Raw genomic sequence first — 56,665 nt, 5'->3', positions numbered from 1 at the left:
CGCGCTGGCGCTGCCGGGCTGGGCAGCGGAACTGGCGCACTACGAGAGCACGCAGCAGTCGCTGCACATTGAAGCGCGTGACGGCGGGCGGCCGCTGCAGCGCGCTCCCGTAGGCAATGATGTGCTGGCGGTTTCGCCGTTGGTGCGGGTGCTTGGCTACCAGTGGCCAGTACATGAGGACCGGGCGCTGGAGCCGGTGTTGAGCACGGCTCCCACGCTGCTGGTGATCCAGCGCCTCGCCGATTTCAGCCTGCAGACCGAGGAACTGTCACCGCTGGCCTACGCGCTGCTGTCGGTGTTCGGTGACGACAGCGCGTCGGTGGATGAAGCACTGCAGCTGCTGTCCGAAACACATGGCGTGGCAGCGGACGCATTGCGCATGGCCTGCGTGCCTGTTCTGGGCGAGCTGTGCGCGGCGGGCGTGCTGGTTGCATTGCCCGCTTTCTGAGGTTGCCGGCCAGCGGCCGGCACTACCGTCCCCCTACTTCGAGGTCTCATCATGGCTCCTTCCAACACGTCCTTCCTGCATGGCTGGCGCCTGTTCGTGGCCGTAGCGGTGGTCCTGATCGCCTTCGCGCTGGCGGCCTTCGCCCCGTATCCCGATGCAGCCGAAGGCAGCCGAGCCGCGATCCGGGTCACTGCCCGCACATCGTTCCTGCTGTTCCTGGCAGCGTTCACGGCATCGTCGTTCGCCAGCCTTCTGCCCGGCCCGTTCACCCGCTTCCTGCTGCGCGAACGGCGCATCATCGGCCTGTCCTTCGCGTTCTCGCACCTGTTGCATGCAGTCGCGATCACCAGTTTCGGCGTCCTCAACCCGGCGTTCTGGCCAGCACGATCCGCGCTGGCCAACCTCCCGGGCACGGTGGGCTACATTGCCATCCTGGCGCTGGCCATCACCTCGCACCGGGGGCTCGCCCGGCGCATGGGACCCACCGCCTGGCGTCGCCTGCACGTCACCGGCATGTGGATCATTGCGGCGGTGTTTACCTACTCGTACTTCAAGCGCGTTCCGGGCAACTTCTGGTATGCGGTGCCGTCGGCGCTGCTGTTCACCGCCTTCGTGGTGCGCTGGATTGCCAAGCGGGCGCAGGCGCTGCGCCGAAGTGCGCATGTGCGGCCGCCGCTGCGGGCGGCCTGACGGGCCGGGGTCAGATCCCTTTGCCGCAGGGAAAGGGATCTGACCCCCTAAGGTCAAGGCGCGCGGCGCAGCGTGATCAGGGTGATCTCCGAGGGCACGCCGATGCGCGCCGGGAAACCGGCCCAGAGGCCCGCACCGTTGCCCACGTAAAGCGTCATCCCGTCCACGTCGTAGCGGCCGGAGACATATCCACCGTTGGCTCGTTTCACCAGCTGGTCCATACCAAAGATCTGCCCGCCGTGGGTATGCCCGGACAATTGCAGCTTCACGCCGCGCGCGGCCGCCTCGCGCGCATTGCGCGGGCGGTGATCGAGCAGGATCACCGGTGCAGAGGGATCGGCACCGGCCAGCGCGGTCTCCAGATCCGGCAGCGGCAGGCCATAGCGTGCCGCCACCGGATCGGTGACGCCGGCGATGGTCAGCGCAGCATCGCCGCGCCGCACCTGCAGGTGGCTGTTCTCCAGCACCTGCATGTGCAGCGCGCGGAACGCCTGCATCCACGCCTGGTACTGCGCGTAGTACTCGTGGTTGCCGGTGATGGCGACGACGCCGTCCGGCGCCCGCAGGTCCGCGAGCGGGCGCGCGTCGTCACGGCGGGCCTCGACACTGCCGTCGATCAGATCGCCAGTGATCACGATCAGGTCCGGTGTCAGTGCGTTGCTCTCGTCCACAACCCTGCGCACCCAGTCGCCGGTCAGCAGGCGGCTGGCATGGATGTCGGTCAGCTGCAGCACGCGATAGCCGTCGAACGCAGCGGGCAGATCCTTGATCGCCACCTCGATCTGCCGAGGCTGGGGCACGGCCATGCCCTGGCTGATGCCATAGCCACTCACAAGCAGCGCCAGCAGGCCGGCCAACGGCCGCAGCTTCGAGGCGCGCAGGACCGATACGATGCGCGGCCAACGCAGCAGGCGCGAAAGCAGCAGGCCGGCATCCAGTACCAGCATCATCAAGGCCAGCAGCAGTACCGCCGTGGAGCCGGTGGCCAGAACGGCGATGGCCAGCTTCGGGATCTCCGGCGAGGCCATCGTGCCCCAGAACATGGCGACGATGCGCAGCTGCACGGCCACGCCCACCAGCAGCAGCGACAGCACGACCTTCATCCAGATGGGCATGCGTAGTGGCCAGAACAGGCGCCAGGCCACATACAGGCCCATCAACAAACCGATCGTACTCAGCACTGCAACCATCCAGGAAAGAAAGCGGGCCCACCATGGTGACGGCTGCCGGCCGTGTTGTGTAGCGCCGAGCCCATGCTCGGCTGCTCAGGAAGCCGTCGAGCATGGCTCGACCCTACAGAACCCCGATCGCGCATCGCTCGACGCTACGGATGCCCCAGGCGCTCCACCCGCAGGCGGGCGATGCGACGCTTCTCCATCGCCAGTACGGTGATGCGAACATCCGCAATCTCCACCGCGTCACCGATGTCCGGCAGGCGCCCCAGACGCTCCAGCACCAGGCCGGAGATGGTCATGTAGTCGGCACTGCGCGGCAGCGATACGCCGGCCAGCCGCTGCAGGTCGTCCAGGGTGAGGGCACCGTCGGCCTCCCATTGGTCCTCGCCCTGCGCGACCACGCCATAGCGCTCGTCCTGGGTATCGACCAGGTCACCGGCAATGGCCGCCAGCAGGTCGTTGGCGGTCACCAGGCCTTCCACGCTGCCGTACTCGTCCACCGCCACCGCCAACGGCACCGGGTGCTGGCGGATCAGTTCCAGCGCCTGCAGCGCGCTGGCACTGGACAGCACGTACTGCGGCTCGCGCAGGTTGCCTTCCAGCTGCAGCGGCCTGCCCTGCAGCAGGTCGGCCAGCAGGTCGCGGCTCTGCACCACGCCACGCAGGCTGTCCAGGTCGCCATCACCCACCAGCAGGCGGGTGTGCGGCGACGCCACCAGGCGTGCCACCACATCCTCCTGCCCACGGGCCAGGTCGATCCACTGCACGTCGGCACGCACCGTCATCACGCTCGACACCGGGCGATCGGCCAGCCCCAGCACGCTGCGGATCATCTCGTGCTCCGCCGGCTGCAGGCGCTCTTCGGCATCGTCGTGTTCGTCCGCGTTTTCGTCGTCGTGGCCATTGGCCGGGCGCGCGCCCAGCATGCGCAGCACGGCGTCGGCGGTGCGCTGGCGGAACGGCTGGCGGCGCTCGTTGCGCTCACGGTTGAAACGCACCCACTGGTTGAACGCCTCGACCAGGATCGAGAAGGCAATCGCCGCGTACAGGTAACCCTTCGGAATCTTGTAGCCCAGGCCCTCGGCCACCAGGCTGAAACCGATCATCAGCAGGAAGCCCAGGCACAGCACCACCACCGTGGGATGCTTGTTGACAAAGCGCGTCAGCGGCCTGCTGGCCAACAGCATCAGCGCCATCGCGATGGTCACGGCGGCATACATCACGCCCAGGTTGTCGACCATGCCCACCGCGGTGATCACCGAGTCCAGCGAGAACACCGCGTCGAGCACCACGATCTGTGCCACCACCATTGCGAAGCTGGCGTAGACCTTCTTGCCATCCTCGTGGTGTTCGCGGCCTTCCAGCCGTTCGTGCAGCTCCATGGTGCCCTTGAACAGCAGGAACAGGCCACCGCCCAACAGGATCAGGTCACGCCCGGAGAAGCTGTGGTCGAACAGCGTCAGCAGCGGCTCGGTCAGTTTCATGATCCACGCCAACGCCGCCAGCAGCACCAGCCGCATCAGCAAGGCCAGCGCCAGGCCGATTACCCGCGCGCGGTCACGCTGGTGCGGCGGTAGCTTGTCGGCAAGGATCGCGATGAACACCAGGTTGTCGATGCCGAGAACGATCTCCAGCACGACCAGGGTTGCAAGGCCCATCCAGATCGAGGGGTCAGCCAACCATTCCATTTCAGGTCCGTTTCGTCAGTAGGTAAGGGAAAAGAGCGACCGCTCAGTCAGCGTCCTGTGCCTGCGCCGGGTCGTGCCCGAGCAGGTCGCCGGGCGTGCACTGCAGCTCGCGGCAGATCGCATCAAGGGTGGAAAAGCGGATGGCGCGCGCCTTGCCGGTCTTCAGGATCGACAGATTGGCCAGGGTGATGTCGATGCGCCCGGCCAGCTCGGACAGGGTCATGCCGCGTTCCTGCAGCATGCGGTCCAGGGTGATGACGATCGCCATCAGATGACACCGTCGAGGTCGTCGCGCATCGCTGCGCCCACGGCGAAGACGCGCGCCAGCACGAACAGCATCAGCACGGCCACCAGGCCAGTGATCGACATGCCACCGCCGACCTCCATCCAGGTGAAATCCGGGCCCATCCAGGCCGAATAGGCACCGATCAGGATCGACAGCAGTTCCATTGCCAGCATCAGCCAGGCCATGCGCTGCAGGCGCCGTGCATTGGCGTGGGTGAACGGCCGCTCGCGCGCCGCCGACTTCAGCAGCCTCAGCAGATGGCGCAGGAACAGCAGGCACAGCACCAGCAGCGCGATGATCGCGCCCAGGCCCAGGCAGAAGTGCAGGAACAGATCATTGCCGTGCGCGGCAGCGGCCTCGGCGTCATGCACGCTGTCGAGCAGCCAGCGGCGGTCGTGGGCGACCAGCGGCACCGCCAGCAGTGCGGCCAGGATGCCCAGCCAGCACATCGCCCGGACGGCCTGTACGGCGGCCTGGGCCAGGGCAAACAGGCCTCGCGCGGGTCTGGCGCGGGCGGGACGAGCGGTCAAGCGGCCTCCGGTGTTGGGGTGGACGCGCCGCCCCCGGGATGGATTTATCGATAAACGATATATCACACGCTGCGTGAAAGGCTGAACCGCAGGCGTGGCTCCTGTCAGGGCCCGGGCGCGCCCCGCTCCAGCATTGCCTCACCCGGCGTCGCAGAGGCCATCGCCTGCACGCCGGCATCGGCGGCCTGCCGCGTGACCAGGCGGAAGCGCACCTGCAGCTTGCCCTGCCCCGGGGTGGCCCAGCCGTACTGGATGGCCACCTGATCGGCCGACAGCGGCCCACGTCCCGGCAGCGAGCGCACCTGCAACGGCATCGGCGCGGCCTGCACCAACCGGGCGAATCCCTTCTGCACGACCGCCGCGTCGGCCTTCTCGGCGTAGACCGTGCACGTGCCATCGTCAGCCCAGCTCACCGCATAACGGCCACTGGCCAGGGGCACCATCCAGGCCACGCCCGATTGCCCCTGCAACAGCGCGGCGGCTTCGGCGGGCTGCAGCGGCGACAGCCCATTGGATTCCATCAGCGACTGCAACCGCGCCGGGGCCCCGATGTGCTGCATGCAGGCGGTATCGAACAGCTCGCTGAAGGGATCCTGCGCCGGACCCTTGGCCTTGGGCGTGCGCGCGGGTTGCGCCGCCGCCAGGGTGGGCAGCAGGGCCAAAGCCAGCCAGAACGCAGGACGCATCGGGATTCCACGCTACGGAAAACAGCAGGGAGGATGGCAAAGCCCGGGCGTGCCGCGCAATGGGTCATGGCTTGACAGCCGCCACCGGCGGGAGGAGTATCAGTTAACGAATTAGTTAATTAGCTCGCCATGGACCGCATCTTCGAAGCCCTTGCCTCCACCGCCCGCCGGCAGATCCTGGCTTATCTCAGTGCCGGCGAACTCAGCGCGGGCGAGCTGGCCGAGCGCTTCGACTTCAGCAAGCCGGCGTTGTCCAGCCACCTGCGCATCCTCGAGGAAGCCGGACTGATCGAACGCGAGAAACGCGGCCAGTTCGTGTACTTCAGGCAGGTACCCGACCGTTTGGCCAACACGTTGTTCTCGTGGGCGGCCGAAGTCTGCCCTGTCGGCGGCCCGCTCAAGCGTGAAGCCCGCGCCCGCCGCAAGTCCCCCGCCCGCTGATCCGCCCCGCCAAGGAGCATGACGATGCCTGGTTCGACCCGCGATCGCCGTTCGTTTCCAGCAGTGCAGCTTCCGGCACAGGACGGCGGCAGTCCGACCGAAGTCACCCTGATCGCGCAGCTCGGCATCGGTGCCGGTGACGCGCTGGTGAGTGACGCCAGCCAGCGTCAGCGCCACCACCCGGCGTTCATCGATGCGTTGGATGAACCTTCGGCGCGACTGGGTGGCATGCACCTGCAGCACGGGGATGCCTCCTCGCTGTACAGCTTCACCGTCGGTGCCGGTGGCCATCCGTTTCATCGCCATGCAGGCCCGCGCATGTTCACCGCCATCGCCGGCAGCGCGGGAGCCGAGCTGCGTTTCGCCACCGCCTCCGACACGCAGCTGGCGGCAGATCCCGGTGCCTTCGCGCACACGCTTCGGCGCATCCGCATCCCACCGGACTGCCTGTTTACCGTGCGCTTCGGCGGCGGCACCTGGCACCAGTTCGCGTCGAACCATCCTGCACATCCAGCGCTGTTCGCGTTGTCCTGCCACAGCAATGAACTGGCCGGCGCGATGAGCGAGCAGGCGCGTGCACAGGTGCAACGCAATGCCGCCGATATCCCCAGCCTGACCGAGGTGCTTCCGGAATCGCACTGGCCTTCGGGCACCTCGCTTGCGGCGGCACCGCTGTTGCAACTGTCGCTGCAGGCGGCGCCTCCCAGCCTGTGCGCACACCTCTGCGCGCGTACCCGTGCGCTGCTCGGCCCGCTGCGCCGCATCCCCATGCGGCCGCTGCGCGGGTTCGTCGAACGTGCCACACCGGCCTATCCCATCCGTTCGCGGCCCGCCGCCACCGATGGCCTGCTGCCCACAGCGCTGCCGCACAGCCACTACCAGGACCTGACCACCCTGTGCCTGGAACCCTCGCAGGTGGTCCACCGTTCCGCATCGGCACTGCTGGCCGATGTACTGGACGGCTTCCTGCGCAATCCGCCCAGCGGCGTAGGCCATCTGATGGCGCTGCGAAACCGACTGGTGGCGCCGTTGCGGTTGCGCACGTCGCCGCTGGGATGCCCGGTGTCGTCACTGCTGTCGACCGATCGCAGCCGGTTTTTCGCTGGTCGATTTCCGGTGCTGGATTCGCACATCGATGCGCAGGACAACGACGCCGAAGTCCTGCTCGGCGCCGACGATCGGCACCTGCGTTTCCGTAGCAGCGTGCGCGTGCAGCGGCGTAGCGATGGACATGTCGAGATCAGCCTGGGCTCTCGCGTGCAGACCCTCAATGCGTTCGGCGGCATGTACATGGCACTGATCGACGCCGGGCACCGGCACTATGTCGCGCCGGCACTGCTGCGGCGTGCGGTGGAACACGCCTTGGCACCGGAGCTGGCCAATCTTGGGGATCCGGCAGCACACCCTGCGCACTGCTGACCCTGGAACACGATGCGCCGGGCGCTGCACGGTTCCGCTCAGATCACGATTTCGCCCTCGTCCTCGCCATCCCAGTAGTGGATGCGGCTGGCGCGCACGTGAATCAGCACCAGTCCCGGTGTATCCACGCCCTGTTCGAACCATCGCTCCAGGTCCTTCACCCAGTGCTGGCTCATCGTGGCCCGGTCGCGCACCAGCGCTGCCCTGCCCTGCACGTGCACGAACAACGGTGGCTTGCCCAGCAGCGACTTGCTGCCGGAAAAACCCAACGCGACGGCGGGGTCAGCTTCAATCTCGCGCACCATGTCGGTGTCTTCGGTGGTGAAGAACCAGCTGTCACCGTCATAGTCCACGTCGCCGTTGTTGCTCATCGGACGACCGGCAATCTCTCCGCCGGCGTGGGTCTGCACCATCGTGAAATCGATGCCGGCCATTTTCCTGGACAGTTCAGGCAGGGTGAGCTGGGTCATGTCGTCGTCCCTCGTCGGATGGAGTCCCAGCGTCTGCGCAGGGCGGTGACCGAAGCGTGGATGGGCAGTTGCGACCTCTTCACAGAAAACGCGATAGGGCGCATGGCACGTGTGTGACGCATTCCTCACCACCACACCCGCGTTAACAGCGGATGGAGGAACGGTCCTCCACGCCGCGACACGCCTCTAACAGGGCATTGCCGGAGAATCGCGCAACCTCGCGATGCATCCGGCATGGCCGCCGGCATCACCGGGGCTCCCCTCCGCAACCACATGGCCCCCACATGGACCTGTTCGCCTGGCTCGCGTTCGGCTGCTACCTGTTGGCGTTCTTCATTGTCTCGCTGTTTGCTGCGGCGTACCTGAAACGCTCGGACTTCATGCCCTACCACGGCCAGGCCGTGGGCCTGCCATGGAAGGAGGTCGAACCGCGCATGCAGTTGCTGCTGATGGCACTCATCCGCGTGGTCGGCGCCGGTTGGATCGCACTGGCCGGCGCCGGCGTGATGCTGGCCTGGCTGATCTTCTTCGGCGGACACTTCGCGCTGCCGCAACTGCTGGCCTTCCAGTTGTTCTGCCTGGTCGCCACCGTGCCGCCGGTACTGGTCGCTTCCGGCGTGCGGCGACGCACCGGTGCGCGTACACCGGTGCCCGCCGGCGCCGCGGTGGTGCTGCTGTCGGTCATCGGATTCGTGCTGGCCCTGTTGGCACTGTCCTGATGCGTGCTCCCTCCTATCCCTCCATCGAGGCTCCCATGAATCCCGAATCGATCTTCTACAGCGTGGTCAACGGTGATCTGCCGCCCTCCCAGGCGGGCACCCTGCTCGGCTGGCGATTCGTCGACTACGACGACGCACTGCGCCGCATCCATGTCGAGTTCGACGCCGGGCCGATGCTGACCAACCCGATGGGCAACGTGCAGGGAGGCTTCCTGTCGGCGATGCTGGATGACTGCATGGGGCCGGCGATCTACGCCACACTGCCCGCCAACCGTATCGCGGTCACGGTGGAATCCAAGACCAGTTTCGTCAGTCCGGGACGACCCGGGCGCATCATCGGTTGGGGCGAAGTCGAGCACAGCAAGGGGAGCATCGCCTTCACGCGTGGCTGGCTGACTGACCCGGCAGGCAACGTACTGGCCACCGCCACCGCCACCTTCCGGGTGGGTGCGCTGCGCTGGCGTGGATTATCGGTACCACGTCCGATCGCGCGCCGGATGATCGCGCGGACGCTGCGGCGGGTGCATGCACGCATCGGCTGACGCATGCCCTCAACGCGTGATGCGACCGCCACCCGCCACCCGTACCCGATCACGCCCCTGCGCCTTGGCCCGGTACATGGCCGCATCGGCGGCTCGTAGCAGGGTGCGCCAGCCCAGCGCGTCGGTGCCGCCCTCGGCCACGCCGAAACTGGCGGTCACCCGCAGCACGGTGCCGCCGGCCAGCGCGATGTCCATCTGCTGCAGGGCCAATCGCAATGACTCGGCCAGCTGGCGGCCACCGGCCAGATCACCGTCGGCCAGCAGCACCAGGAATTCCTCGCCGCCATAACGGGCGATGCTGTCGCTGCGGCGCAGCTGATGCCGCAACAACTGCGCCACCCGCACCAGCACTTCGTCGCCGGCATCATGGCCATGGCCATCGTTGATCGCCTTGAAGCGATCCACGTCCAGCAGGATCACCACGGCGCTTGCATCGCCCCCGGCGTGTCTCTGCTGCACCACCTCATCCAGCGCGCGCCGGTTCAACAATCCGGTCAGCTCGTCGGTGCCAGCGAGCTGGCGCAGCTCGCTGGTCAGTGCCGAGCGCTCGCGCGATTTCTCACGCAGTACTTCGATGGCGTCGAACAAGCGCTGCATCTCGGCCAGCGGGTGGGTGACATGCTGCTCCGGACCGGGTGCATCCGACGCAAGCTGGATCACCTGCGTCTGCGCCTGCAGTAACGGCTGCAGGATCTGCCGGTGGGCAATGCGCAATGCCACGCCCAGCACCACCAGTGTGCCCAGCGCGGTCGCCACCAGCACGGCCAGGCGCATGGCCTCGCGATTGCGGGTGCGTTCAAAGCGGGCGATGGACACGCTCAGGTAGCCATCACGCAGCGCCTCAAGCGACTGCAGGGTCGGCACGTAGCGCGTGGTGAATTCGGCGGCGGTCCATGGCGGCGGCAGGCCTCGGCGGCCATCTTCGATCAACTGCTCGATCATCGGCAGCGATTCGCCGAAGAACTGCCGACGCGCCATGTCCCAGTGCCATGACAATTCCGGGTCACTGCGGAACACCGACTCGTGGCTGCCCGCCAACCGCCACAGCTCCAACAGGCGACCCTCGGTCTGCAGTGCAGCGCGTACCTGTTCCTCCCGCCATGCCCCTGGCACCGCCACCGGCGCCATCACATTCGAGGCCAGGCGGCCACCATGCTCGCGAAGATCGATCAGCACCTGGCCCTGCATCGCCGGAATCGCTGCTTCACGGTCGGCGCTGACCAGCACGTTGATCTGTGCCGAGGTCAGCAGGTGCAGGCGATCGACCACGGCGAACATGCCACTGATCGCACGCTCCACCTCCTCCACGCGGCGTGCGTCATGGGGTTGCGCCACGACCCGGTCGACCGCAGCCCGCGCCGATTGCAGGCGACGTTGCGCGTCGGCCAGCAGCCCATGCTCGTCGACCACTCCCGGACCAGCCTTGAACACGGTGTCCAGCTGCAGCAGGGCAGCGTCGACCCGCTTGCGCGCGGCCGCCAGCTGCGCGGCCAGCGGTGCCTGCTCGGCCGCATCGGCCGGGTCAGCCCCCAGCAGGCTGTTGGCGGGGCCGCGTTCGGCCGACACCAGGTTGGCCAGGTCGAAGGTCTGCCGCAGCTGGCGCAGGCTGGCCAGGTTGTCCTCGGCGGCCGTGAAGCGCAGCGTGCCCTGCACCAGTGCGATGGCCATCAGCGGCAGCGTACAGACTACGAACAGCCCAGCCAGGATCCAGACCCAGGTCCGCAATCCGATGGGCGACGCCTTGCGGGCCATGCACATTTCCCCTGTAGTGCCGAACACTGTAACGGCCGGCTACACAGGCGCCAAGCCACTCGCGGGCCAACCGTGGCGGTGGGTATACCCTGCCGACCGCGAACGCACCGACAAGGCCGCGCGAACATTCGAACCGGGACAAATACGTCATGCCCAGCCGCGTCAGATCCAGCGCTGGTCGACCAGTTCGCGCTTCACGTAGGCATAGAACACCGGCGCGGCGACCAGGCCCGGCAGGCCGAAGGCCGCCTCCATCACCAGCATGGCCAGCAGCAGCTCCCAGGCACGCGCCTGGATCTCGCCACCGACGATGCGCGCATTGAGGAAGTACTCCAGCTTGTGGATCACGATCAGGTACAACAGCGCGGCCACGGCCACATAGAACGAGACCGACAACGCGACGATGCTGATGATCGTGTTGGAGATGATGTTGCCCACCACCGGCAGCAGGCCGGCGATGAAGGTGATCAGCACCAGCGTCTTGGAAAGGGGTAGGTGCACGCCGAACAACGGCAGCACGCCCAGCAGGAAGATGGCGGTGAAAAGGGTGTTGAGCAGGGAGATCTTCACCTGCGCGAACACCACCTGGCGGAACGCGGTGGCCAGGCGGCTGGTGCGCCCGATCAGCTCCTGCGCCAGCGGCCCCATCGTCGGCAGCGGCAGTTCGTCGTACAGCGCGATCATCGCGCCCAGCACCATGCCGATCAGTACGCGTACACCCACCTGCACCACCGAGGTACCGGCCACGCCCAGCTGGCGCTGGTGCTCGGCGGCCCAGTCATTCAGCGCCGCACGCAGCGCCGGCATGTCCTCGGGGATATACGGCTGCAGCAGCGCCGGTACCTGGTGGCGCGACGAATTGAGGATATCCATCAGCCGTGCCAGCAGGGCGTCCGGCCCACCGGTCTCGTTGCGGAAGAACGACGCCACACCGATCCCGGCCAGCACCAGCGCGCTGATGATGATTGCCGACAGCACGATCACCGCGATCGCCCGCGCCCGCCCCGGCGGCAGCTTGCCTTCCACGGTGGACGCCAGCACATGGGTCAGCTGGAACACCAGCAGGCCCGACAGCAGCGTTACCACCAGGCCGAGCTTCAGCGCCAGCCACATGCCCAACAGCATCATCAGCCAGGCCGCGATCCTCGCAACGGGGGGCTTGGGCTGGGCAACGAGGGCGTCTTGCATGGGCGGCGCGTCCGGGCGGGGTGGCCCATGGTAGAGGATTGGCGTGCCGATTCCGCGTGCAGGATGAACGGGCGTTTCGGCCTCGTTCGGCGGCAGCCGTGCCGCACTCACTCACCGTAGCTGGCTGTGTTCTTGCCCTGCCGCTTGGCGTGGTAGAGCGCGCGGTCGGCCAGTGCCAACCAGTCCTCGACACTACCGCCACGCGGCGTCGCGGCAATGCCGATACTCACGCTGAACTCCACGCCCGGCGTGGCCTGCCGCGCGGCCTCCAGCAGGTGCAGGCGCACCCGCTCGGCCACGTGCATCGCATCGACGGGCGCGCAGTCGCGCAGCAGCACCACGAATTCATCGCCCCCCAGCCGCGCGGGCGTATCACCGGGCCGGGCAAAGGTGCGCAATGTCGCCGCGATATGCCGCAGCACCTCATCACCGGCGCGGTGGCCATGCGAGTCATTGATGCGCTTGAAATCATCCACATCGAGCATCAGCAGGCAGGCAAAGCTGCCCTGCCCTTGTGCCTTGTCCAGCGCCTGCTGCGCACGCAGGATCAGGAAGCCACGGTTGGCCAGCTCGACCAGCGGGTCCATCCGGCTGAGCCGCTGCAGCTGACGGTTCTGCGATTTGACCCGGCGCGCCAGCTGCCAGCTGAGAATGCTGAGGCCGATGCCATACACGAACAGGAACGGGACACTCAGCACGATCGTGCGCTGCGAGGTGACCGGCTGGTAAGGGAAGCCGAGCAACCACCAGGTGAGTGCGAAGCCCAGCAGCAGGGCCAGCGTGGCGCGCATCGCCAGGCGCACGCCACCGGCGGCGATCTTGTCGGCCACCAGCAGCGCGGCGAACAGTGCGCTGGGCACCGCGCTCAACGCCATGAAGGCGATCCAGCCACCGCCGAAGAAGGAGTCGGCCACCATGCAACGGAACTGGACGACCGCCGGCTGGCGGGAGCGCTGGGTCAGCAGCAATGCCAGTGCCGGCCACGCCAGCGCGTTGAGCAGCAGCAGGACCCACGCCAGCCCGCCATCCTGGCGTTCAAGCATGATCGAGGCAATGGGGATCGCTCCCAGTCCATTGCCGACGAAACGCATCCAGCCGATGCGACGTGCCGCGCCAATGCCTTCGACCGCGCCTTCCGCCGAATCGGTGAAGAATGGCATTGCCGCCCCCCCTTGCGCGATCGCACCTGCTGCTACGGCCCTTGCCGGGCTGCCTGCGATGAGTCTGACAGCTTTGCGTCAATTCGGGATCAAGGTTGCACGATATCGCGCGGGCCGGCTGCCACGCTCCCGCGGCCCCACCCCGTGGTCACCTGCGTCGGGACGCAGCCGTCGATCCCCGCACCATCAGGCTGAAATCCAGCGTCTGTTGAAGCGGAACATCCACCTGTTCGATGATGGCGAGCAGCAGGTTGACCGCGCGCGCGCCGATTTCCCGCATCGGCTGCCGGATGGTCGTCAATGGCGGCGTGAGGTAGCGGGAAGACGCCAGATCATCAAAGCCGACGATGGACAGGTCTTCCGGCACGCGGATGCCCAGCTCCCGGCAGGCCGCCAGGGTGCCCAGCGCCATCTGGTCGCTGAAGCAGAAGATCGCCGTTGGTGCGGACGTGCCGTCCAGCAGCGCCATGGCAGCTGCATGGCCGGATTCCACTGAAAAATCCCCGGGCACGATGCTCAGCTGGCGCAGGCGGCCGCGCGCCTTGCCGGCCGCCCGCACCCCTTCCAGGCGCTGCTGGTGCAGGGGATTGTCCGGCGGCCCACCGACCACGGCGATCCGTTCATGGCCCAGTGCGTACAAGTGCTCCATGACGGCGCGTGCGGCGGCGGCATTGTCGATGTGCACACTGGGCAGGCCCAGCGCGGGATCGAACTCGCAGCCGTTGACCACCGGCGCGGCAGCCCCCCTCTGCTGGACAATCTCGCGCGCCGTCGGTGGCAGGCGATGGCCAAGCACGATCATGCCGTCGGCCTCGTTGCGCCGGAGCATCTGCGCGTAGCGCTCCTCGCGGTCGGGTTGGTCCTGCGTATCGCCCAGCAGTACCGCATAGCCGACAGCCTGCGCAGCGTCTTCCGCGCCCTGCAGGATCTGCGCGAAGAACGGGTTGGCGATATCCGGCACCGTGACCAGGATCTTGCCGCTGCGCTGGGTCTTGAGCGTGCGGGCGACCGTGTTGGGCACGTAGCCCAACGCCGCGGCGGCCTGCTCGATGCGCGTGCGCGTGGCCGGCAGCACTTTGTCCGGCCGCGAAAGTGCACGCGACACGGTGCCGGCGGAGACGCCGACGTGCTTTGCGATGTCGTAGATGGTGGCCATGGCGTTAGTTCTCCCGCCCGCTGTGCACTGCACAACAGGTCCTGCGTAAGCCCCTGCTAGGATAATGCAATCGATTGCATCGAGGGCGAATCACGTTGAAGACGCTCAAGGGTCCAGCGCTGTTCCTGGCGCAGTTCATCGGCGACGCGGCTCCTTTTGATCGGCTGGACACGCTGGCCGGATGGGCCGCGGGTCTGGGCTATTCTGGCGTACAAGTCCCCACCACGGCGCCCCACCTGTTCGATCTGGCCGAGGCCGCGCGCAGCCAGGCGTACTGCGACGACCTCGCCGGCATGCTGGCCGGTCATGGCGTGCAGATCACCGAGCTGTCCACCCATCTGCAGGGGCAGCTGGTCGCGGTCCATCCGGCCTACGACAGCTTGTTCGACGGATTCGCACCCGCGGACAAACGTGGCGATCCTGCGGCCCGCCAGGCCTGGGCGGTGGAGCAGCTTCTGTTGGCCGCCAAAGCCAGCCAGCGGCTGGGGCTGACCGCGCATGCCACGTTCTCCGGCGCATTGGCCTGGCCCTATTTCTATCCCTGGCCGCAGCGCCCACCGGGACTGGTGGAAGAAGCCTTCGCCGAACTCGGCCGCCGCTGGCGCCCGATCCTCGATGCCTTCGATGCCTGCGGCGTGGATCTCTGCTTCGAGATCCACCCAGGTGAGGACCTGCACGATGGCGCGACCTTCGAACGCTTCCTCGATGTGGTGGATCATCACCCCCGCGCCAAGATCCTGTACGACCCCAGCCACCTGCTGCTGCAGCAGATGGACTACCTGGGTTTCATCGACCGCTACCACGCGCGCATCGGCATCTTCCACGTCAAGGACGCGGAGTATCGCCCCAGCGCAAGCAGCGGCGTGTATGGCGGCTACCAGGACTGGATCGAGCGTCCGGGCCGCTTCCGTTCGCTCGGTGATGGCCAGATCGACTTCAAGGCGATCTTCTCGAAGTTCGCCCAGTACGACTTCCCCGGCTGGGCGGTACTGGAATGGGAATGCTGCCTGAAGCACCCCGAGGATGGCGCACGCGAGGGTGCCGCCTTCATCCGCGACCACATCATCCGCGTGACCGAACGCGCCTTCGACGACTTTGCCGACAGCGGCACGGACGCCGCATCACTGCACCGCATGCTGGGAATCTGAGCCAAGACCGCCCCGGGAGGGCAAGCCATGACGCACGCCATGTCGCGCCTGGGCGCGATGATGTTTCTGCAGTTCTTCATCTGGGGGGCGTGGTTCGTCACCCTCGGAACCTACCTGGTGCAGGGCCCGCTGCAGGCCAGCGCGAGCCAGGTGGCCACCGCCTTCCTCAGCCAGTCCATCGGCGCCATCGTGGCGCCGTTCCTGGTCGGGCTGATCGCCGACCGCTACTTCGCGGCGCAGCGCATCCTTGCGGTGCTGCACCTGGCCGGCGCGGTGCTGATGTGGCTGGCGTCCACGGCATCCAGCTTCAGCGTGTTCTCGGCCTGCGTGATGGGCTACATGCTGCTGTTCATGCCGACATTGGCACTGGCCAACAGCGTGGCGATGCGGCACATGCAGTCGCCCGAGAAACAGTTCCCGCTGGTACGCGTGGCCGGCAGCATCGGCTGGATCGTCGCAGGCGTGCTGATCGGCTGGCTGGGCTGGGAACAGGCGCACCGGCTTGAACTCACCTTCCGCATGGCCGCGCTGGCATCGCTGGTGCTGGGCCTGTATGCATTCACCCTGCCGCACACGCCACCGCTGGCGCAGCAGCGCGATGCCGGACTGGGGCAGATCCTGGGGCTGGATTCGTTGCGACTGCTGAAGTCGCGTGCCTACCTGGTGTTTTTCCTGGCGTCCATCGCCATCTGCATCCCGCTGTCGTTCTACTACAACTTCACCAATCCGTATCTCAACGACCTGGGCGTGCGCGGCGCAGCAGGCCTGCAGTCGCTGGGCCAGGTCTCCGAAGTGCTGCTCATGCTGGCCATGCCGTTCCTGTTCGTGCGGCTGGGGGTGAAGACCATGCTGGCGGTCGGCATGGCCGCCTGGGTGGTGCGCTACGCCATGTTCGCCTTCGGCGATGCGGGCAGCGGCTTCTCGCTGCTGGTGATCGGCATCGTGCTGCACGGCATCTGCTACGACTTCTTCTTCGTCACCGGCCAGATCTACACCGATGCGCATGCCGGCCCCGCCGCGCGCAGCAGCGCGCAGGGCTTCATCACCCTGGCTACCTACGGCGTGGGAATGCTGATCGGCACCTTCCTATCCGGCGCGGTGGTGGAGCACTTCACCACCGAGGCCGGCCCCGACTGGCAGCAGATCTGGCTGTTCCCGGCCGGCGTTGCACTGGTGGTGTTGATCGCCTTCCTGCTGCTGTTCCGCGACCGGCCGGCGGCCACGGCCGCGCCCTCCACACCCTGAGGATCCCCGTCGATGCCCAAGCTTGGAATCGCCATCGTCGGCGCTGGCATGATCGGTGCAGTGCATCGTCGTGCCGCACTGCTGGCCGGTGCCGAGGTGCGCGGCGTAGCCGCCTCGTCACCGCAGCGCGCGCATGAGGCCGCGCAGTCCTGGAATGTCCCGCGCGCCTACCGGGATATCGAGGAGGTGATCGCCGATCCGCAGGTACAGGTCGTGCACGTATGCACGCCCAACCATCTGCACCGCGCCATGGCACAGGCTGCGCTGGAAGCCGGCAAGCACGTGATCTGCGAGAAACCGCTGGCGACGACACTGGACGATGCACAGGCGCTGGCGGCGCTGGCCGCATCGACCGGATTGGTTGCCACGGTGCCCTTCGTCTACCGCTACCACCCAGTGGTGCGCGAGGCGCGCGCACGCATCGCCCAGGGCGATCTGGGGCCGTTGCACCTGATCCACGGCAGCTACCTGCAGGACTGGCTGCTGGACCCGGCCAGCAACAACTGGCGCGTGGACCCAGCGTTGGGCGGCGCATCGCGCGTGTTTGCCGACATCGGTTCGCACTGGTGCGACCTGGTGGAATGGGTCAGCGGCGAACGCTTCGTCGAGGTCAGCGCGGCGCTCTCTACGGTCATCGCCGAGCGCGGCGCCGTCAGCGGACAGAGCTTCAGCACGCCAACCGCAGCCAGCGCAATGCAGGCGGTAACGAGCGAGGACGTGGCTGCGGCGATGTTCAGGACCGGTGCCGGCACGCTGGCGTCATTGACGGTCAGCCAGGTCTCCGCCGGGCGCCACAACCGCCTCTGGTTCGAGATCGATGGCGCCAAGGCCAGCGTGGCCTTCAATCAGGAGGATGCCGAACGACTCTGGATCGGCCTGCCCGACCAGCGTGAGGAAATTTTCGTGCGCGGTCCGGGCGCCGGCAGTGCCGATCAACGCCGCCTTTCCGTGCTGCCGGCCGGGCATGCACAGGGCTACGCCCAGTGTTTCGAGGCGTTTGTCGCCGACACCTATCGCGCCATTGAAGGCGAGCGGCCGCAGGGCCTGCCGACCTTCGAAGACGGCCTGCGCTCGGCACGGATCGTCGATCGTGTCATTGCATCGGCCAGGTCACGCGCCTGGACCACCATCGGTTGAATTCCGGGAGGATCTGTTGATGAAAGCTCTTTTCCGTAGAAGTGCAAGTCTCGTCCTGCTGCTCGCTGCCCTGCCCGCCTTCGCGAGCGAAGCCGCCACCACGCAGAAGCCGATCGCGGTGCAGATGTACACCCTGCGCAATGCAGGCTCGCTCGATCAGCAGTTGAAGATCGTCCACGACGCGGGCGTCCGTGCGGTGGAAACGGTCGGTACGCAGAACACCAGCGCCACCGAACTCAAGCAGCTGCTGGACCGGTATTCGATCAAGGCGGTTTCGTCGCACGTGCCACTGGCCGAGCTGCGGGGCAACCTGGATGGTGTGGTGACGTTCAACCGGTCGATCGGCAACAGCACGCTGGTGGTGCCTTACCTGGACCAGAAGGACCGCCCAACCGATGCCGCGGGCTGGACCGCATTGGGCAAGGAGCTGGGCCGCATCGCCAAGCAGGTGCGCGGCAAGGGCATGCGCCTGGCCTATCACAACCACGATTTCGAGCTGGCCGACTTCGACGGTCAGACCGGGCTGGAGCTGCTGTTCGCAGCGGCCAGGCCCGACCTGCAGACCGAGCTGGACCTGGCCTGGGTTGCACGCGCGGGCCTGGACCCGGCGGTGATGCTTGGAAAATTCCGTGGACGCGTGTTTGCGGTGCACGCCAAGGACAATGCGCCGAAGGGCCAGGCCCAGGATGAAGGCGGATTCGCCGCGGTGGGCCAGGGCGTGCTGGACTGGAACGCGATCCTGCCCGCCGCTGCGGCGGCCAAGGTGCAGTGGTACATCGTCGAACACGACCAGCCACGCGACCCGGCCAAGGTCATCCAGACCGGCGCGGACTACCTGCGTGAACACCTGCCCGCCAACGTGCCCACCCGTGCACGGCGCTGACGCATCAAGGAGCCCCACATGAAGATGATCCTGGCAGTGGCCCTGGCTCTGGGCGGCATGAGCACTTCAACGGCAGCCCGGGCCAAGGACGGTCCTGCCGCCGGCGCGAAACTCTATGCCCAGCACTGCACTGCCTGCCACGGTGCTGAACGCGCCGGCGTACCGCCTACCTTCCCGGCGCTCACCGACGTCGGCAAGCGGCTTCAGCCCGCCCAGGTCAAGGACAAGATCAGGAAGGGCGGAGGATTGATGCCGCCCTTTGCCCAGCTGTCGCAGCAGGAGATCGACGACCTCGCCAGCTATCTGGCGAAGTAGGCGGCCGGCGACCACGCCGGCCGCGTGCCGCTACAGTTCGCGCACCCAGATGTTGCGGTAGCTGACCCTGGAGTCATGCTCCTGCAGATAGAGCGGCGCGCACGCATGGGGTGCGTACGAAGGCGCACCGATGTACTCGGTCCTGCCTGCCAGCACGGTGTCGTCCTGCACGAGTACGCCGTTGTGCAGCACGGTGATGCGCGCGGGCGACGTCAGGCCGCCGCCCTGCGAGAAGCGCGGTGCCTTCCAGATGATGTCGTAGACCTGCCACTGGCCCGGTGCGCGCGAGGCGTTCACCCGTGGCATGGCCTGCTTGTAGATCGAACCCGCCTGGCCGTTGGCATACGTCGGGTTGTTGTAACTGTCCAGCACCTGCAGCTCATACAGTTCCTGCAGGAAGATGCCGCTGTTGCCCCGGTTCTGGCCGTCGAAGCCCTTCGTCTCGGTGGGGGTACGCCATTCGACATGCAGCTGGACATCGCAGAAGCGTTGCCGGGTGCGGATGCCCTTGCTGCCCGGAACGACGGTCATGGCGCCATCGGCAACCGTCCAGGGCACGCGCCCGCCCCGCTCTGCCTCCCACGCCGAGACATCCTTGCCATCGAACAGCACGATGGCATCGGAGGGGGCCTTGCCTGGCGGCGTGGCCACGACTGCGGGCACGGGCGTCCACACTTCGGTCTTCTTCGGGTCACGCGCAGCGTCGGCGCCGTCCTGAGCGAATGCGGATGCAGCGGCCAGCAGGCCGGCCGTGATCAACGCAGGGCGGATCATCAGGGTGGTGTCCATCAGCTGGTCCCCCACGCGGGCGTACCGGGGACATAGGCCAGGTCACCGTCGTAGCGGCCCGGCACGGCGACGTACTGCAGCACACCGGTCGCCCCGACCTTTGAAGTGAAGAAGCCGAAGATGGCCAGCTGCTTGATCATCGTGAAGTAATGCGGCATGGCCTCGCCTTCCTCGGGAGTGCCGGTCTCGGTCACGTCGGCATTGCGTGCCTTGGCTTCGGCGTCCAGCGTTCGCAGCAACCCAGTGCGGGCTTCCGGCGTGAGCGATACGAAACGGCCACCGGCGCGCGTGTCGATGTCGGCCAGGCCGGCGCGGAACGTCGCCTGCTGCCGGGCGGTGTAGCAGTCGCTGACGAACGTCGCCATGAACGCACCGGCACCCGCGTCCTTGGCCCCGGGCGTCCTTGTCCGCGGCAGGATGGTTTCGGCGATCTCGTCCAGCATGCCGATGTCGGCATCGGAGAACGCGGGCATCGCCCCGGCAGCCGGCACCTTGCCATGCACCAGCGCAGGCAGGCCAACCATGGCCGCACCGGTAGCGGCAACGATCATCTTCAACAGTTCGCGGCGATCCATCAGAGGTTCCCCGCTTTCAGTTCGCGTACCGCATGGTCGGCCGCGCGCGCGGTCAGCGCCATATAGGTCAGCGAGGGATTCACGCAGGCGCTGGAGGTCATGCAGGCACCGTCGGTCACATAGACATTGGGTGCATCCCAGACCTGGTTGTGCGCATTCAATACCGAGCTTTTCCGATCACGTCCCATGCGTGCGGTCCCCATCTCGTGGATGCCCTTGCCCGGGGCATAGTCGTTGTCGTGCATCTTCACGTCCTTGACCCCGGCCGCCTCCAGCATCTCGGCAGCATCAGCGGCCATGTCCTTGCGCATCGCCAGTTCATTGCCGCGCATGGACACGTCCATCGCCAGCACCGGCAGCCCCCATTTGTCCTTGCGGTCGTGGTCCAGGCGGATCGTGTTGTCGTGGTGCGGCAGCATTTCACCGAAACCGGTCATGCCGATGCGCCAGTCACCCGGCACGGTCAGTGCCTCCTTCAGATCGGCACCGATGTTCAGCTCGGCGATCTCGCGCGACCAGCCGGTGCGACTGGCACCGCCCTGGTAGCCGAACCCGCGCAGGTAGCCGCGCTTGTCGGCCGCGACGTTGCGGAACCGCGGAATGTAGAAGCCGCAGGGACGGCGGCCGAAGTAGTACTTGTCTTCGTAACCCTCGACCCGGCCCGAGGCGCCGGCCCCGAAATGATGGTCCATCACGTTGTGCCCCAACTCGCCGGACGAAGAGCCCAGCCCGCCGTCCCAGACGTCGGTGGCCGAATTCATCAGCAGCCACGTCGAGTTGAACGACGACGCGTTGAGGAAAATGACCTTGGCCGTGTACTGGTAGGTCTGCCCGGTCTCGGCATCGATGACCTCCACGCCGCGCGCGCGCTTGCGGTCCTTGTCGTAGAGCACTTCCTTGACGATCGAGAACGGCCGCAAGGTCAGATTGCCGGTCTTCATCGCCGCTGGCAGCGTCGCCGCCTGGGTCGAGAAATAGGCACCGAAGGGACAGCCCAGGATGCACTTGTTGCGGTACTGGCAGTTCACGCGCCCCTGCTCGGGCATCGGCTGGGTGATGTTGGCAGTGCGCGAGTGGATCATATGGCGCGTTCCGCCGAAGGCCTTCTTGATGCGCGCGGCCACATCCTTCTCGACGATGTTCAGGGGAATCGGCGGCAGGAACTCGCCGTCCGGCAGCACGTCCAGTCCTTCGCGCGTGCCGGCGATGCCGGCGAACTTCTCCACGTGGTCGTACCACGGCGCGATGTCGGCGTAGCGGATCGGCCAGTCGGTGGCGATGCCGTCCTTGAGGTTGGCCTCGAAATCCAGATCGGAGAAGCGATAGCTCTGCCGCCCCCACATCAAGGAACGACCACCGACGTGGTAGCCACGGAACCAGTCGAAGCGCTTGGTCTCGATGTAGGGCGATTCCTGTTCGTTGGCCCACATCCCTTCCAGGTTCTCGGCCAGGCCGTAGTCGCGCATCAGCACCGGGAACTCGGCCTTCATTGCCTGCGTTGGCCGGTTGCGGTGCGGGAAATCCCACGCCTCCTTCATCGCGTTGACGTAGTCCTTGACGTGCTCGATGTTGCGCCCGCGTTCCAGCATCAGGACCTTCAGGCCCTTCTCGGTCAGCTCCTTCGCCGCCCAACCGCCACTGATTCCCGAGCCAACAACAATGGCGTCGTAGTGATTATCTGCCATGGGTTTCTCACCTGGGTGGATATCGTTTCAGACGTCGCAGAGGCGGATCGCCTCGCGCAATGAGGCAACGGGATCGGGCGCTGCAGGCGTGAACTCCTGCGCCAGATACCCCTTGAAACCGGTGTCGCGGATCGCGCGACAGATGGCTGGATAGTGGAGCTCCTGCTGGTCTCCGATCTCGTTCCGGCCGGGCACGCCTGCGGTGTGGTAGTGCTTGAAGCAGGCGTGATGCTTGCCGATGGTGGCGATGATGTCGCCCTCCATGATCTGCATGTGGTAGATGTCGTAGAGCAGGCCGAAATTGTCCGAGCCGAGCCGCTGGCACAGCTCCACACCCCACGCAGAGTGGTCGCACAGGTAGTCGCGATGATCGACCTTGGAGTTGAGCAGCTCCATCACCAGCACCACGCCGCGCTTCTCGGCATGCCCGAGGATGCGCTTGAGCCCAGCCTCGGCATTGGCCATGCCGTCATGCGGGTCCATACCGTTGCGGTTGCCGGAAAAGCAGATGAGGTTTCGATAGCCGGCATCGGCGACCAGATCGATGTGCCGCGTGTAACGTTCCACCAGCTGGTCGTGGAACTCACGGCCGGCAAAGCCCTTGGTCAGGCCCAGTTCTGCGCCGTTGCACATCGAGCTGTACACGCCATTCGCCTTCAGCGTGCGCCAGTCTTCCGGGCCGACCAGGTCGATCGCGGCAAAGCCGATGTCCTTCACCGTCGTGCAGAGCTGGGCAACGGACAGCTGCGGGAAGGTCCAGCGTGCGACGGAATGCTTCAGGTTGCCCTTGAGTGGCGCCGTGGCGGCGAATGCGGGCAATGCGCCCGCGGTTGTCGCGGCCCCCAGGCCAATGCTGCCGGCAACTGCGATGCGCAGCGCATCGCGCCGCGTGAGCCCCCTCGAAGGAGCCGGTCTGATCGAATGGATGGTCATCCACCTTCCGGCCTCCCAACCGGTATCAAACGCAACGATTCACAGCAATGCAATCGATTGCACCATAGGGGAGGAAATTGTCTGTTTGCAAGTCGCGGTGCACGAAAAACTGATGGTGCGAGGCACAACGCAGATGGCATCGCGCAAAAAGAAAAGCCCCGCATGAGCGGGGCTTTCTTTTCTGCTGCAAAGGAGCGTTCGATCAGAACGGAATATCGTCGTCAGCGAAGTCATCCATCGGCGGCGCCTGCTGCGGCTGCGGACGCTGGTTGCCACCCTGGTTGCCGTAACCGCCGCCCTGGTTGCCGCCCTGGTTACCATAGCCGCCGCCCTGGCCACCACGCTGGCCACCACCGCCACCATACTCCTGGCGCGGAGTCTGCTGGCGCTGCGGACGATCGCCGCCGTAGTTGCCACCACCGCCGCCGCCACCGCCTTCACCGCGGCCGCCCAGCATCTGCATTTCATCGGCAATGATGTCGGTGGAGTACTTCTCCACGCCGTCCTGGCCGGTGTACTTGTCGTAGCGCAGGCTGCCTTCGACGTAGACCGAGCTGCCCTTGCGCAGGTACTCGCCGGCGATCTCGCCGAGCTTGCCGAAGAACACCACGCGGTGCCATTCGGTGCGCTCCTGCTGGTTGCCATCCTTGTCCTTGCGGACGCTGGTGGTGGCCAGGCTGATGCGGGTGATCGCCATGCCGCCCTGGGTGTACTTCACGTCCGGGTCGTTGCCGAGATTGCCGACCAGGATGACTTTGTTGATGCCGCGCGCCATAGGTACCTTCGTCCGTTGTCCAGGGGCAGACCGCCAGTGATAGCACAGCCCCGGGCGGGGGTGCAGTAGGCGAGGCCGCCCCTGTTGAAATTTGGGGGAATGCGAGAACGATGCATCTTAGCATTGCCGCCGCCATCCGCCCGGTCAGAAGACCCCGGCCGCGCAGGAGGATTGAACTGATTTCCTTGTCCGGCAATGACTTACCCTCGCTTCGGTGGACATCCGGAGGGGCATTGGCGTCTGCCCATGGCATCATGCCCAAGCTCCTCCCCCTGCCCCCTCCCGCGTTCCCATGACGATCAAAGGCAAAGCCACCTCCCTGGACATCGCCCACCTGGCCGGGGTCTCCCAGCCGACCGTGTCGCGGGCCCTGCGCGGCAGCCCGATGGTCAATGCCGAGACCCGCGAGCGCATCCTGCGCATCGCCCGCGAACTGAACTACAAGGTCGACAAGAACGCCTCCAGCCTGCGCCTGCGCAACGCCGGCACGCTGGCCCTGCTGTTCTTCGAGGACCCGACCAACGACGACTCGCTGATCAACCCGTTCTTCCACTCGATGCTGGGCTCGATCACCCGTGCCTGCGCCCTGCATGGGCAGGACCTGCTGGTCTCGTTCCAGCAGCTGTCCACCGACTGGCAGGCCGATTACGAGGACAGCAACAAGGCCGACGGCATCATCCTGCTCGGCTACGGCGACTACCACGAATCGCGCGACCGCCTGCAGCGGCTGGTCGAACAGGGCACGCACTTCGTGCGCTGGGGCGCCGCCCTGCCCGGCCAACCCGGCGTCTCGATCGGCAGCGACAACTTCCAGGGTGGGCACGACATCACCACCCACCTGCTGCAGCAGGGCTGCCGCCGCATCGCCTTCCTCGGCCATGCCTCCAGCCATTACCCCGAATTCCAGGAGCGCTACCGCGGCCATGTCGCGGCCCTGCAGGACCACGGCCTGGCCGCCGAACCGGCGCTGCAGCACGATGCGATCACCACCGAGGCTTCCGGCCAGGAGGCCTGCCAGGTGCTGCTGGCACGCGGTGAACCGATCGATGCGATCTGCGCCGCCAGCGATCTGATCGCCATCGGCGCGATGCGCGCCCTGCGCGAGACCGGCCTGCGGGTGCCACAGGACGTGGCGGTGACCGGCTTCGACGACATCCCGCTGGCGGCCTCGGTATCCCCGGCGCTGACCACCGTGCAGCAGGACACCAAGCAGGCCGGCCAGCTGCTGGTGGAGCGCCTGCTGGCACTGATCGGTCGCCAGCCGGTGGAGAGCCAGAGCATCCCGGTGAAGCTGGTGGTGCGGGAATCGTCGCTGCGCCGGTAAGCGCCGCCAGGCCTCCCGCCCCGCCCCAACGTGCGACGGCGGAATTCTCCCCCCATGACCAACGGCGGATGCGCACGGAGGCTGATGCGCGGATAACGCGCAGACATCGCCCATGGAAAGGTGTACGTCACATGCTGAAGATCGATTCGCTGTCGAAGACGTACGCTAATGGCGTGCACGCCCTCAACAACGTCAGCCTGGACATCCCGCGCGGCATGTTCGGCCTGCTCGGCCCCAACGGCGCCGGCAAGTCGTCGCTGATGCGCACGCTGTCCACCCTGCAGGAGGCCGACAGCGGAACGGCGACGCTCAGCATTCCAGGCGAGGCGCCGATCGACGTGCTGCGCGACAAGGACGCGGTGCGCCGCCGGCTGGGCTACCTGCCGCAGGATTTCGGCGTGTATCCGAAAGTCAGCGCGCTGGACCTGCTGGAGCATTTCGCGGTGCTCAAGGGCCTGACCCAGCGCGCGCAGCGCCGCGAGGTGGTCGATGGGCTGCTGCAGCAGGTGAATCTGTGGGATGCCCGCAAGCGCAAGCTGGGCACCTACTCCGGCGGCATGCGCCAGCGCTTCGGCATTGCCCAGGCGCTGCTGGGTGACCCGCGGCTGGTGATCGTCGATGAACCCACCGCCGGCCTCGACCCGGAAGAGCGCAACCGCTTCCTCAACCTGCTGGCGGCCATCGGCGAGAACGTGGCGGTGATCCTGTCCACCCACATCGTCGAGGACGTGACCGATCTGTGTCCGACGATGGCGATCATGAACAAGGGCCAGGTGCTGCTGACCGGCCGTCCTGCCGAAGCGATCGACGCCCTGCAGCACCAGGTCTGGCGCAAGCAGGTTGATCCTTCGGAACTGGCCGACCACGAGGCACGCTACGTGGTGCTGTCCACCCGCCTGGTCGGTGGTCGCCCGGTGATCCACGTGCACAGCACCAACGACCCCGGCGACGGCTTCGCAGCCGTGGCTCCCGACCTCGAGGACGTGTACTTCCAGCGCCTGCGCCTGCAGGCCCGTGCCCGCGCGGCAGCCTGAGCGGAGCACGCCATGATCTTCAATTTCTTCCGCTTCGAACTGCGCGAGCAGCTGCGTTCCCCGCTGCTGTGGCTGCTGGCCGGGCTGTTCGCCCTGCTTGCCTTTGCCGCAGCGTCCAGCGACGCCGTGCAGATCGGTGGCGGCACCGGCAACGTGCACAGCAACGCGCCCACCGTGATCGCGCAGATGCTGGGCATCTTCACCCTGCTCGGCATGCTGGTCACCGCGCTGTTCGTCAGCAACGCGCTGTTGCGTGACTTCGAACTCGGCACTGCCGAACTGATCTTCGCCAGCCCGGTGAAGCGCCGCGATTACCTGGCCGGGCGCATCGCTGCCGCCCTGGCGGCCGGGCTGCTGGTCTACATCCTGATCGCGTTCGGCCTGTGGCTGGCGCCGTTCATGCCCTGGGTCGATCCCGAACGCATGGGCCCGATCAGCTGGCAGGGCTATGCCTGGACGTTCGCGGTCATCGTCATTCCGAACCTGTTGTTCACCACCGCGCTGCTGTCGCTGCTGGCAGCGCTGACCCGCTCGATCCTCTGGGTCTACATCGGCCTGGTGGCCTACCTGGTCCTGTACGGCGCCAGCGCGGCGCTGCTGCGCGACATCGACAATACGTGGATCGCGGTGCTGAGCGAACCGCTGGGCATGCGCGCACTCGGCCGTACCATCCGCTACTGGTCCACTGCCGAACGCAACGACGGGATTCCCGAGCTGGCCGGTTACCTGCTGGCCAACCGCGCCCTGTGGTTGGGCGTGGCTGCCGCGCTGTTCGCCGCCACCTTCGCGCTGTTCCGCACCGAACGCAGCGGCAGTGGCCGTCCGCGCTGGGGCCGCAGGCAGGCGCAACCGGCTGCCGATGCCAGCGTGGTCCGCCCCACCCGCGCGACACTGCCGCGCGTGATACCGGCGTTCACTGCCAGCACGGCGTGGCAGCAGTTCCTGCGCCAGGTCCGCTTCGATACACGCGGCGTCCTGCGCAGCGTGCCGTTCATCGTGCTGCTGGTATTGGGCCTGGCCAACTTCCTGCCCAGCGCGCTGTTCCGGCAGACCCTGTACGGCACCTCGATCTGGCCGGTCACCTCGCAGATGATCATGGGCCTGCAGGGGGCCTTCAGCTGGCTGCTGGTGATCATCGTGCTGTTCTTCGCCGGTGAGCTGGTCTGGAAGGAACGCAGTGCGCGCATCAATGAAGTGACCGATGCCATGCCAGTGCCGAACTGGGTGCCGCTGCTGGCCAAGTTCACCGCACTGCTGGCCGTGATCGTCTGCTTCCAGGCCGCCGGCGCGCTGGCCGCGATGGGCGTGCAGCTGGCCAAGGGCTACACGCATCTGGAGCCGCTCCTGTACCTGCGCAGCCTGGCGCTGGATTCGGTGGTCTACATCCTCATGGGGGGCCTGGCGCTGGTGCTGCAGGTGCTCACCAACAACAAGTTCGTCGGTTACGCATTGCTGATCGTGGTGATGATCGGCCAAGGCGTGCTGGGCATGCTCGACTACACGCAGAACCTGTACAACTTCGGCAGCTGGCCCAACGCACCCTATTCGGACATGAACGGCTACGGCCACTTCCTGACCGGGCAACTGGTGTTCCAGGGCTACTGGGCGCTGTTCCTGCTGACGTTGATGTGCCTGGCGTCGGCATTCTGGGTGCGCGGTGTCAGCCAAGGGTTGCGCCAGCGCATGACCCTGGCCGGCCGCCGCCTGCGCGGCCCGACCGGGGTCTTCGCCGGAGTCGCCGCATTGGCCTTCGTCGGCGTGGGTGGCTGGCTGTACTGGAGCACCAACATCCGCAACGAGTTCATCTCGCCCGACCAACAGCTGGATCTGCAGGCCCGCTACGAGCGCGAGCTGTCGAAGTACCGCACGCTGCCGCAGCCCCGCATCGTGGCGGTGGACAACCGCGTGGATCTGTTCCCGGAATCGCAGTCGATGGTGATCGATGCGAACTGGACGGTGCGCAATACCCACGCCACGCCGATCCAGGACGTGCACGTCTCGATGGGTGATGACAAGCAGCTGGTCGCGGTCGACCTGGGTGGGCAGACACTATCGATGCATGACGCCGATCTCGGCTACCGCATCTACCGCCTGCAGAAACCGCTGCAACCGGGTGAAACCCGCAGCGTGCATTTCCGGGTGGTGCAGAAGCCCAACGGCATCACCGCGGGCCAAGCACCAAGCAACATCGTCGACAACGGCACCTTCTTCAACAGCCGCGTACTGCCGTCGTTCGGCTACAACGAAGGCGCCGAGATCAGCGACCGCAACGAGCGGCGCAAGCGCGACCTGGGTGAGCCGCGGCGCATGCCCAAGCTGGAAGACGAAGCCGCGCGTGCCAACACGTACATAGCCAACGATGCCGACTGGCTCGACTTCCGCACCACGATCTGCACGGCACCAGACCAGGTGGCGTTGGCGCCGGGCTACCTTCTGAAGGAGACCACGGTAAATGGCCGGCGCTGCTTCAGCTACGCCATGGACCGGCCAATGCTGAACTTCTACGCCTACCTCTCGGCACGCTGGGAGGTGCGCAGGGCGAAGTACAAGAACATCCCGGTGGAGGTCTACTTCGACCCGGCGCACGGCTACAACGTGGACCGTATGATCGAAGCGGTGCAGAAGTCGCTGACCTACTACGAAGCGAACTTCACCCCGTACCAGCATCGCCAGGTGCGCATCATCGAGTTCCCGGGCTATGCGCGCTTCGCGCAGTCGTTCGCCAACACCATCCCCTACTCCGAGGCCATCGGTTTCATCGCCGACCTGCGTGACCCGGACAAGGTGGACTACGTGTTCTACGTAACCGCGCACGAGATCGCGCACCAGTGGTGGGCGCACCAGGTGATCGGTGCCAACGTGCAGGGCGCGACGGTGCTGTCCGAATCGTTGTCGCAGTACTCTGCGCTGATGGTGATGGAGCAGGAGTACGGCCGCCAGCACATGCGCCAGTTCCTCAAGCGCGAACTGGACGGCTACCTGTCCGGCCGCGGCGGCGAGGCCATCGAGGAACAGCCGCTGGAACGTGTGGAGAACCAGCAGTACATCCACTACCAGAAGGGTTCGCTGGTGTTCTACCGCCTGCGCGAGGAGATCGGCGAGCAGGCGCTTAACCGCGCATTGAAGCGCTTCCTGCAGGACAAGGGGTACCAGCAACCGCCGTACACCACCTCACGCGAGCTGCTGGACTACCTCCGTGCCGAGACCCCGGCCGACCGCCAGCAGCTGGTCACCGACCTGTTCGAGAAGATCAGCTTCTACGACAACCGCGTGATGGCCGCCAGCGCCCGCAAGCGCGATGACGGCCGCTACGACGTGACCCTGGACCTGCACGCCGCCAAGCAGTACGCCGACGGCAAGGGCAAGGAGAGCGACGGAAAGATGGATGACTGGGTCGAGATCGGCGTGTTCGCCAACGGGCCTTCAGGCAAGGAACGCGACCAGAGAGTGCTGTACCTGCAGCGTCATCACATCACCAGCACCGATCCGAAGATCACGGTGACGGTGGATGAAAAGCCGGACGAAGCAGGCTTCGATCCCTACAACAAGCTGATCGACCGGGTGAGCGATGACAACCGGCGCAAGGTGACGATGTGAGGTATGCGGTGGTGCCAGTCAAATGGCTGGCATCACTGCTGCAGACAGAAACGACATGCCACGCCCAATTGCGTCATTTAAAGTCCTGATTGGCCAGAGATGCAGGGACACCACCAGATTCCATTTCAAGGCAAGCGATACTTTCCGTGAACCTTCGAGAGGCCGCGATGACATCCAGCCATATCTACTTCGCCGCACACGGAATCTCCGCATCAGTGAACTGGGCAGCCGAGGTATTGGCCGACTGTGGTCTTGAGCTCGAATTGGAGCTGGGTGGGAACAGTGTTCTCATTACGGGCGATGAAGACGTTCGCCTGCGGCTCTCTCTCAACGACGCGCCCCATGTCCTCCAGGAAGCCATCGAGCTAGCGCATGGCACTGAACACGTACATGCCATGAGCCAGTGCACGGCCAGATTCGAGATCTCAATCACCGACCTGGAGGCGGTTTTGGATGAGATGAACACGCTGATCGAGGTCCAGCAGACACTGCTCACCGCCGTGGACGGTGTCCTGTGGAACGAGTGGAACGAAGCACTCAGCCGGTGATTTCCGGCTGAGGCCTGGCCTTCGGCCCCAGCAACGCCAGCAGCACGAAGACCACGATCGAGGCGACGGTACCGAGCGCCGCCGGCAACCCGAACGCCCATGCCGAACGGCCCTGCTGGCGCGCCCGCTGGGCCAGATGCCAGGCCGCGCCCAGGTTGATCAGCCAGGCAATGACGAACACCGGCCATAGCACCATGCCCACCGCGCGCAGCAGGGGCATGGACACCAGCGCGGCAGCGATCGCCGCGATCAGGAAGATCAGGGCCGAGCGGGAATGGCGTGCCGTGGGTACGCTCATGCTGCCAACCTGCGCACCATCACCAGCACGCGATAGCTGCGGTTGTCGGCTTCCTGCAGCGGCTTCCAGCCCAGCCGCGCATACAGCCCACCGTCCAGGGCCTCGGTCTGCAGGTAGAGATCGGAAACCCCCATCCGCACCGCCTGCGCCGCTGCTTGCTCCACCAGCGCGCCAGCCAGCCCACGCCCGCGATGGCTGTCGGCCACGAACACGCTGCCCAGCCAATGTTCGTACTGTGGGAACGCCTGCATTTCCCGCCGCTTGAGCTGGACTGCGCCAACCACCTGACCGTCATCGAATGCGGCGATCAGGTGCGGGAAACCTTCGGCATCCTGTGGCGGATTGAGCCGCTGCAGTTCCTGTTCCAGTGTCAGGCCGGCGTCCTGGCCCCATTCCGCGTTGTACCACTGGGCCAATTGCTGCCGTTCCGGTGCGTCGGCGGGTAGTCCCCTGAATTCCATGGCAATGCCTCGATCCCGATGTCACCCAAGGGGATCATGGACGGCGCCCGAAGGGAAGCCTTCTGTAGCGTCGAGCCATGCTCGACACATCAGGCCATGCGCGAAAGGCAGTCGAGCATGGCTCGACGCTACAAATGGCGCGACGGCAACTCAGCCCTGGGCGAAGTCCTTCAGGATCTCGCCAACGCCGCTGGGCGAGATCTCAAAGCCCAGCGAAGTACCCGGGTTGATCACCACGCCGTAGCCACCCGGCACCCGGCGCAGCACGTCCAGCATCCGCCAGCGGATCTGGTGTTCGGCCTGCTGGCTGTAGATGCCCACCCGCGACGGATCGGTGAACACGGCCACGTGCAGGGTGCCCTGCTTGTCGAACAGCAGCGGGTCGAAGCCGCTGCCATCGGGGGTCACCAGGCTGCCGGTCAGCAGCACTACCTCGGAAGCGACGAAGGCCTCCATGAAGGCGCGGATCGGCACCGCCCCGTCCATCGCCGCCTTCAGCAGGGTTTCGATCGGGGTCTGCGGGGCGAGGTCGGTCATGGCGATACGGCGGGGCGTGAGGGGTGCCTATTGTGCCGGATGCGGCCAAACCCGGTAGTGCCGGCCACTGGCCGGCACCTGCAGGTACCCGGAATCCGGGGCTGCCGGCCAGCGGCCGGCACTACCGCCCCAGACGCTGGTCCCGCGCCTTCTGGTCGGCCATCGCCTTGTCCAGCTCGGCCTGCAGCGCCGGCTGCTGCACGGCAGCGTCCAGCACATAGACCTTCACGCCGTGCGCGGGCACGTCGGCCTTCAGCAGACCGTTCACCTGCAACGAACCGCCGTCCAGCGCATCGCGCCAGCGGCCCGCCTGGACGTAACGCGACACAGTGAAGCTCTTTGCCCTGTCGCCCTTGTTCAGCAGCACCAGCGCGGTCTGCGCCACCTCGCCATGCTGCAGCACGCGGAAGAACACTGCCTCATCGCCCTGCAGGCGCTCGTTCACCTGCAGGCCGCGCTGCAGCGCCGGGGTGGCTTCGCGCAGCCTGGCGATACGCTGCAGCGGCGCGAAGATCGGGCTCTTCGGCGCCGCATCCACACGCGGCTGGCCGAAGTACGCACGATTGCCGGCATGCTCGGCACGGCCACGCATGAAGCCCGTCTCCGAACCGTAATAGACCACCGGAATGCCGCGCGCGGTGAACAGCCAGTTGTGCGCATCGATGAAGCCATCGTCGCTGGCCTGCAGGCGCGGCATGTCGTGGTTGTCGTAGAAGCTCATCAGCTCGTACGGGTTGGCGTACGGTCCGCCGCTCAGGTGCAGCGGCTCGGCCAGGGTTTCGAAGCCCTTGGCGGCGGTGCCGAAGGTCTGCTCCAGCGCGCCGCGCAATGGGAAATCGAGCACGCTCACGTTCGCGTTGGCGGGCCAGGTGTGCTCGGCGATGCGCGCGGCATCGTAGTCGAACGCTTCGCCGAACATGAACATGCCCGGATGCTCGGCGCGGATGCGCTTGATGAATTCATGCCACCACGGGTGCGGCAGCCAGCCGATGGTGTCGATGCGCAACGCGTCCACGCCCTGCGCGGTCCACTGCAGGTAGGCGCCGACCAGGTAGTCCATCACCGCCGGATTGTCCTGGTTGAAGTCCGACAGCTCGGCCAGGTTGCGGTCGAAGATCGAGCCGTCCTTTCTGTCGACCGGACCGATGTTGTTGTAGAACGCGTGCAACGGGTTGTGCTTCGGATCCAGTTTCTGCGGCGGCAGGTTCTGGTGGTCGGCAATCAGTTTTCCGTCCTTGTCGAAGATCTGCCCGAACTGCGGCTGCCGTGTCGGCATGGTCCAGGCCGGCGAACCGTGGTTGCCTACGATATCCAGCACCACCTTCAAGCCAGCACCGTGCAGGCCCTTGGTCAGCCCGGCGAAGTCCAGGTCCCTGCTCGGCAGGTGCTCGTCGAGCTTGTAGAAATTGATGCCCCAGTAGCCGTGGTAACCGGTCTTGCCGCGGTCGGTCAGCGTGCTGGTGCAGCTGATCGGCTTGCTGCCGGTAAAGGCCTCGTCCGGGTTGTCGACGATGGGCGTGATCCACACCGCACCGAAGCCCAGGTTGCGGATGTACTGCGCATTGTCGAGCACGCCACGGAAGTCGCCGCCGAGATAGCCGATGTTGCCGTCCACCTTGTCCGGGCACGGCACCGGGATATCGAAGGTGCGGTGCGCGCCACCCTGGTCACGATGGTCGTTGGACGGATCACCGTTGACAAAGCGGTCGGTGACCACGAAGTACACCGCATCGCTGGCGAACGGCTCGGTGGTGCCGACGTAGTCCGGGCGCGGCGCGGCCGCGGCCTGGCCGGCGAACAGGGCAAGGGAAACAGCAACAGCCAGGACACCACGCATCACACCACCTCCGGACGGGACGGAACCCGCAGCACGCACAGGCCGGCCAGGAACAGGCTGCAGCCGCCCAGCACCAGCACATGCATCGGCTGGCCACCCAGCCAGGCGCGCAGGGCAAAGCCAAGCGCGCTGGCCGCCACCAGCTGCGGGATCACGATGAAGAAATTGAAGATGCCCATGTACACACCCATCTTCGACGCCGGCACGCTGTCGGACAGCAGTGCATACGGCAACGACAGGATCGAGGCCCAGGCAAAGCCCACACCCACCATCGACAGCAGCAGCCAGTGCGGGTCGCGGATGAACATCAGCGAGACCAGGCCGGCGCCGCCCAGCCACAGGTTGACCAGGTGGCTCCAGCGCAGGCCGATCGCACGCACCATCGGCGGAATCAGCACCGCCGCCAGCGCAGCGAAGCCGTTGTAGGCGCCAAACAGCACGCCCACCCAGTTGGCACCTTCGTTGTAGGCGGCCGACTGTGGATCAGTCGAACCGAAGTGGGTACCGGCCACCGCAGCGGTGGTGTAGATCCACATGGCGAACAGCGCGAACCACGAGAAGAACTGCACCCACGCCAGGCGGCGCATGGTGACCGGCATCGCGCGCAGGTCGCCGACGATGGCGGCCAGCATATGCGTGGCCGGCAGCGCGCGCGCCGCCGCCAGCAGCAGGCCGTAGCCGGCGCACAGGCCGGCCAGCACGTACAGCATCCGGTCGCCCTGCCGCCAGGTGATCAGCAGCGCCAACAACACACCCAACCCAAGCCACAGGGTCACCCGCGTCCATGAAGCCGGGCCGTTGATCGCGGCCGCCGCGTGATGTTCCGGCGGCTCGGCATCATCGAACCCGGCCAGCTCCGCCGGTGAATATTCGCGGGTGCTGACCACCGTCCAGGTGATCGCCGCGAGCAGCACCACCGCGCCGAAGTAGAACGCATAGCGCACAGTGTCGGGCACTTCCCCGGCGGCCGCGGTGTTGGCAACGCCGAAGTGGGCCAGGATGAATGGCAGGAAGCTGGCGACGATGGCGCCCACGCCGATGAAGAAGCTCTGCATCGCGTAGCCGGCCGGACGCTGGCGTGGCGCCAGCTGGTCGCCGACAAAGGCACGGAACGGCTCCATCGATACGTTGATCGAGGCATCCAGCACCCACAGCGTGCCGGCCGCGATCCACAGCGTCGGCGAGTTCGGCATCACCAGCAGCGCCAGCGTGGTCAACACCGCACCGATCATGAAGTACGGACGACGACGACCCCAGCGGGTCCAGGTGCGGTCGGACAGGTAACCGATCACCGGTTGCACCAGCAGGCCGGTCAGCGGCGCGGCAATCCACAGCCCGGGTACCGCGTCGATGTCCGCACCCAGCGTCTCGAAGATGCGGCTGGCGTTGGCGTTCTGCAGGGCGAACCCGAACTGGATGCCGAGGAAGCCGAAACACATGTTCCAGATCTGCCAGAACGACAGCTGCGGTTTGGCGGGACGATTCATCGTGCCCCCTCTTCCATCGCCACCGGCGCCACCGTCAGCGCCTGCACCTGGGCCTGGTTGAGCACGCCCTCGCGGCCGCCCTTGCCACCGGTGTAGTGCGCGAAATGTTCAAGCGCGCTCATGTTGAAGCCCTCTTCAAGCGCAACCGTGCATTGCCCCTTTGGCACCGTGAATGTTGCCGAGGTCGAGTCCTGCACGGCCACGCTGTGCGGCAGCGTGACCGTATGCCGCTGCAACGGCTGGCCCGGGCACTGCAGCACCAGCTGCTTGACCGCAGCCGTGACGCCGGTGTTGATCGGCCCGTTCGGGTTTCGATATTGCAGGCGCAGGCGAACCTGCCCGGCCTTGGCCGAGGTGAACTGCCAGCGCTGCGCACCCTTCAGCACCTGCTGCGGACCGACGCAGACCATTGGGCTGTGCAGCGATTCCAACGCGCCTTCGCGTCGGGTCAGGCTGAGGCAATGCTGCAGCCCATCGTCGTTGATCTGCACCTGGCCGTTGCTGGCGACGACGGCCCTGCCGTCCTTCCACAGAACCTGCCCGGCTTGCACCGGAACGTTCCAACCCGTGCCCCTGCGCAGGGCCTGCGGTGCCGCGGGTGTTGCGGGCGCACGCGCGTTGGCATCCGCAGTCGTGGCAGCGAAGCCTGTTGCTGCCGGGGCAGTCACCAGCTGCACCGTGGTGGTCGTGCCGCGCGTGGTGGTCCTGCCCGCCACCAGCAAGCCATCGCCCACGCTCTGCGGACGCTCCAGCACATAGCGCTTGCCAGTGACTTCCAGGCTGATGCTGCGCTGCGTGCCGAACAGTTCCGGCACCAGCACCGCCGGCAGCTTGGGCTGCACGCGGCCATCGTCCTGCACGCCGATCACGCCTTCGACCACCATCGACAGATACCCGGCCACCGACCACAGCTGGCGTTCGGAGTTGACCACCGGGCCGCTCAGCGCGCCTTCCTCGACATGCACGGCCTGGCTGACCAGCTCGTAGTTCTCCATGTTGGAACCGGCCAGCGCGGCGCCCCGCATCAGCGAACGGATCTCGGCGGCGATGCGCGGCCCATCGTCCAGCTGCCGCGCCGCACGCAGCGAGTAGGCGCTGACAAACGGCCAGATCGCACGGTTGTGGTAGATCGGCTGCTGCGCTTCCTGCGGCCAGACCACGGGGCTGCCGGCTGGCCCCATCGGGTAAGCAGCCAGTGCACGGCGTGCGCGCTCGGGCGGCAGCACCCCGGCGAGGATGCCCAGCGACAGGCCCAGCAGATCGACCTTGGCGTACGGCACCGGGTGCGCGGCTTCGCCGATGTAGCTCATGTACTGGCCGATATCCTCGCGCCAGAAGCGCGCATCGACCTGCTGCGCCAACGCATCGGCCCACGCCTTGTAGTCGGCCGCGCGGGCGTCGCCGTGCTGGCCGGCCAGGCGTTCGGCCAGGCGCAGTGCCTGGTAGTGCAGCACGTTGGTGGACAGTGCGTAGGAATCACCGATGAAGCGCACGTCCTCGCGGGTCCAGTCCGGATAGGTCTGCTCGCGCCAGTCCAGGAAGGAGGTCTCGCCACGGTACAGGCCCACCTGCGCGTCGAACACCATCGCGCGGTCCTGCGCCAGCGTGCCCTTCAGCGCCTGCCAGACCTGGTCGGCAAACGCGCGATCCTCCAGCAGATGACGGGCCGCCAGGAACCACACCACGCGATCGCTGCTGATCGGCCAGCTGCCACCGGAACCGGTGTCCTGCGCCACGAACAGGCCGGGCGTGTGCCCGTCGCGCGCCGCCGACAGCTTGAACTGCAGCGACTGCCGGGTGCGTCGCGGGTCCAGCCGCGCCAGCGCCAGATCGGCGGCGAAGCTGACATCGCGGGTCCACACATAGGGCCAGCGCGCGCCGGTCTGGAAGCACTCGCACGGCACCGGTCGGCCTTCGTCGAACGCGGGATCGCGAATCGCGTCCACGCGGTCCTGGTCCATCTCCTGCTGGGCCAGCGCGAACAACGCGTCGAACATCACGCTGCCGGTCTGGCTGCGCATCGGTGCGGCTGCGATCTGCACTGCGCCCTTCGGCGCATGCAGCACGAAGCTGCCGTTGGCAGCGGCTTCGGCGCGCGCATGGCGGCCGTCGAATTGCAGGTCGGCCGCCTGCGCGGTCGATCCCAGCGCTGCCCCCAGGGCAGCGGTCAGGCAAATGATCTTCAGCATCGAAGCGGCGGACCGGCTTGCGCCCGTCGGCCTCCCTCCCTCTCTGCACGCGTTGTAGGTCCGCACCGTCGTTGCCGGCGGGCGGGCGCGGCCCCTCCCTCAAGGTGCCTTGGCCCCATGGTAGACGCGGGGCTGTCGGCTGCGTCCAGCTGCATACGTATTCATGGCGCCACGCGGTAGCGCGCCTGCTGCGCTGGCTTATGGTCCGGGTCTGCCAACGGCGCCTTGGGAGGGGAAATGCCGATGTCACACACGGTTGTACGCGCACTGTTCGCGCACATGCTCGGCGTGGCCCTGCTGGGATTGGCCACGCTGGCACAGGCCGCGCCACAGGTCGTCAGCGTCGAATCACCCGGCAAGGTGCTCAAGGTCAGCCTGGTGCTGGATGGCGGCACCGCCCGCTACCGCGTCGAGCGTTTCGGCGAACCCGTGGTGGAGGATTCGAAGCTCGGCTTCGCCCTGCGCGACGGCCGCCTGGACCGCGATTTCGCCCTGCTTGGCCAGCAGCGGCGCAGCGTCGACGACAGCTGGGAGCAGCCGTGGGGCGAGCGCCGGCTCACCCGCAACCACTTCAACGAGCTGACCGTGCAGCTGGCCGAAACCACCGGCAGCAAGCGTCGGCTGGATGTGGTGTTCCGCGCCTACGACGATGGCCTGGGCTTCCGCTATGTGTTCCCCGAACAGCCAAACCTGCACGAGGCGATCATCGATGACGAACTGACCGAGTTCGCCATCGCGCCTGAATCCACCGCCTGGTGGATCCCCGCCGGCGAGCCGATCCACTACGAATATCTGTACCAGCGCACGCCGCTGCGCGAGGTGCCGCTGGTGCATACGCCGATGACCGTGCGCAGCCGCGATGGCCTGCATGTGGCCATTCACGAGGCCGCTCTGGTGGACTACGCCGGCATGTGGCTGCGGCGCACCGAGGGACAACGCCTGCGCGCGCAGCTGTCACCCTCGGCCGAAGGCTGGAAGGTGCGTCGTGCCCTGCCCTTCGCCACGCCCTGGCGCACGCTGCAGATCGCAGACCGTGCCGGTGGCCTGGTCGAATCGGACCTGATCCTCAACCTCAACGAGCCCAATGCGCTGGGTGATGTGAGCTGGGTGAAGCCGGCCAAGTACGTGGGCGTGTGGTGGTCGATGCACCTGGACAACGAGAGCTGGGCCACGGGGCCGAAGCACGCGGCCACCACCGCCAAGACGAAGAAGGTGATCGACTTCGCCGCCGCGCATGGCTTCCGCGGCGTGCTGGTGGAGGGCTGGAACCCGGGGTGGGACGGCATGTGGGTGGGCAACGGCTACGACTTCGATTTCACCCGGGCCACGCCCGATTTCGACATTGAAGCGCTGTCGGCATATGGCCTGAAAAAGGGTGTGCACCTGATCGGCCACCATGAAACCGGCTGCGCCATCGAGCACTACGAGGACCAGCTGGGCGCCGCGCTGGACCTGTACGCACGGCTGGGCGTGGACCAGTTCAAGACCGGCTACGTCTGCGACGATGGCCAGGTCGACCGCCGCAATCCCACGGGGGGCCCACTGTGGCGCGAGTGGCACGACGGGCAGTTCATGGCCCGCCATCACCTGAAGGTGGTGCAGGAGGCTGCGCGCCGGCACCTGTCGGTGAACCCGCATGAGCCGATCAAGGACACCGGCCTGCGCCGCACCTACCCCAACTGGATCTCGCGCGAAGGCGCGCGCGGCATGGAGTACAACGCCTGGGGCCAGCCGCCGAACCCGCCCGAGCACGAGGTCAACCTGGTGTTCACCCGCATGCTGGCCGGGCCGATGGATTACACCCCCGGCATCCTCAGCCTGAAGGGCCGCCACGGCCAGGCCATCCCCAGCACGCTGGCCCGCCAGCTGGCGCTGTACGTGGTGCTGTACAGCCCGATCCAGATGGCCGCCGACCTGCCCGAGCACTACCTGCAGCACCGCGAGGCATTCCGCTTCATCGAGGACGTGGCGGTGGACTGGGAGCAGAGCCGCGTGCTCGATGGCGAAGTGGGCGACTACGTGACGATCGTGCGCCGTGACCGCAACAGCCGCGACTGGTTCCTCGGCAGCATCACCGACGAACACGGCCGCGTGCTGCCGGTATCGCTGGGCTTCCTGGAGCCGGGCGTGCGCTATCGCGCCGAGATCTACCGTGATGGTGAAGGCGCTGATTTCCGCAGCAACCCGTTCGCGTTCGCACGCGAAACCCGCGAGGTGACCAGTGCCGATGCACTGACGCTGGTGCTGGCACCGGGCGGTGGGCAGGCCATTCGCTTCACGCCGCTGTGAATGCCCCGGTAGTGCCGGCCGCTGGCCGGCAAGCCGGCGAACGTGATTGCCGGCCGCTGGCCGGCACCACCGCAAGCAGGATCTGAAAGCGATTACACCCCTGCAAACGCCATTGAATACGTATGCAGGGTGATTCCCGCGAAGAATGCGCTGCCTACCATAGCGGCGACGACAGCGGCCACCGCGTCGCACGTTCACGGCACCGCCGGAACGCTCACAAATCGATCTGCAACATTGCCTGGGAGGGGAAAATGTTGAACCACAAGCGCAGTGCGCTGAGTCTCGCGCTGGCCGTTGTGCTGGCGCCGACGCTGGCGTCGGCACAGTCCACGCAGAGCACCACCACGCCGGCCGCCACCGCCGCCACCAACCTGGATACGGTGCAGGTTACCGGCATCCGCCGCGGCATCGAGAGCGCGATCGCGGTCAAGCAGGACGCCACTTCGGTGGTCGAGGCGATTTCCGCCGAAGACATCGGCAAGCTGCCCGACGTCAGCATCGCCGAATCGATCTCGCGCCTGCCCGGCCTGGCCGCGCAGCGCGTGGCCGGCCGTGCGCAGGTGATCAGCGTGCGCGGCCTGTCGCCGGACTTCGCCACCACCCTGCTCAATGGCCGTGAAGTGGTCAGCACCGGCGACAACCGCGGTGTCGAGTTCGACCAGTACCCGTCCGAGCTGGTCAACGGCGTGACCGTCTACAAGACCCCGGACGCGGCGCTGGTCGGCCAGGGCCTGTCGGGCACCATCGACATGCAGACTGCACGCCCGCTCAGCTTTGGCGAGCGCGTGATCGCGGTCAGCGGCCGCTACCAGAAGAGTTCGCTGGGCCGCGCCGCCAACGTCGATCCGTACGGCAACCGCTTCAGCGCCAGCTACATCGACCAGTTCCTGGACAAGACCCTGGGCATTGCCATCGGCTACGCGCACAGCGACATGCCGATCCAGGAGAACCAGGTCGGCCTGTACGAACCGTGGACCACCGAACACACCGACAAGGGCGAGCGCCCGGGCGTGGGCGCCGGCACCTACTTCTCCGATGGCATCAAGGCGCTGCGCCGCACCGGCAACAACAAGCGCGACGGCGTGATGGCCACGATCCAGTTCCGGCCGAACAACAGCTGGACCAGCACCTTCGATGCGTTCCACACCGAAGCCGAGCAGATCGACACCGCCAACCAGTTCGAGCTGAACCTCAGCAACTACAACGGCAACTACACCCCGGGCCTGCTGGTCAGCAACCCGCAGATCAACGCCAACGGCTCGTTCACCGGCGGCACCGCCAGCGGCGTGTATCCGCTGGTGCGCGGCATGTACAACAAGCGCAAGGACAAGATCGATGCGTTCGGCTGGAACAACGAGTTCAACTTCGGCGGCGTCAAGCTGGTCGCCGACCTGAACTACTCCAAGGCCACGCGCGCTGAGCTGAACCTGGAAAACAACCTGCAGCTGACCCCGATGCCGCAGCTGGACACGGTCGGCGTGTCGATCCGCCAGAACGGCTTCTCGCAGATCAACCCGGGCCTGAACTACTCCAATCCCGACGCGCTGTTCCTGACCAACACCATCTACGGTTCCGGCTACGGCAAGGTGCCGCAGGTGGAAGACCGCCTGAAGGGCGGCAAGCTGGCCGCCACGATTGCGCTGCCCGAGGCCATTGCCTCGTGGGCGCCAGACCTCGACATCGGCGTGAACCATGCCGACCGCCGCAAGGTGAAGACCCAGTCCGAAGGCAACATCCTGCTCGGTGCACAGGGTGATGCCAACATCGCCTCGGACCTGCAGTACCGCCCGGTCGACCTGAGCTTCGCCGGCCTCGGCACCATCCCGGCCTGGAACGTGCCGGCCGCGGTCGGTCGCTACATGATCTTCAACCCGGTCGACAACCTGGACTACCTGATTCCCAAGTCGTGGACGGTGCAGGAAAAGATCACCACCGCGTGGGCGCGCCTGAACATCAACACCGACATCGGCGTGGTCGGCGTGCGCGGCAACATCGGCGTGCAGATGCAGCACACCGACCAGAGCTCGGATTCGCGCTACTGGGACAGCTCGCAGCCGGCTGGCAGCAACATCCAGCCCTACTCCGCAGGCCGCAAGTACAACGACTGGCTGCCGAGCTTGAACCTGGCCTTCATGTTCCCGCACCAGCAGACGCTGCGCTTTGCCGCCGCCAAGCAGGTTGCGCGGCCGCGCGTGGACCAGATGCGTGCCGGCCTGGAGTTCGGCGTGGATACCGGCACCGGCCGCCCCGGTGGCAGTGGCGGCAACCCTTTGCTGGACCCGTGGCGCGCCACCGCACTGGACCTGTCCTATGAGAAGTACTTCGGCGAGAAGGCCTACGTGGCCGCCGCGATCTTCTACAAGGACCTGAAAAGCTACGTCTACACCCAGTCGGTGGACAACTACGACTTCACCGAACTGCTTCGCAACTACGTTCCTCAGCAAGGTGCGGCGCCGGTTCAGTACACCGGCACCTTCTCCGCGCCGCAGAACGGCAAGGGCGGCACGCTGAAGGGCCTGGAGCTGACCGGGTCGTTCCCGCTGGAGATGCTGACCGACAGCCTGCGCGGGTTCGGCGTGCAGGCCAGCGCGACCTTCAACAAGAGCGACATCACCATCCTGGACCCGGAAAGCGCGTCCAGCGTGGGCAGCGACCCGATCAGCCTGCCGGGCCTGTCCAAGCGCGTGTACAACTTCACCGCCTACTATGAGCGCAACGGCTTTGAGGCACGTGTCAGCCAACGCCGTCGTTCGGACTTCATCGGTGAGATCGGCAACTTCAATGGCAACCGCAGCCTGCGTTACGTCGTCGGCGAGAACGTGACCGACGCGCAGGTCAGCTACACCTTCAGCGACAGCAGCGCCCTGCGGGGGCTGACCGTGCTGCTGCAGGGTAGCAACCTGACCAACGAGCCGTACCGCACCTACGCCGGCAGCAAGGATCGTCCGCTGGAGTACATCGAGTGGGGCCGCACGTACATGCTGGGCGTGAACTACAAGTTCTGACCCGCACCGGGTAGGGCCGGCCGCTGGCCGGCAACAGAAAACAGGGAGCAGGACCGGAAACCCGCTGCGCAGGCAGCGGGTTTTCTTTTGCGCGGGTGCCGGCAGTTGGTCGGCCAGGGCCACCCACAAAAAAGGGACGGGGCGCTTCGGCCCCGTCCCCGCAAGTACCGCCACCGGAGAAAACGGTCAGCTGCGTCGGGCGCAATACACCGCGCGCGGCGGCAGCTGGAGTTCATTGCCCTGCACCGTGCCCGCATCCGGGCCCGGCACCGCCACCTGCTGCCAGTTGCCCGGCGGCAGCGGATGGCTCACCGCTTCGGCCGACAGGTTGAAGGCCAGCAGGAGGGTTTCATCTGCAAGCATACGCTCGAACAGCAGCACTGGCTCGGCGCTTTCGATGAACCGGATGCTGCCATGCAGGAGCGCCGGCTGGCTACGCCGCCAGGCCAGGAAGGCGCGGAACGCCGCCAGGACCGAGTGCGGGTCGCGCTCCTGCACGGCCACCGCCGCCGCCCGGTGCTCGGCCGGGATCGGCAGCCAGGGCGTGCCGGAGGTAAAGCCAGCCAGCGGAGCGTCGCTCCACGGCAGCGGGGTACGGCAACCGTCGCGGCCCTTGAAATTCGGCCAGAAGGTGATGCCATACGGGTCCTGCAGCGCCTCGAACGGCACCTCGGCCTCGGCCAGGCCCAGCTCCTCGCCCTGGTACAGGCACACCGAGCCGCGCAGCGAGCACAGCATCGCCACCAGCATCCGCGCCAGGCGCGGATCGGCCGGATAGCCGCCCCAGCGGCTGACCGCGCGTTCCACATCGTGATTCGAAACCGCCCAGCACGGCCAGCCTTCGGTCATCGCCGCTTCCAACCGCGAGACCGTGTCGCGGATGTAGGCCGCGCTGTAGTCGTCCACCAGCAGCTCGAAGCTGTAGCCCATGTGCAGGCGGCCGTCCTGGGTGTACTCGGCGGTGGTGGCCAGCGAGTCTTCCGACGAGATCTCGCCCAGGCTCACCGCGCCCGGATACTCATCCAGCAGCGCGCGCAGCTGCTCCAGGAATGGCAGGTTCTCCGGTTGGGTGTTGTTGTAGAAGTGGTACTGGTAGGCGTACGGGTTGTCCGGACTGAAGCCGCGGCCCACGCGCTTGTCCGCCGGCTTGGGCGGGTTATCGCGCAGCTGCGCGTCGTGGAAGCAGAAGTTGATCGCATCCAGGCGGAAGCCGTCCACGCCGCGGTCCAGCCAGAACCGCACATTGTCCAGGGTGGCCTGCTGCACGTCCGGGTTGTGGAAGTTCAGGTCCGGCTGGTCGACCAGGAAGTTGTGCAGGTAGTACTGCTCACGGCGCGGTTCCCACTGCCAGGCGCCGCCGCCGAACAGCGACAGCCAGTTGTTGGGCGGGGTGCCGTCCTCGCGCGGGTCGGCCCAGACGTACCAGTCGGCCTTCGGATTACTGCGGTCCTGGCGGCTCTCGCGGAACCAGGCGTGCTCGATCGAGGTATGGCTCAACACCTGGTCGATCATCACCTTCAGGCCCAGGTCGTGCGCCTTGGCCAGTAGACGGTCGAAGTCGTCCAGGCTGCCGAACAGCGGGTCGACGTCGCGATAGTCGGCGATGTCGTAGCCGAAGTCGGCCATCGGCGACTTGAAGAACGGCGAGATCCAGATCGCGTCCACGCCCAGCGCGGCAATATGGTCCAGGCGCTGGATGATGCCCGGCAGGTCGCCCACGCCATCGCCGTTGGCATCGAGGTAGCTGCGCGGGTAGATCTGGTAGATGACGGCTCCGCGCCACCATGGATAGTGCGACATCGACAGCCCCCCTCCGGGCATGCGGGACCCGCCAGTAGCGGGCCGAAATCCTGTTCCGGCAAGCTTAGCGGCGGCCTCGCGGGCATGGCGCAACCTGCATACGTATTCACGCAGGCGGCAGCGTTTGCGGCGCCGGGAACGCCGGCCAGCCCCGTTTGCGCCCGAATTCACGGCCAGCGCCTATAATCGGTGGTGAGCCTGAAAGCCTGATCGCATGACCATCACCGAAGACACCCGTCCCGCCCTGGGCCTGCCCCAGATCCAGTCGCTTGCCGCGGCCGACATGGCCGCCGTCGACGCCCTGATCCGGCGCCGCCTGTCCTCGGACGTCGTGCTGATCAACCAGATCGCCGACCACATCATTTCCGCCGGCGGCAAGCGCCTGCGCCCGATGCTGGTGATGCTGGCCGGCCACGCGGTGGGCCAGGCCGGTCCGGAGCACCACCAGTTGGCGGCGATCATCGAGTTCATCCATACCTCGACCCTGCTGCACGATGACGTGGTGGACGAATCCAGCCTGCGCCGTGGCCGCAGCACCGCCAACGCGCTGTGGGGCAACGCGCCCAGCGTGCTGGTCGGCGACTTCCTGTACTCGCGCAGCTTCCAGCTGATGGTCGAGCTGGAGCGCATGCCGGTGATGCAGATCCTGGCCGACGCCACCAACCGCATCGCCGAGGGTGAAGTGCTGCAGCTGCTGCACGTGCACAACCCGGACACCGACGAAGCCGCCTACCTGCGTGTGATCGAGCGCAAGACCGCGGTTCTGTTCGCCGCCGGCACCCGCCTGGGTGCGCTGGCCAGCGGCGTGGACGAAGCCACCCAGCAGGCCCTGTTCGACTACGGCATGCATCTGGGCTACGCGTTCCAGATCGCCGACGACGTGCTGGACTACTCGGCCAATGCCGAGGAACTGGGCAAGAACCTGGGCGACGACCTCGCCGAGGGCAAGGCCACGCTGCCGCTGATCCATGCCATGGCCCATTCCGACGACGCCACCCGCGAGCGCCTGCGCACCATCGTGCAGGACGGCGACGCTTCGGCGATGCCGGAAGTACTGGCCGCGATCCGCTCCACCGGCGGCCTGGAGTACAGCCGCGCGCGTGCCGAGGAATATGCCGAAGCCGCCGAGCGCGCGCTCGATGGCCTGGGCGACAACGATGCCGTGGCGGCCCTGCGTGGCCTGGCGCGTTACGCGGTGCAGCGCTCGCATTGATGGGTTGAGGTGTGCCGACCAACGGTCGGCACCCACCAAACCGGCGTTCCGGAGGGTGCCGACCATTGGTCGGCACGGGAACGCTCGCATTGACCGCATCCGGTAGTGCCGGCCGCTGGCCGGCATTCCCGATGACATCCGCAGCATCATGAGGTTGCCCGCCAGCGGCCGGCACTACCGCTGCGCGGATCAACGTTTCTCGAAGCGCTCCTCGAAGAACTCATCCAGCGCCTTCCACGCGCGCTTGGCCGCCCGCTCGTTGTACTGGCACCCCGGCGGGCTGTTGGCATCGCGCTCGGCAAAGCAGTGCACCGCCCCGCTGTAGTTGGTGAACTCCCAGTCGACCTTGGCCGCGTTCATTTCCCTCTGGAAACCGGCGATATCCTCGGCGGTCACGCTCCTGTCGTCGGCACCGTTGAGCACCAGCACCGACGGGTGACTGCCACCGGCCTGCGCCGGCAGCGGTGAACCCAACCCACCGTGCAGGCTGACCACAGCGGCCAACGGCGCACCGGCACGGGCCAGCTCCAGCACCGTGGTGCCGCCAAAGCAGAAGCCCACCGCACCGATCCGGCTGGCATCGAGCGGCACCCTGCCGGCCTGCGCCTTGAGCAAGTTCACCGCTTCCAGCGCGCGTGCGCGCAACAGTGGCCTGTCGTTGCGCAGCTTGCTGGCCACCGGCCCGGCCTCGGCATCGGTCTTCGGCCGCACGCCCTTGCCGTACACATCGGCCACCAGCACCACGTAATCATCGCCCGCCAGCTGCTTGGCCTTCTCGATGGCCGACTCGTTCACACCCTTCCAGTTCGGCACCATCACCAGGCCCGGACGCTTGTCGTTGTCGCCATCGTCATAGACCAGCACGCCACTGAAGGTCGTGCCCTGGTGTTTCCACTCCACCGGCTGCGTCTTCATTGCCGCCCACGCCGGCATCGCCGCCAGGCCGAGCACCATCGCCACACCACAACGCCATCGGTTCATGCGCCTGCTCCGCGAGAAAAAGGGGACGGAGGGGATTAAGCCGTATTCGCCCCTCCCGCGTCGCATTCTGCATTGGCGACGTGACGCAGGTGTGGTTGGATACGACTTAATCCCCTCCGTCCCCTTTTTCGCATGAACCTTGTTGACCGCTTTCTGTCTGGCCTGATCCCACGCCTGCCCGCCGACGATGCCCCGCAATGGGCTCACGTCCAGGGCGCCAGCGCAGAAGACCTGCAGCGCCTGCGCATGCAATGGCCGCAGGTGCCTGACAGCCTGGTGGAACTGTTGTCCCGCGTCGATGGCACCCACTTCCGCGAGTACCCCGGCGGCGGGGTCTGCGTGCTGATGCTCGGGTCGGACGTGGAAGACGGCGGCTATCCGTACTACCTGCGCTCGGTCGCGCAGATCTTCGAGGACCAGCAGCAATGGGACGACAGCATCCGTTCCATCTACGAAGAGTGGCTGGATGACGAGCCGGAGATTCTGGGTGAAGGCATCGACGCGGATCTGCCGATGAACCGCCGCCTGTGCTTCTCGCACTGCATGAACAACGGCGGCACGTCGATGCTTTACCTGGATTTCAACCCCGCACCGGGCGGCACCGTCGGCCAGGTGGTGCGCTACCTGCACGACCCGGACAGCTATGCGGTGATCGCGCCCAGCTTCGATGCGTATCTGCAGCAATTGATCGACGGCGGCTACGCGTTCATCGACGAGGAGCAGTAGATCCACGCCATGCGTGGATGAATTTCTCCGGAGGGTTGCCGGCCAGAATCCCGTTGGGGTCAGAGCCCTTTCCTGCGGAGAGGGATCCGACCCCTCAGGCGATGCCCAGCCCCGGAATCGCGCTGATGCTGTCCGGGTCGAATCCGGCCAGCTCGGCGAAATGACGGCCACGCGCCACGTAATCGCGGTACGCACCAAAGCTCGGTGCGCCCGGCGACAGCAGCACCACCCCACCCTGCTCACCCAGCGCAGTACGCGCCAGCGCCATCGCCTCGGCAAGATCGCCCGCAGCATGCAGACCGAAGCGACCGGCATCGGCCAGCGGCTGCAGCATGGCGTGGATGCGCGGGCCGTTGCTGCCCATGGTCACGATCTCCACCGGCGGCACGTCGTGCGCCATGTGCTGCATGAAATCGGTCCAGTCCAGGCCACGGTCGTGCCCGCCCACCAGCAGCGCGATGCGCTGCCCGGCGAAGCACTCCAGCGCGGCCAGGCTGGCATGCGGCGTGGTGCTGATCGAATCGTTGACGTAGGTCAGGCCATCGGCCACGCCGATGCGCTGCAGGCGGTTCGGCAGCGGGCGGAAATCCTGCACCGCCGGTGCCAGCGCTACGGCATCCAGCCCCAGCGCTTCCAGCGCGGCCAGCACCGCGCACAGGTTGCCGCGGTTGTGGCGGCCCGGCAGCGGCGTGTTGCGGGTATCGAACACGGCCTGTTCGCCGCGATGCACGACGTCACCGCGCATGTGCCAGCCCTGCGGCTGGTTGAACCAGACCACTTCGCTGTCAGGGAGCGACAGCGCGGCCAGGTGCGGATCGGCGGCATTGAGCACGGCGATGCGCGGTGCGGCTTCAGTCACCAGCCGCAGCTTGTCTTCGATGTAACGCTGTTCGCTGCCGTGCCAGTCCAGATGCTCCGGGAACAGGTTCAGCACCACCGCCACCTGCGGGCGGGCGCCACTGCGTGCCACTTCGCCGGTCTGGTAGCTGGACAGTTCCACCGCCCAGTACTCAGGCGCGGGCTGCGGGTCCAGCACTTCCAGCAGCGGCAGGCCAATGTTGCCGACCAGGCCGGTACGGTGGCCGGCGGCACGCAGCAGGTGCGCGACCAGCGCGGTGGTGGTGCTCTTGCCCTTGGTACCGGTCACGCACACGGTGTCGTGCACGATGCCATCGTCGGCCGCGTGTTCGGCGAACCACAGCGCGGTGCCACCGATGAAGCGGGTGCCCTGCCCTGCAGCCGCCAACGCGATTGGCTGGTAGGGGCTGATGCCGGGAGACTTGATCACCACGTCAAACGCGGCCAGCGCTTCAGCAGAAGGCTCACCACGCACGTCCAGCACGCCCTGCGTTTCCGCACGCGCGGCCTCGACTTCGGCCGCCGGGCAGAACAGGCTCAGCGGCAGCGAGGGCAGGCGCTCACGCAGCACCGCAAACGCGGCGCGGCCCTCACGGCCCCAGCCCCACAGCGCAACGCGCTTTCCGTCAAGCTTCGAAATCTTCACGCACCCGTTCCCACAGCGCAGGCGGAACGCGATGCTCGCCCTGCAGCTGCAGCAGCGGTGCCAGTTCCAGTTCGGCGGCATCCAGCTGCGGCTGGATCTCGTTGCAGAAGCGCTTCACCAGCACGTCTTCCTTCCACTCCGGGCGTTGCGCCAGGGTCGCCATCGCCGCACGCGATTCGCGGCCTTCGCCCACGCACTCGAACGGCTTGTGGTCCTGGAATTCCAGCAGCGCATCGAAGCCACCGGCCTGCTCGGCATCGTCCAGCAGGTTGCGGCCGAAGATGCGCACCAGGCGCGTCTTGGGCATGAACGGGGCCAGCGCCAGGAACACGAAGTGGCACTTCGGGCAGACGCCGCACCAGCGGTTCACCGGGCGCTCGCCGAGGATGTGGAAGTTGCGGTTGCAGCTGGAGAAATGCGCGTCGTAGAAGTCACTCTTGGCGAACTGGCGGGCCACCGCCAGCTCGGACATCGGGCGCAGCAGCGAGTAGTACTGCAGGTCCGCCGCCACGTACTTCTGCACATGGCTGCCGAACGCCTGCTCGCAGGCCCAGCCCTTGGACCACTGATGATTCACTTCGCCGGTGCCTGGAATCTGGCTGCCGTAGCTGGCCGAGCGCTCGTTGGAGAACACCACCTGGTCCACGCCGTGCAGCAACGCGGCCAGCACCATGATCGCCGAGTTCACCACCGTCACCGGGATATGGCCGTTCCATGCGCCCTGGCGATTCAACTCGAACAGTTCAGGTGCCAGCGTGCGGCCCAGGTTCAATGTCGGCAGGCCGGTGCGCTCGGCGCACGCACGGATCAGCTGCGAGCCACCGATCCAGGTCACGGTCTCGTCCACGCCGGCACGGCGCAGCGCTTCGATGCTGACCAGCGAATCCTTGCCGCCGCCGATGGCCACCAGCGCGTGCGGCTGCAGGCCCAGCGACGGCGCCTGCACGGCCTCGCCCTGCACCGGCAACCGGAAGCGGCCGCGCAGGTTCAGGCCATTGCGGTAGGCGAATTCGCCCAGGCCGTTGAGGTAAATGGTCTCCACCAGTGCGGCGGTATCGGCATCGATGCTGTAGCTGTCGATGCTGACCGTCTCCGGCACGCCCGCCTTGTAGTAGCTGACACCGGCGATCAGGTGCAGCAGCTGCAGCGCGCGCTGCACGGCGGCGGTACGCGCCTCGTCCAGCACGAACGGGGCGCCGGGCACGGTGATGGTCTCCACCATCTCCGGGCCGTCATCAAAGGCATAGACCAGCCTGGCCACGCCGGTCTCCGCGGCGAATTCGCAGCGGACGAAGCGGAAGCGGGAAACCTGGTGTTTGTCGAAAGCAGTCATGGTGTATCCGGTCAGGCACGGGCCCGCGCGAGGGCGCGGGGCGTGTCGGTGGGCGGGTGCAGGGCGGCAATCATTCGATCACGTCTTCGCGCGGCAGCATCCGCTGGTTGTAGGTGTTGGCCATCGAATAGCCGTAGGCGCCGGCATCGGCGATCAGCATCACGTCGTCCGGCGCGGTCGACACCGGCAGCTTGCGGCGCTTGCCGAACACATCGCTGGATTCGCAGATCGGGCCGACCACATCGAACGCCGCCTCGGCATACCCACCCTGGCGGCTTAGGTTCTCGATGTCGTGCCAGGCGTCGTACAGCGCCGGGCGCATCAGTGCGTTCATGCCGGCATCCAGGCCGACGCGGCGCACGCCGTCCTTTTCCACCACCTGCGTGGCGTGGGTCAGCAGCACGCCGGATTCGGCCACCAGGTAGCGGCCCGGCTCGATCGCCAGGCGGAACGCCGGATGCAGCGCCTTGACCTCCGCCAGGCCCTCGGCCCAGGCATCCAGATCGAACGGCTCGTCCTCGGCGGAATACGGAATCGGCAGGCCGCCACCGATGTCGATGGTCTGCACGCTGCCGATGCGGCGGGCGAAACCGGCCAGCTCATCGCACATCAGGCGCCAGTGCTGCGCGGTCTCCACGCCGCTGCCCAGGTGCGCATGCAGGCCGACCACGCGGCTGCCCAGATCGGTGGCCGCGCGCACGAACTCGTCGACACGGGCGATCGGCAGGCCGAACTTGGACTCCTTGCCACCGGTACGGACCTTGGCGTGGTGGCCTTCGCCACGGCCCAGGTCGACGCGCAGCCACAGCTCGCGGTTGCGGAACAGGTCCGGCCAGCGCCGCAGTGCCTCGACGTTGTCGACCGTCACCGTCACGCCCAACGCGAATGCGGCTTCGTATTCGCTGCGCGGGCAGAAGCTGGGGGTGAACAGCACGCGCTTGGGCGACAGTTCCGGCAGGTGCTGGAACACGTGCTTCAGCTCGCCATGCGACACGCATTCCAGGCCGAAGCCCTCGGCTTCCAGCAGCTGCAGGATGGCCGGGTGGCTGTTGGCCTTGATCGCGTAGTAGCGCTGGTCGATCGGCTTGATCGCGGCCAGCGCGCGGGCGCGGGCGCGCACGGTCGGCAGGTGGTAGACGTAGCGCGGCGTACCGGCATCGGCCAGCTGCAGCAGGTGCGCACGCTGGCCCCGCCACCACGGCGTGCCACGCGGGCGCACGGTGCCGGCGATCTCGCGCCAGCGCGGGCCGAATACTTCGGTCTCTTCCACCGGCATCGCGCCGCTGTCGATCAGCTCGGCGTGCAGCACCGGCAGCAGGCCATCGGCATCGGCCTCGTCGATGACGAAGGTCAGGTTCAGGTCATTGGACGACTGCGAGATCATGTGCACGCGCTCGCGGCCGAAGGTGGCCCACACGTCCGACAGCTTGTGCAGCAGCGAACGCATGCCACGGCCCACCAGAGTGATCGCCGCACACGGCACGATCACCTTCACCTTGCAGATCTGCGACAGGTCGGCCGACAGCGCGGCCAGCACATCGGTATTGACCAGGTTCTCGGACGGATCCAGCGACACGGTGACGTTGGTTTCGGCCGAACCGATCAGGTCCACCGACAGGCCGTGCTTCTTGAACAGATTGAACACATCGGCCAGGAAGCCGACCTGCTGCCACATGCCGATGCCTTCCATCGACACCAGCACGATGCCGTTGCGGCGGCTGATCGCCTTCACCCCTGGTACCGGCGCGGCGCTGCCATCGATGCTGGTGCCGGGCAGTTCCGGGCGCTCGGTATCGAGGATGGCCATCGGTACGCCGGCATCGCGGCACGGCTTGATCGAGCGCGGGTGCAGCACCTTGGCGCCGGTGGTGGCGATTTCCTGCGCCTCGTAATAGTCCAGGCGGGTCAGCAGGCGCGCGTCCGGCACATCCTTCGGATTGGCACTGAACATGCCCGGCACATCGGTCCAGATCTCCACGCGGCTGGCACCGAGCAGCGCACCGAAGTACGCCGCCGAGGTATCCGAGCCACCGCGGCCGAGGATGGCGGTACCGCCATCGGCGTGCCGCGAGATGAAGCCCTGGGTGATCAGCAGGCGGGTCGGCTGCGCACGGAAGCGCTGCATCCATTCCGCGTCGGCACGCCACTGGCAGTTCACCGACAGGCGCTGCGACCAGTCGCTCTGGTTCGGCTGCGGCGGCATCGCGTCCAGCCACTGGCGGGCATCCATCCAGCCCATGTCCAGGCCCGACGCGCGCAGGTAGGCCGCACCCAGGGTGGAGGACAGCAGCTCGCCCTGGCCCAGCACTTCGGCCTGCCAGTCGAGCGGACGGGTGGCTGCACGCGCGTCGTCGAGCAGGCCCTGCAGCGCGGCGAGGCGATCGGCCAGCACCTCGCGGCCCAGGCCGAGTTCAACCAGGAAGGCCTCGTGGCGTTCGACCAGCGCCGCCACGCGGTCCCGGCTGTCGGGCGCGCCATCGGCGATCGCGGTCAGTTCGTTGGTGACCCCGGACAGCGCCGACACCACCACCAGCACGCGCGAGCCGGTCTCTTCCGCGCGTTTTTTCGCCAGCTTCCCGATCGTGTCCCAGCGGTGACGACGCGACACCGAGGTGCCGCCGAACTTCAGTACGATCCAACGATCGACAATGGGGGAAGCTGACATGGATTGGCTATGTAGAATGTGGGGAAGCCGCCCTCGGGGGCGGAACCTTTGATTCTAAGCGCAATATCCCCGTAGATGGCCGTCCTCCGTTACCTGCAGCTCGATGTCTTCGCCCCCCGCCCCGGCACCGGCAACCCGCTGGGCGTCATCCTGGACGCCGACGGGCTCTCCAGCAGCCAGATGCAGGCCCTGGCCGCCTGGCTGAACCTGTCCGAGACGGTGTTCTTCCTGCGCCCCAGCACGCCGGGCGCCGACTACCACATCCGCATCTTCACCCCGACCCGCGAGCTGGCCTTCGCCGGCCACCCCAGCGTCGGCGCCGCCCGGGCGGCGGTGACCTGCGGCCTGGCGCAACCGCGCAACGGTGCCCTGCTGCAGCAATGTGCGGCGGGGTTGCTGCCGGTACGGGTGAGCGGCCCGGCCGAGGCACTGCAGATCCAGCTGGCCAGCCCACCGGCGCGGCAACTGGAGACCGCGGCCGACGGAGCGCCCGAAGCGCTGCTGGCGCTGGCCGACAGCGGGCACGTGCCCGAACTGTGGGACAACGGCGCACGCTGGTGGCTGTTGCCGCTGCGCGACGCCGCCGCCGTACGCAGCCTTGTGCCGGACATGGCCACGCTGGCCGACTGGAGCCTCGCCACCGACGCGACCGGTGTGGCCGTGTTCGCCGACGAGGCCGGCGACGACCACACCCGGGTGGTGCGCGCCTTCTGCCCCGCTGATGCAGCCGCCGTGCCCGAGGATCCAGTGACCGGCAGCGCCAATGCGCTGATCGGTGCCTGGCTGCGCCAGCGCAATGCCCTGCCCGGCCGCGAGGGCCGCTACGTCGCCAGCCAGGGCCGCGAAGTCGGCCGCGATGGTCGCGTACAGGTCGAGGTTGATGCGCAGGGCACGGTGTGGATCGGCGGCCAGGTGCAGTGCGTGATCGACGGCAGCATCCATTGGTAGCACCGGGCCACGCACGGCGAATGCCGCGCACGGTCGCCGGGCATGGCCCGGCGCTACCGTATCCCCTCTCGTTTTACGGAGTTTGCCCCCTATGACCACCCGCCGTTTCCTGCAGCTGGACGTGTTCTCCCCGCGCGCCGGCGCTGGCAATCCGCTGGCCGTGGTACTCGATGCCGAGGGCCTGGACGACGCCAGCATGCAGGCCATCGCGCGCTGGACGCGCCTGCCCGAAACCACCTTCGTGTTCCCGCCGCAGGTGCCGGGCGCCAGCTATCGATTGCGCATGTTCAGCCCGCAGAAGGAAGTACCGTTCGCGGGCCATCCCAGCGTCGGTACCGCGCACGCGGTGCTGCAGGCGGGCCTGGCCGCAGCGGTCGACGGCGTGCTGGTGCAGGACGGCATTGCCGGCGCGCTGCCGCTGCGCGTCAGCGGTGAGGGTACGCAGCAGCGCATCGCCATCCGCACCCCGCGCGCGCAGCTGGCCGAAACCGCTGAGGCCACCGATCCGCGCCTGCAGGCCGCGCTGAAGGACTGGCCGCTGGGCACACTGCCGCCGGCACGCATGCAGGGCGGCCGCAGCTGGTGGGTGGTGCAGGTGGCCGACGAGGCCGCATTGCGCGTGCTGCAGCCAGACTGGGATGCAGTGGCCGCACTGGCTGAATCCACCGACAGCATGGGCGTGTTCGCCTATGCCTTCAGCGATGGCAGCGAGGGTTTCGACCTGGCCGTACGTGCCTTCGTCGGCAATGGACGCCGCTTCGAGGACGCCGCCTCGGGTGCGGCCAATGCGGTGCTGGCCGCGTGGCTGGACCTGCGTGACGCGCTGCCGCGTGGACGGACGCCGTTTGAAGTCAGCCAGGGCCGCGAAGTCGGCCATGACGCGCGCCTGACCCTGCTGGTCGACCAGGACGGCGAGGTCTGGTCTGGCGGGCAGGTGCAGACGGTGATCAGCGGCACCATCGATTGGTAAACACCATCGAGGTGGAGCCGAAGGCAGCGGCAGGAGCCGCTGCCAACGTCGGACGCGACGGCCCGGAGGGTGGCGGCCAGGAAGGCCGCCATAACGCTGGCCGGCTGTTACCTGGACCTCGAGATCATGCGGTTGCCGGCCAGCGGCCGGCACTACCCTCAGCCCAGCTCGGCTTCCAGGCTGATCGGCACCGCGCTCAGCGCCTTGGACACCGGGCAGTTCTGCTTGGCGTCATCGGCAATCGCACGGAACTGCGTCGCGTCGATACCCGGCACCACTGCCTTCACCTTCAGCCGGATCTGCGACAGCTGCGGGCCGCCCTCCAATGACAGATCTACCTTGGCTTCGGTATCCAGCGAGGTCGGGGTAAAGCCGGCTTCGCCGAGCTTGGCCGACAGCGCCATGGTGAAGCAACCGGCGTGCGCAGCAGCGATGAGCTCTTCCGGATTGGTGCCCTTTTCGTCGCCGAAACGGCTGTTGAAGCCGTAGCGTGTCTTGTCCAGCAGCCCGCTCTGCGGCGTGCTCAGCTGCCCCTTGCCCGACTTCAGATCGCCTTCCCAGTGCGCTGTGGCGTGTCGCGAGATTCCCATGTGCTGCTCCTGCGTGACGGTGATGAACGGTCACCCTCGCACGGGAGGCGTTAGCCCTGCGTCGCTCCGCCGCACGCCGCAGGTCGCCTTCCGAACCCGGCGCGTGGACACTTTCTCACCAGCCGGAAACGCATTTTTCTCTTGTTTTCAGTGGTTTCTCGCATTCCGCCGATGGGCGGGCGTGGGCCGTCGCGCGCGCTGCCACACCCCCGTCCCCCACGGCGCGCCATGTACTGAATCGGCCTGGATATGAAAAAACATGCACTTTCCGCGCTTCGGGCTATTGGCGGCGCCCAAGAGTTGCCCTACATTGCGCTTGCCGACGGGGTTCGGCGCCGACCAAACAACCAACCGTTCACGGAACAGGAAACCATGGCAAAGACCGCTAAGAAGGCTGCCCCGAAGAAGGCAGTGAAGAAAGTCGCGACGAAGGCAGCCGCCAAGCCGGCCGCTCCGAAGCCGATCAAGGAAGTGCTGACCAAGTCCGGCCTGGTTGCACACATCGCTGAAGCCTCCGGCGTCGTCGCCAAGGACGTCCGCGCTGTGCTGGCCTCGCTGGAAAGCGCCGTTGCCTCCTCGGTGCACAAGAAGGGCGCTGGCTCCTTCACCCTGCCGGGCCTGCTGAAGATCACCACCGTCAATGTGCCGGCCAAGCCGAAGCGCAAGGGCATCAACCCGTTCACCAAGGAAGAGCAGTGGTTCGCTGCCAAGCCGGCCACCACCAAGCTGAAGGTGCGTCCGCTGAAGAAGCTGAAGGACGCCGCGCTGTAAGCGCGCGCCCCAACGCGGATTCCGACGGGACGGCTCTGGCCGTCCCGTTTTCTTTTGCACGTTCCCGGCAGCAGGTCCACGCCACGTGTGGATGCGCCGCCCCGGGGCATCCGCAACACAGCGTTGCCGCATACTGGAAAATCCCCGTTCAAGCCCGTCGCCATTAGCCAGGCGCGGCCTGGGCAGGCCCTGGAACGTACCGGGTGGAACACTGCGTGCAGCCCCGGCCATCGCCGCCGCGCACGGCCTTGCCTAAGGTGGGCACATCCTCCACAGCTACGGCGAGCATCCCCTCATGGCCAGCCCCTCCACCCGCTACCGGATCTCGGTGACCCCCATCGAAAAGGACGGGTTGCAGTGCACCGGGCGCTGCACCATCGAACTGGAACATCGCGCCAGCCGCGACCTGATGCGCCTGCTGGAAGCGGCGCCACGCACCGCTGGCATCAGCGGTGATGAACGCGCGACCCTGGTGATCGCCACCCAGCTGCTGCGCGACATCGTGCAGCGCCACGCGGAGACCGATGGACATGCGTTGGCCGCCATCGCCGGGCAGGTGCTGCCGGCACTGGATGCGCTGGAGCAGTTGCCCTCCTCCCGCTGATTCCCGCGCAGCCGATACACTGTCTCCCCCACATCGCCTCGGGGAGGAGGCATGCGCAGGACGCTTTTCCTGATCGCGCCCCTGGCGCTGCTCGGCTGCTCCAGGCCTGCGGCAGCGCC

51 protein-coding genes (2 of these 51 running past the window's edge) are annotated in these 56,665 nt (G+C 66.9%); 24 read left to right on the top strand and 27 right to left on the bottom strand.

Annotated elements, in window-relative coordinates:
• Window positions 1–448, top strand: the 3' portion of a protein-coding gene (locus AC5P67_RS08020) for an HvfC family RiPP maturation protein (RefSeq protein WP_495214497.1). 287 nt of this gene lie to the left of the window's left edge; 448 of the gene's 735 nt are visible here — the last part of the coding sequence; the start codon falls outside the window, past its left edge; the stop codon is at window positions 446–448.
• A gap of 51 nt (window positions 449–499) precedes the next feature.
• The gene (locus AC5P67_RS08015; protein WP_012479414.1) at window positions 500–1,138 is read left to right on the top strand and encodes a ferric reductase-like transmembrane domain-containing protein; all 639 of its coding nucleotides are present in this window, start codon (window positions 500–502) and stop codon (window positions 1,136–1,138) included.
• Between the two features lie 53 nt (window positions 1,139–1,191).
• Here AC5P67_RS08015 and AC5P67_RS08010 read toward each other — a convergent pair whose 3' ends face one another.
• From AC5P67_RS08010 to AC5P67_RS07990, 5 genes are all read right to left on the bottom strand, one after another.
• Window positions 1,192–2,328, bottom strand: a complete 1,137-nt coding sequence (locus AC5P67_RS08010) for a metallophosphoesterase (RefSeq protein ID WP_043034154.1) — start codon at window positions 2,326–2,328, stop codon at window positions 1,192–1,194.
• A 134-nt stretch (window positions 2,329–2,462) separates the two neighbouring features.
• Window positions 2,463–4,001, bottom strand: a complete 1,539-nt coding sequence (locus AC5P67_RS08005; RefSeq protein ID WP_043034155.1) for a TerC family protein — start codon at window positions 3,999–4,001, stop codon at window positions 2,463–2,465.
• A gap of 43 nt (window positions 4,002–4,044) precedes the next feature.
• Window positions 4,045–4,269: a helix-turn-helix domain-containing protein gene (locus AC5P67_RS08000; RefSeq protein WP_005408494.1), complete on the bottom strand. Its 225-nt coding sequence runs from the start codon at window positions 4,267–4,269 to the stop codon at window positions 4,045–4,047.
• Entirely contained in the window at window positions 4,269–4,736 is a 468-nt protein-coding gene (locus tag AC5P67_RS07995; RefSeq protein WP_005412578.1) for a DUF2975 domain-containing protein, read from the bottom strand. The genes AC5P67_RS08000 and AC5P67_RS07995 overlap by 1 nt, the downstream gene beginning before the upstream one ends.
• A 185-nt stretch (window positions 4,737–4,921) precedes the next feature.
• On the bottom strand, window positions 4,922–5,503 hold the full coding sequence (locus AC5P67_RS07990) for an NMCC_0638 family (lipo)protein (RefSeq protein WP_076738861.1): 582 nt from the start codon (window positions 5,501–5,503) through the stop codon (window positions 4,922–4,924).
• 129 nt (window positions 5,504–5,632) lie between these two features.
• Here AC5P67_RS07990 and AC5P67_RS07985 point away from each other — a divergent pair, with 129 nt between their 5' ends.
• The gene (locus AC5P67_RS07985) at window positions 5,633–5,944 is read left to right on the top strand and encodes a metalloregulator ArsR/SmtB family transcription factor (protein ID WP_004147836.1); all 312 of its coding nucleotides are present in this window, start codon (window positions 5,633–5,635) and stop codon (window positions 5,942–5,944) included.
• 24 nt (window positions 5,945–5,968) lie between these two features.
• Window positions 5,969–7,363, top strand: coding sequence for a DUF2867 domain-containing protein (locus AC5P67_RS07980; protein WP_483723572.1), 1,395 nt, complete (start codon window positions 5,969–5,971; stop codon window positions 7,361–7,363).
• A 38-nt stretch (window positions 7,364–7,401) separates the two neighbouring features.
• Here the strand turns inward: AC5P67_RS07980 and AC5P67_RS07975 are convergent, their stop codons facing one another.
• A complete protein-coding gene (locus tag AC5P67_RS07975) occupies window positions 7,402–7,833 on the bottom strand; it encodes a pyridoxamine 5'-phosphate oxidase family protein (RefSeq protein WP_005408489.1) in 432 nt (143 codons plus the stop codon).
• 284 nt (window positions 7,834–8,117) lie between these two features.
• Here AC5P67_RS07975 and AC5P67_RS07970 point away from each other — a divergent pair, with 284 nt between their 5' ends.
• Window positions 8,118–8,552: a hypothetical protein gene (locus AC5P67_RS07970; RefSeq protein WP_012479406.1), complete on the top strand. Its 435-nt coding sequence runs from the start codon at window positions 8,118–8,120 to the stop codon at window positions 8,550–8,552.
• A 35-nt stretch (window positions 8,553–8,587) separates the two neighbouring features.
• Window positions 8,588–9,094, top strand: coding sequence for a PaaI family thioesterase (locus AC5P67_RS07965; protein ID WP_043034157.1), 507 nt, complete (start codon window positions 8,588–8,590; stop codon window positions 9,092–9,094).
• A gap of 9 nt (window positions 9,095–9,103) precedes the next feature.
• On the opposite strand, the gene AC5P67_RS07960 is transcribed toward AC5P67_RS07965, so the two are convergent.
• From AC5P67_RS07960 to AC5P67_RS07945, 4 genes are all read right to left on the bottom strand, one after another.
• The gene (locus AC5P67_RS07960; protein ID WP_495214490.1) at window positions 9,104–10,846 is read right to left on the bottom strand and encodes a GGDEF domain-containing protein; all 1,743 of its coding nucleotides are present in this window, start codon (window positions 10,844–10,846) and stop codon (window positions 9,104–9,106) included.
• A gap of 162 nt (window positions 10,847–11,008) precedes the next feature.
• Window positions 11,009–12,034, bottom strand: a complete 1,026-nt coding sequence (locus AC5P67_RS07955; RefSeq protein WP_005408485.1) for an AI-2E family transporter — start codon at window positions 12,032–12,034, stop codon at window positions 11,009–11,011.
• Between the two features lie 107 nt (window positions 12,035–12,141).
• Complete coding sequence (locus AC5P67_RS07950) at window positions 12,142–13,194, bottom strand: sensor domain-containing diguanylate cyclase (protein ID WP_049459126.1); 1,053 nt, start codon at window positions 13,192–13,194, stop codon at window positions 12,142–12,144.
• 148 nt (window positions 13,195–13,342) lie between these two features.
• Window positions 13,343–14,350 (bottom strand): LacI family DNA-binding transcriptional regulator, encoded by a 1,008-nt coding sequence (locus tag AC5P67_RS07945; RefSeq protein ID WP_005412565.1) that lies wholly within the window; start codon window positions 14,348–14,350, stop codon window positions 13,343–13,345.
• 95 nt (window positions 14,351–14,445) lie between these two features.
• Between AC5P67_RS07945 and AC5P67_RS07940 the strand changes: the two genes are divergently transcribed.
• The 5 genes from AC5P67_RS07940 to AC5P67_RS07920 are packed head-to-tail and all read left to right on the top strand — an operon-like array spanning window position 14,446 to window position 19,078.
• Complete coding sequence (locus tag AC5P67_RS07940; RefSeq protein ID WP_495214487.1) at window positions 14,446–15,498, top strand: sugar phosphate isomerase/epimerase family protein; 1,053 nt, start codon at window positions 14,446–14,448, stop codon at window positions 15,496–15,498.
• A gap of 27 nt (window positions 15,499–15,525) precedes the next feature.
• Window positions 15,526–16,743 carry a nucleoside permease gene (locus tag AC5P67_RS07935; protein ID WP_060379929.1) on the top strand — a complete coding sequence of 406 codons (1,218 nt, stop codon included), beginning with the start codon at window positions 15,526–15,528 and terminating at the stop codon, window positions 16,741–16,743.
• 12 nt (window positions 16,744–16,755) lie between these two features.
• The gene (locus AC5P67_RS07930; RefSeq protein WP_060379928.1) at window positions 16,756–17,880 is read left to right on the top strand and encodes a Gfo/Idh/MocA family protein; all 1,125 of its coding nucleotides are present in this window, start codon (window positions 16,756–16,758) and stop codon (window positions 17,878–17,880) included.
• A gap of 19 nt (window positions 17,881–17,899) precedes the next feature.
• Window positions 17,900–18,763, top strand: coding sequence for a sugar phosphate isomerase/epimerase family protein (locus AC5P67_RS07925; RefSeq protein WP_060379927.1), 864 nt, complete (start codon window positions 17,900–17,902; stop codon window positions 18,761–18,763).
• Window positions 18,764–18,781: 18 nt separating this feature from the next.
• Window positions 18,782–19,078 carry a c-type cytochrome gene (locus tag AC5P67_RS07920; protein ID WP_060379926.1) on the top strand — a complete coding sequence of 99 codons (297 nt, stop codon included), beginning with the start codon at window positions 18,782–18,784 and terminating at the stop codon, window positions 19,076–19,078.
• A gap of 30 nt (window positions 19,079–19,108) precedes the next feature.
• Here the strand turns inward: AC5P67_RS07920 and AC5P67_RS07915 are convergent, their stop codons facing one another.
• The 5 genes from AC5P67_RS07915 to AC5P67_RS07895 all read right to left on the bottom strand — a co-directional run bounded on the left by AC5P67_RS07915 (window position 19,109) and on the right by AC5P67_RS07895 (window position 23,835).
• Window positions 19,109–19,867, bottom strand: a complete 759-nt coding sequence (locus tag AC5P67_RS07915) for a 3-keto-disaccharide hydrolase (protein WP_060379930.1) — start codon at window positions 19,865–19,867, stop codon at window positions 19,109–19,111.
• On the bottom strand, window positions 19,867–20,442 hold the full coding sequence (locus tag AC5P67_RS07910) for a gluconate 2-dehydrogenase subunit 3 family protein (RefSeq protein WP_005412559.1): 576 nt from the start codon (window positions 20,440–20,442) through the stop codon (window positions 19,867–19,869). The genes AC5P67_RS07915 and AC5P67_RS07910 overlap by 1 nt, the downstream gene beginning before the upstream one ends.
• A complete protein-coding gene (locus AC5P67_RS07905; protein WP_285315226.1) occupies window positions 20,442–22,127 on the bottom strand; it encodes a GMC oxidoreductase in 1,686 nt (561 codons plus the stop codon). The genes AC5P67_RS07910 and AC5P67_RS07905 overlap by 1 nt, the downstream gene beginning before the upstream one ends.
• A 27-nt stretch (window positions 22,128–22,154) precedes the next feature.
• A complete protein-coding gene (locus tag AC5P67_RS07900; protein WP_087802953.1) occupies window positions 22,155–23,060 on the bottom strand; it encodes a hydroxypyruvate isomerase family protein in 906 nt (301 codons plus the stop codon).
• A gap of 202 nt (window positions 23,061–23,262) precedes the next feature.
• On the bottom strand, window positions 23,263–23,835 hold the full coding sequence (locus AC5P67_RS07895; RefSeq protein WP_012479392.1) for a single-stranded DNA-binding protein: 573 nt from the start codon (window positions 23,833–23,835) through the stop codon (window positions 23,263–23,265).
• Between the two features lie 292 nt (window positions 23,836–24,127).
• Here AC5P67_RS07895 and AC5P67_RS07890 point away from each other — a divergent pair, with 292 nt between their 5' ends.
• The 4 genes from AC5P67_RS07890 to AC5P67_RS07875 all read left to right on the top strand — a co-directional run bounded on the left by AC5P67_RS07890 (window position 24,128) and on the right by AC5P67_RS07875 (window position 30,338).
• Complete coding sequence (locus AC5P67_RS07890) at window positions 24,128–25,159, top strand: LacI family DNA-binding transcriptional regulator (RefSeq protein WP_049397657.1); 1,032 nt, start codon at window positions 24,128–24,130, stop codon at window positions 25,157–25,159.
• A gap of 131 nt (window positions 25,160–25,290) precedes the next feature.
• Window positions 25,291–26,193 carry an ABC transporter ATP-binding protein gene (locus AC5P67_RS07885; RefSeq protein WP_049397658.1) on the top strand — a complete coding sequence of 301 codons (903 nt, stop codon included), beginning with the start codon at window positions 25,291–25,293 and terminating at the stop codon, window positions 26,191–26,193.
• A 12-nt stretch (window positions 26,194–26,205) separates the two neighbouring features.
• On the top strand, window positions 26,206–29,790 hold the full coding sequence (locus AC5P67_RS07880; protein WP_495214480.1) for an ABC transporter permease/M1 family aminopeptidase: 3,585 nt from the start codon (window positions 26,206–26,208) through the stop codon (window positions 29,788–29,790).
• Window positions 29,791–29,936: 146 nt separating this feature from the next.
• Window positions 29,937–30,338, top strand: a complete 402-nt coding sequence (locus AC5P67_RS07875) for a hypothetical protein (protein WP_229302625.1) — start codon at window positions 29,937–29,939, stop codon at window positions 30,336–30,338.
• Here the strand turns inward: AC5P67_RS07875 and AC5P67_RS07870 are convergent.
• The 6 genes from AC5P67_RS07870 to AC5P67_RS07845 form a co-directional block, all read right to left on the bottom strand.
• The gene (locus AC5P67_RS07870; RefSeq protein ID WP_049459135.1) at window positions 30,328–30,636 is read right to left on the bottom strand and encodes a hypothetical protein; all 309 of its coding nucleotides are present in this window, start codon (window positions 30,634–30,636) and stop codon (window positions 30,328–30,330) included. The genes AC5P67_RS07875 and AC5P67_RS07870 overlap by 11 nt on opposite strands.
• Window positions 30,633–31,097, bottom strand: coding sequence for a GNAT family N-acetyltransferase (locus tag AC5P67_RS07865; protein ID WP_049459136.1), 465 nt, complete (start codon window positions 31,095–31,097; stop codon window positions 30,633–30,635). The genes AC5P67_RS07870 and AC5P67_RS07865 overlap by 4 nt, the downstream gene beginning before the upstream one ends.
• Before the next feature lie 150 nt (window positions 31,098–31,247).
• Window positions 31,248–31,634 (bottom strand): SseB family protein, encoded by a 387-nt coding sequence (locus AC5P67_RS07860; RefSeq protein ID WP_021203054.1) that lies wholly within the window; start codon window positions 31,632–31,634, stop codon window positions 31,248–31,250.
• Between the two features lie 121 nt (window positions 31,635–31,755).
• The gene (locus AC5P67_RS07855; RefSeq protein ID WP_495214477.1) at window positions 31,756–33,471 is read right to left on the bottom strand and encodes an alpha-amylase family glycosyl hydrolase; all 1,716 of its coding nucleotides are present in this window, start codon (window positions 33,469–33,471) and stop codon (window positions 31,756–31,758) included.
• Entirely contained in the window at window positions 33,471–34,958 is a 1,488-nt protein-coding gene (locus tag AC5P67_RS07850) for an MFS transporter (RefSeq protein ID WP_012479383.1), read from the bottom strand. Before AC5P67_RS07850 ends, AC5P67_RS07855 begins: the two co-directional genes overlap by 1 nt.
• Window positions 34,955–37,147 (bottom strand): glucosidase family protein, encoded by a 2,193-nt coding sequence (locus tag AC5P67_RS07845; RefSeq protein ID WP_099527530.1) that lies wholly within the window; start codon window positions 37,145–37,147, stop codon window positions 34,955–34,957. Before AC5P67_RS07845 ends, AC5P67_RS07850 begins: the two co-directional genes overlap by 4 nt.
• A gap of 237 nt (window positions 37,148–37,384) precedes the next feature.
• On the opposite strand from AC5P67_RS07845, the gene AC5P67_RS07840 reads away from it, so the two are divergent.
• Window positions 37,385–39,436: a glycoside hydrolase family 97 protein gene (locus AC5P67_RS07840; protein WP_111118504.1), complete on the top strand. Its 2,052-nt coding sequence runs from the start codon at window positions 37,385–37,387 to the stop codon at window positions 39,434–39,436.
• A gap of 251 nt (window positions 39,437–39,687) precedes the next feature.
• The gene (locus AC5P67_RS07835; protein ID WP_065183155.1) at window positions 39,688–42,441 is read left to right on the top strand and encodes a TonB-dependent receptor; all 2,754 of its coding nucleotides are present in this window, start codon (window positions 39,688–39,690) and stop codon (window positions 42,439–42,441) included.
• Between the two features lie 186 nt (window positions 42,442–42,627).
• Here AC5P67_RS07835 and AC5P67_RS07830 read toward each other — a convergent pair whose 3' ends face one another.
• On the bottom strand, window positions 42,628–44,241 hold the full coding sequence (locus AC5P67_RS07830; RefSeq protein ID WP_495214474.1) for an alpha-glucosidase: 1,614 nt from the start codon (window positions 44,239–44,241) through the stop codon (window positions 42,628–42,630).
• Between the two features lie 214 nt (window positions 44,242–44,455).
• On the opposite strand from AC5P67_RS07830, the gene AC5P67_RS07825 reads away from it, so the two are divergent.
• The gene (locus AC5P67_RS07825) at window positions 44,456–45,454 is read left to right on the top strand and encodes a polyprenyl synthetase family protein (protein ID WP_012479378.1); all 999 of its coding nucleotides are present in this window, start codon (window positions 44,456–44,458) and stop codon (window positions 45,452–45,454) included.
• Window positions 45,455–45,643: 189 nt separating this feature from the next.
• Here the strand turns inward: AC5P67_RS07825 and AC5P67_RS07820 are convergent, their stop codons facing one another.
• Entirely contained in the window at window positions 45,644–46,435 is a 792-nt protein-coding gene (locus tag AC5P67_RS07820) for a dienelactone hydrolase family protein (RefSeq protein ID WP_227843245.1), read from the bottom strand.
• 132 nt (window positions 46,436–46,567) lie between these two features.
• Here AC5P67_RS07820 and AC5P67_RS07815 point away from each other — a divergent pair, with 132 nt between their 5' ends.
• Entirely contained in the window at window positions 46,568–47,161 is a 594-nt protein-coding gene (locus tag AC5P67_RS07815; protein WP_012479376.1) for an SMI1/KNR4 family protein, read from the top strand.
• Between the two features lie 94 nt (window positions 47,162–47,255).
• Here the strand turns inward: AC5P67_RS07815 and murD are convergent, their stop codons facing one another.
• From murD to AC5P67_RS07800, 3 genes are all read right to left on the bottom strand, one after another.
• Complete coding sequence (gene murD / locus AC5P67_RS07810) at window positions 47,256–48,665, bottom strand: UDP-N-acetylmuramoyl-L-alanine--D-glutamate ligase (protein ID WP_495214470.1); 1,410 nt, start codon at window positions 48,663–48,665, stop codon at window positions 47,256–47,258.
• Window positions 48,646–49,998 (bottom strand): UDP-N-acetyl-alpha-D-muramoyl-L-alanyl-L-glutamate epimerase, encoded by a 1,353-nt coding sequence (murL, locus tag AC5P67_RS07805; RefSeq protein WP_111118507.1) that lies wholly within the window; start codon window positions 49,996–49,998, stop codon window positions 48,646–48,648. The genes murD and murL overlap by 20 nt, the downstream gene beginning before the upstream one ends.
• Window positions 49,999–50,068: 70 nt before the next feature.
• Window positions 50,069–52,663, bottom strand: coding sequence for a bifunctional aspartate kinase/diaminopimelate decarboxylase (locus tag AC5P67_RS07800; RefSeq protein WP_495214468.1), 2,595 nt, complete (start codon window positions 52,661–52,663; stop codon window positions 50,069–50,071).
• Window positions 52,664–52,738: 75 nt separating this feature from the next.
• Here AC5P67_RS07800 and AC5P67_RS07795 point away from each other — a divergent pair, with 75 nt between their 5' ends.
• Both AC5P67_RS07795 and AC5P67_RS07790 read left to right on the top strand, forming a co-directional pair.
• A complete protein-coding gene (locus AC5P67_RS07795; RefSeq protein ID WP_111174176.1) occupies window positions 52,739–53,611 on the top strand; it encodes a PhzF family phenazine biosynthesis protein in 873 nt (290 codons plus the stop codon).
• Between the two features lie 91 nt (window positions 53,612–53,702).
• The gene (locus AC5P67_RS07790; protein ID WP_043034181.1) at window positions 53,703–54,581 is read left to right on the top strand and encodes a PhzF family phenazine biosynthesis protein; all 879 of its coding nucleotides are present in this window, start codon (window positions 53,703–53,705) and stop codon (window positions 54,579–54,581) included.
• Window positions 54,582–54,739: 158 nt separating this feature from the next.
• On the opposite strand, the gene AC5P67_RS07785 is transcribed toward AC5P67_RS07790, so the two are convergent.
• Complete coding sequence (locus AC5P67_RS07785; protein ID WP_005408443.1) at window positions 54,740–55,171, bottom strand: OsmC family protein; 432 nt, start codon at window positions 55,169–55,171, stop codon at window positions 54,740–54,742.
• A 372-nt stretch (window positions 55,172–55,543) separates the two neighbouring features.
• On the opposite strand from AC5P67_RS07785, the gene AC5P67_RS07780 reads away from it, so the two are divergent.
• The 3 genes from AC5P67_RS07780 to AC5P67_RS07770 all read left to right on the top strand — a co-directional run.
• A complete protein-coding gene (locus tag AC5P67_RS07780) occupies window positions 55,544–55,942 on the top strand; it encodes an HU family DNA-binding protein (RefSeq protein WP_005408442.1) in 399 nt (132 codons plus the stop codon).
• A 295-nt stretch (window positions 55,943–56,237) separates the two neighbouring features.
• Window positions 56,238–56,546: a DUF3861 family protein gene (locus AC5P67_RS07775; RefSeq protein ID WP_005408441.1), complete on the top strand. Its 309-nt coding sequence runs from the start codon at window positions 56,238–56,240 to the stop codon at window positions 56,544–56,546.
• Window positions 56,547–56,597: 51 nt separating this feature from the next.
• Window positions 56,598–56,665, top strand: the 5' portion of a protein-coding gene (locus tag AC5P67_RS07770; protein ID WP_024956949.1) for a hypothetical protein. It continues 463 nt past the right edge of the window; 68 of the gene's 531 nt are visible here — the first part of the coding sequence; it begins with the start codon at window positions 56,598–56,600; its stop codon lies off the right edge, out of view.

The organism is Stenotrophomonas sp. YJH_SMC_21 (assembly GCF_059369555.1).
Note: the sequence above shows the minus strand (reverse complement) of the source record. Positions and strands in the feature narration are given on the sequence as shown.

Bases quoted from the DNA above. Each gene is read 5' to 3' on its own strand.
- AC5P67_RS07865 (WP_049459136.1), bottom strand. From the start codon at position 31,097: ATGGAATTCAGGGGACTACCCGCCGACGCACCGGAACGGCAGCAATTG.
- AC5P67_RS07820 (WP_227843245.1), bottom strand. From the start codon at position 46,435: ATGAACCGATGGCGTTGTGGTGTGGCGATGGTGCTCGGCCTGGCGGCG.
- AC5P67_RS07945 (WP_005412565.1), bottom strand. From the start codon at position 14,350: ATGGCCACCATCTACGACATCGCAAAGCACGTCGGCGTCTCCGCCGGC.
- AC5P67_RS07800 (WP_495214468.1), bottom strand. From the start codon at position 52,663: ATGTCAGCTTCCCCCATTGTCGATCGTTGGATCGTACTGAAGTTCGGC.
- AC5P67_RS08010 (WP_043034154.1), bottom strand. From the start codon at position 2,328: ATGGTTGCAGTGCTGAGTACGATCGGTTTGTTGATGGGCCTGTATGTG.
- AC5P67_RS08005 (WP_043034155.1), bottom strand. From the start codon at position 4,001: ATGGAATGGTTGGCTGACCCCTCGATCTGGATGGGCCTTGCAACCCTG.
- AC5P67_RS07990 (WP_076738861.1), bottom strand. From the start codon at position 5,503: ATGCGTCCTGCGTTCTGGCTGGCTTTGGCCCTGCTGCCCACCCTGGCG.
- AC5P67_RS07970 (WP_012479406.1), top strand. From the start codon at position 8,118: ATGGACCTGTTCGCCTGGCTCGCGTTCGGCTGCTACCTGTTGGCGTTC.
- AC5P67_RS07885 (WP_049397658.1), top strand. From the start codon at position 25,291: ATGCTGAAGATCGATTCGCTGTCGAAGACGTACGCTAATGGCGTGCAC.
- AC5P67_RS07775 (WP_005408441.1), top strand. From the start codon at position 56,238: ATGGCCAGCCCCTCCACCCGCTACCGGATCTCGGTGACCCCCATCGAA.
- AC5P67_RS07910 (WP_005412559.1), bottom strand. From the start codon at position 20,442: ATGGATCGCCGCGAACTGTTGAAGATGATCGTTGCCGCTACCGGTGCG.
- AC5P67_RS07925 (WP_060379927.1), top strand. From the start codon at position 17,900: ATGAAAGCTCTTTTCCGTAGAAGTGCAAGTCTCGTCCTGCTGCTCGCT.
- AC5P67_RS07915 (WP_060379930.1), bottom strand. From the start codon at position 19,867: ATGGACACCACCCTGATGATCCGCCCTGCGTTGATCACGGCCGGCCTG.
- AC5P67_RS07855 (WP_495214477.1), bottom strand. From the start codon at position 33,471: ATGCGTGGTGTCCTGGCTGTTGCTGTTTCCCTTGCCCTGTTCGCCGGC.
- AC5P67_RS07790 (WP_043034181.1), top strand. From the start codon at position 53,703: ATGACCACCCGCCGTTTCCTGCAGCTGGACGTGTTCTCCCCGCGCGCC.
- AC5P67_RS07815 (WP_012479376.1), top strand. From the start codon at position 46,568: ATGAACCTTGTTGACCGCTTTCTGTCTGGCCTGATCCCACGCCTGCCC.
- AC5P67_RS07780 (WP_005408442.1), top strand. From the start codon at position 55,544: ATGGCAAAGACCGCTAAGAAGGCTGCCCCGAAGAAGGCAGTGAAGAAA.
- AC5P67_RS07935 (WP_060379929.1), top strand. From the start codon at position 15,526: ATGACGCACGCCATGTCGCGCCTGGGCGCGATGATGTTTCTGCAGTTC.
- AC5P67_RS07980 (WP_483723572.1), top strand. From the start codon at position 5,969: ATGCCTGGTTCGACCCGCGATCGCCGTTCGTTTCCAGCAGTGCAGCTT.
- AC5P67_RS07975 (WP_005408489.1), bottom strand. From the start codon at position 7,833: ATGACCCAGCTCACCCTGCCTGAACTGTCCAGGAAAATGGCCGGCATC.
- AC5P67_RS07880 (WP_495214480.1), top strand. From the start codon at position 26,206: ATGATCTTCAATTTCTTCCGCTTCGAACTGCGCGAGCAGCTGCGTTCC.
- AC5P67_RS07900 (WP_087802953.1), bottom strand. From the start codon at position 23,060: ATGACCATCCATTCGATCAGACCGGCTCCTTCGAGGGGGCTCACGCGG.
- AC5P67_RS07960 (WP_495214490.1), bottom strand. From the start codon at position 10,846: ATGGCCCGCAAGGCGTCGCCCATCGGATTGCGGACCTGGGTCTGGATC.
- AC5P67_RS07920 (WP_060379926.1), top strand. From the start codon at position 18,782: ATGAAGATGATCCTGGCAGTGGCCCTGGCTCTGGGCGGCATGAGCACT.
- AC5P67_RS07870 (WP_049459135.1), bottom strand. From the start codon at position 30,636: ATGAGCGTACCCACGGCACGCCATTCCCGCTCGGCCCTGATCTTCCTG.
- AC5P67_RS07950 (WP_049459126.1), bottom strand. From the start codon at position 13,194: ATGCCATTCTTCACCGATTCGGCGGAAGGCGCGGTCGAAGGCATTGGC.
- AC5P67_RS07860 (WP_021203054.1), bottom strand. From the start codon at position 31,634: ATGACCGACCTCGCCCCGCAGACCCCGATCGAAACCCTGCTGAAGGCG.
- AC5P67_RS07795 (WP_111174176.1), top strand. From the start codon at position 52,739: ATGGCCGTCCTCCGTTACCTGCAGCTCGATGTCTTCGCCCCCCGCCCC.
- AC5P67_RS07845 (WP_099527530.1), bottom strand. From the start codon at position 37,147: ATGCTGAAGATCATTTGCCTGACCGCTGCCCTGGGGGCAGCGCTGGGA.
- AC5P67_RS07895 (WP_012479392.1), bottom strand. From the start codon at position 23,835: ATGGCGCGCGGCATCAACAAAGTCATCCTGGTCGGCAATCTCGGCAAC.
- AC5P67_RS07890 (WP_049397657.1), top strand. From the start codon at position 24,128: ATGACGATCAAAGGCAAAGCCACCTCCCTGGACATCGCCCACCTGGCC.
- AC5P67_RS07835 (WP_065183155.1), top strand. From the start codon at position 39,688: ATGTTGAACCACAAGCGCAGTGCGCTGAGTCTCGCGCTGGCCGTTGTG.
- AC5P67_RS07930 (WP_060379928.1), top strand. From the start codon at position 16,756: ATGCCCAAGCTTGGAATCGCCATCGTCGGCGCTGGCATGATCGGTGCA.
- AC5P67_RS07965 (WP_043034157.1), top strand. From the start codon at position 8,588: ATGAATCCCGAATCGATCTTCTACAGCGTGGTCAACGGTGATCTGCCG.
- AC5P67_RS08000 (WP_005408494.1), bottom strand. From the start codon at position 4,269: ATGGCGATCGTCATCACCCTGGACCGCATGCTGCAGGAACGCGGCATG.
- AC5P67_RS07840 (WP_111118504.1), top strand. From the start codon at position 37,385: ATGCCGATGTCACACACGGTTGTACGCGCACTGTTCGCGCACATGCTC.
- AC5P67_RS07825 (WP_012479378.1), top strand. From the start codon at position 44,456: ATGACCATCACCGAAGACACCCGTCCCGCCCTGGGCCTGCCCCAGATC.
- AC5P67_RS07785 (WP_005408443.1), bottom strand. From the start codon at position 55,171: ATGGGAATCTCGCGACACGCCACAGCGCACTGGGAAGGCGATCTGAAG.
- AC5P67_RS08015 (WP_012479414.1), top strand. From the start codon at position 500: ATGGCTCCTTCCAACACGTCCTTCCTGCATGGCTGGCGCCTGTTCGTG.
- AC5P67_RS07985 (WP_004147836.1), top strand. From the start codon at position 5,633: ATGGACCGCATCTTCGAAGCCCTTGCCTCCACCGCCCGCCGGCAGATC.
- AC5P67_RS07850 (WP_012479383.1), bottom strand. From the start codon at position 34,958: ATGAATCGTCCCGCCAAACCGCAGCTGTCGTTCTGGCAGATCTGGAAC.
- AC5P67_RS07995 (WP_005412578.1), bottom strand. From the start codon at position 4,736: ATGTGCTGGCTGGGCATCCTGGCCGCACTGCTGGCGGTGCCGCTGGTC.
- AC5P67_RS07955 (WP_005408485.1), bottom strand. From the start codon at position 12,034: ATGCAAGACGCCCTCGTTGCCCAGCCCAAGCCCCCCGTTGCGAGGATC.
- murL (WP_111118507.1), bottom strand. From the start codon at position 49,998: ATGACTGCTTTCGACAAACACCAGGTTTCCCGCTTCCGCTTCGTCCGC.
- AC5P67_RS07830 (WP_495214474.1), bottom strand. From the start codon at position 44,241: ATGTCGCACTATCCATGGTGGCGCGGAGCCGTCATCTACCAGATCTAC.
- AC5P67_RS07905 (WP_285315226.1), bottom strand. From the start codon at position 22,127: ATGGCAGATAATCACTACGACGCCATTGTTGTTGGCTCGGGAATCAGT.